Source organism: Candidatus Pantoea deserta (genome assembly GCF_003813865.1).
Classification (GTDB): domain Bacteria; phylum Pseudomonadota; class Gammaproteobacteria; order Enterobacterales; family Enterobacteriaceae; genus Pantoea; species Pantoea deserta.
The window spans coordinates 392934-449527 of the sequence record NZ_RMVG01000003.1; the positions used below are offsets into that span (position 1 = coordinate 392934).

General features: G+C 55.4%; 54 protein-coding genes, 1 pseudogene and 1 other annotated feature (2 of these 56 cut by a window edge). Of the genes and pseudogenes, 32 read left to right on the top strand and 23 right to left on the bottom strand.

Going from position 1 to position 56594, the window contains the following annotated elements; translation table 11 throughout:
* The 4 genes from rssB to BBB56_RS07155 form a co-directional block, all read left to right on the top strand.
* Positions 1-876 carry the 3' portion of a two-component system response regulator RssB gene (gene rssB / locus BBB56_RS07140; RefSeq protein ID WP_123800179.1) on the top strand. The gene continues 141 nt to the left of window position 1, outside the view, so the window shows 876 of its 1017 coding nt (coding positions 142-1017); its start codon lies off the left edge, out of view; it ends in the stop codon at positions 874-876.
* Between the two features lie 192 nt (positions 877-1068).
* Positions 1069-1977 carry a UTP--glucose-1-phosphate uridylyltransferase GalU gene (galU, locus tag BBB56_RS07145; RefSeq protein WP_123800181.1) on the top strand — a complete coding sequence of 303 codons (909 nt, stop codon included), beginning with the start codon at positions 1069-1071 and terminating at the stop codon, positions 1975-1977.
* Positions 1978-1999: 22 nt separating this feature from the next.
* On the top strand, positions 2000-3340 hold the full coding sequence (locus BBB56_RS07150) for a UDP-glucose dehydrogenase family protein (protein ID WP_123800183.1): 1341 nt from the start codon (positions 2000-2002) through the stop codon (positions 3338-3340).
* A gap of 14 nt (positions 3341-3354) precedes the next feature.
* Positions 3355-4362: an NAD-dependent epimerase gene (locus tag BBB56_RS07155; RefSeq protein WP_123800185.1), complete on the top strand. Its 1008-nt coding sequence runs from the start codon at positions 3355-3357 to the stop codon at positions 4360-4362.
* 85 nt (positions 4363-4447) lie between these two features.
* Here BBB56_RS07155 and hns read toward each other — a convergent pair whose 3' ends face one another.
* Positions 4448-4855 (bottom strand): histone-like nucleoid-structuring protein H-NS, encoded by a 408-nt coding sequence (hns, locus tag BBB56_RS07160; RefSeq protein ID WP_123800187.1) that lies wholly within the window; start codon positions 4853-4855, stop codon positions 4448-4450.
* A gap of 433 nt (positions 4856-5288) precedes the next feature.
* On the opposite strand from hns, the gene tdk reads away from it, so the two are divergent.
* On the top strand, positions 5289-5906 hold the full coding sequence (gene tdk / locus BBB56_RS07165) for a thymidine kinase (RefSeq protein ID WP_123800189.1): 618 nt from the start codon (positions 5289-5291) through the stop codon (positions 5904-5906).
* A 61-nt stretch (positions 5907-5967) separates the two neighbouring features.
* On the opposite strand, the gene adhE is transcribed toward tdk, so the two are convergent.
* On the bottom strand, positions 5968-8655 hold the full coding sequence (adhE, locus tag BBB56_RS07170) for a bifunctional acetaldehyde-CoA/alcohol dehydrogenase (protein WP_123800191.1): 2688 nt from the start codon (positions 8653-8655) through the stop codon (positions 5968-5970).
* Between the two features lie 442 nt (positions 8656-9097).
* Here adhE and BBB56_RS07175 point away from each other — a divergent pair, with 442 nt between their 5' ends.
* The 7 genes from BBB56_RS07175 to oppF all read left to right on the top strand — a co-directional run bounded on the left by BBB56_RS07175 (position 9098) and on the right by oppF (position 17676).
* Entirely contained in the window at positions 9098-9745 is a 648-nt protein-coding gene (locus BBB56_RS07175) for a YchE family NAAT transporter (protein ID WP_123800193.1), read from the top strand.
* Between the two features lie 569 nt (positions 9746-10314).
* Positions 10315-11931, top strand: a complete 1617-nt coding sequence (locus tag BBB56_RS07180) for an ABC transporter substrate-binding protein (protein WP_123800195.1) — start codon at positions 10315-10317, stop codon at positions 11929-11931.
* Between the two features lie 148 nt (positions 11932-12079).
* Complete coding sequence (gene oppA / locus BBB56_RS07185; protein WP_123800198.1) at positions 12080-13717, top strand: oligopeptide ABC transporter substrate-binding protein OppA; 1638 nt, start codon at positions 12080-12082, stop codon at positions 13715-13717.
* Positions 13718-13809: 92 nt separating this feature from the next.
* Positions 13810-14730 carry an oligopeptide ABC transporter permease OppB gene (gene oppB, locus BBB56_RS07190; RefSeq protein WP_123800200.1) on the top strand — a complete coding sequence of 307 codons (921 nt, stop codon included), beginning with the start codon at positions 13810-13812 and terminating at the stop codon, positions 14728-14730.
* Between the two features lie 14 nt (positions 14731-14744).
* Positions 14745-15653, top strand: a complete 909-nt coding sequence (gene oppC / locus BBB56_RS07195; RefSeq protein WP_199756206.1) for an oligopeptide ABC transporter permease OppC — start codon at positions 14745-14747, stop codon at positions 15651-15653.
* A gap of 11 nt (positions 15654-15664) precedes the next feature.
* Positions 15665-16678, top strand: a complete 1014-nt coding sequence (locus tag BBB56_RS07200) for an ABC transporter ATP-binding protein (RefSeq protein ID WP_123800202.1) — start codon at positions 15665-15667, stop codon at positions 16676-16678.
* The gene (oppF, locus tag BBB56_RS07205; protein WP_123800204.1) at positions 16675-17676 is read left to right on the top strand and encodes a murein tripeptide/oligopeptide ABC transporter ATP binding protein OppF; all 1002 of its coding nucleotides are present in this window, start codon (positions 16675-16677) and stop codon (positions 17674-17676) included. The genes BBB56_RS07200 and oppF overlap by 4 nt, the downstream gene beginning before the upstream one ends.
* A gap of 41 nt (positions 17677-17717) precedes the next feature.
* Here oppF and BBB56_RS07210 read toward each other — a convergent pair whose 3' ends face one another.
* Positions 17718-18041, bottom strand: a complete 324-nt coding sequence (locus BBB56_RS07210) for an HI1450 family dsDNA-mimic protein (RefSeq protein WP_123800206.1) — start codon at positions 18039-18041, stop codon at positions 17718-17720.
* Between the two features lie 45 nt (positions 18042-18086).
* On the bottom strand, positions 18087-19547 hold the full coding sequence (gene cls, locus BBB56_RS07215) for a cardiolipin synthase (RefSeq protein ID WP_123800208.1): 1461 nt from the start codon (positions 19545-19547) through the stop codon (positions 18087-18089).
* 161 nt (positions 19548-19708) lie between these two features.
* Between cls and BBB56_RS07220 the strand changes: the two genes are divergently transcribed.
* The gene (locus BBB56_RS07220) at positions 19709-19882 is read left to right on the top strand and encodes a YciY family protein (RefSeq protein ID WP_123800210.1); all 174 of its coding nucleotides are present in this window, start codon (positions 19709-19711) and stop codon (positions 19880-19882) included.
* Between the two features lie 52 nt (positions 19883-19934).
* On the opposite strand, the gene BBB56_RS23620 is transcribed toward BBB56_RS07220, so the two are convergent.
* Both BBB56_RS23620 and BBB56_RS07225 read right to left on the bottom strand, forming a co-directional pair.
* On the bottom strand, positions 19935-20108 hold the full coding sequence (locus BBB56_RS23620) for a hypothetical protein (protein WP_199756207.1): 174 nt from the start codon (positions 20106-20108) through the stop codon (positions 19935-19937).
* Positions 20109-20184: 76 nt separating this feature from the next.
* Positions 20185-20481, bottom strand: a complete 297-nt coding sequence (locus BBB56_RS07225; protein WP_123800212.1) for a YciI family protein — start codon at positions 20479-20481, stop codon at positions 20185-20187.
* Between the two features lie 201 nt (positions 20482-20682).
* Between BBB56_RS07225 and tonB the strand changes: the two genes are divergently transcribed.
* Complete coding sequence (tonB, locus tag BBB56_RS07230; RefSeq protein WP_199756208.1) at positions 20683-21420, top strand: TonB system transport protein TonB; 738 nt, start codon at positions 20683-20685, stop codon at positions 21418-21420.
* 26 nt (positions 21421-21446) lie between these two features.
* Here tonB and yciA read toward each other — a convergent pair whose 3' ends face one another.
* From yciA to BBB56_RS07250, 4 genes are all read right to left on the bottom strand, one after another.
* Positions 21447-21869 carry an acyl-CoA thioester hydrolase YciA gene (gene yciA / locus BBB56_RS07235; RefSeq protein ID WP_123800214.1) on the bottom strand — a complete coding sequence of 141 codons (423 nt, stop codon included), beginning with the start codon at positions 21867-21869 and terminating at the stop codon, positions 21447-21449.
* Between the two features lie 65 nt (positions 21870-21934).
* Positions 21935-22474 carry a septation protein A gene (locus BBB56_RS07240; protein ID WP_123800216.1) on the bottom strand — a complete coding sequence of 180 codons (540 nt, stop codon included), beginning with the start codon at positions 22472-22474 and terminating at the stop codon, positions 21935-21937.
* A 53-nt stretch (positions 22475-22527) separates the two neighbouring features.
* On the bottom strand, positions 22528-23262 hold the full coding sequence (locus tag BBB56_RS07245) for a YciC family protein (RefSeq protein ID WP_123800218.1): 735 nt from the start codon (positions 23260-23262) through the stop codon (positions 22528-22530).
* Between the two features lie 231 nt (positions 23263-23493).
* On the bottom strand, positions 23494-23898 hold the full coding sequence (locus BBB56_RS07250; RefSeq protein WP_123800220.1) for a YkgJ family cysteine cluster protein: 405 nt from the start codon (positions 23896-23898) through the stop codon (positions 23494-23496).
* A gap of 251 nt (positions 23899-24149) precedes the next feature.
* Here BBB56_RS07250 and ompW point away from each other — a divergent pair, with 251 nt between their 5' ends.
* Positions 24150-24782 carry an outer membrane protein OmpW gene (gene ompW, locus BBB56_RS07255; protein WP_123800222.1) on the top strand — a complete coding sequence of 211 codons (633 nt, stop codon included), beginning with the start codon at positions 24150-24152 and terminating at the stop codon, positions 24780-24782.
* 48 nt (positions 24783-24830) lie between these two features.
* Here the strand turns inward: ompW and BBB56_RS07260 are convergent, their stop codons facing one another.
* From BBB56_RS07260 to BBB56_RS07290, 6 genes and pseudogenes are all read right to left on the bottom strand, one after another.
* Positions 24831-25145, bottom strand: a complete 315-nt coding sequence (locus tag BBB56_RS07260) for a BON domain-containing protein (RefSeq protein ID WP_123800224.1) — start codon at positions 25143-25145, stop codon at positions 24831-24833.
* Positions 25146-25288: 143 nt separating this feature from the next.
* Positions 25289-26095, bottom strand: a complete 807-nt coding sequence (gene trpA / locus BBB56_RS07265) for a tryptophan synthase subunit alpha (protein ID WP_123800227.1) — start codon at positions 26093-26095, stop codon at positions 25289-25291.
* A complete protein-coding gene (gene trpB / locus BBB56_RS07270) occupies positions 26095-27285 on the bottom strand; it encodes a tryptophan synthase subunit beta (protein ID WP_123800229.1) in 1191 nt (396 codons plus the stop codon). The genes trpA and trpB overlap by 1 nt, the downstream gene beginning before the upstream one ends.
* Positions 27286-27327: 42 nt before the next feature.
* Entirely contained in the window at positions 27328-28689 is a 1362-nt protein-coding gene (trpCF, locus tag BBB56_RS07275; RefSeq protein WP_123800231.1) for a bifunctional indole-3-glycerol-phosphate synthase TrpC/phosphoribosylanthranilate isomerase TrpF, read from the bottom strand.
* A 2-nt stretch (positions 28690-28691) separates the two neighbouring features.
* A pseudogene (gene trpD / locus BBB56_RS23720) lies at positions 28692-30286 on the bottom strand (bifunctional anthranilate synthase glutamate amidotransferase component TrpG/anthranilate phosphoribosyltransferase TrpD).
* Positions 30286-31848, bottom strand: a complete 1563-nt coding sequence (locus tag BBB56_RS07290; RefSeq protein ID WP_123800236.1) for an anthranilate synthase component 1 — start codon at positions 31846-31848, stop codon at positions 30286-30288. The pseudogene trpD and the gene BBB56_RS07290 overlap by 1 nt, the downstream one beginning before the upstream one ends.
* A 23-nt stretch (positions 31849-31871) precedes the next feature.
* Positions 31872-31971 (bottom strand) — a sequence feature (Trp leader region).
* Positions 31972-32127: 156 nt separating this feature from the next.
* On the opposite strand from BBB56_RS07290, the gene rnm reads away from it, so the two are divergent.
* Positions 32128-33012, top strand: coding sequence for an RNase RNM (gene rnm, locus BBB56_RS07295; protein ID WP_123800238.1), 885 nt, complete (start codon positions 32128-32130; stop codon positions 33010-33012).
* 12 nt (positions 33013-33024) lie between these two features.
* Positions 33025-33645 (top strand): L-threonylcarbamoyladenylate synthase, encoded by a 621-nt coding sequence (locus BBB56_RS07300; RefSeq protein WP_123800240.1) that lies wholly within the window; start codon positions 33025-33027, stop codon positions 33643-33645.
* Between the two features lie 8 nt (positions 33646-33653).
* Here the strand turns inward: BBB56_RS07300 and BBB56_RS07305 are convergent, their stop codons facing one another.
* Positions 33654-34301, bottom strand: a complete 648-nt coding sequence (locus BBB56_RS07305) for a S1 family serine peptidase (RefSeq protein WP_199756209.1) — start codon at positions 34299-34301, stop codon at positions 33654-33656.
* Positions 34302-34933: 632 nt separating this feature from the next.
* Complete coding sequence (locus tag BBB56_RS07310; protein WP_123800363.1) at positions 34934-36253, bottom strand: MFS transporter; 1320 nt, start codon at positions 36251-36253, stop codon at positions 34934-34936.
* A 313-nt stretch (positions 36254-36566) separates the two neighbouring features.
* On the opposite strand from BBB56_RS07310, the gene rluB reads away from it, so the two are divergent.
* Positions 36567-37445, top strand: a complete 879-nt coding sequence (gene rluB / locus BBB56_RS07315; protein ID WP_123800244.1) for a 23S rRNA pseudouridine(2605) synthase RluB — start codon at positions 36567-36569, stop codon at positions 37443-37445.
* A gap of 29 nt (positions 37446-37474) precedes the next feature.
* On the opposite strand, the gene cobO is transcribed toward rluB, so the two are convergent.
* Positions 37475-38065 carry a cob(I)yrinic acid a,c-diamide adenosyltransferase gene (cobO, locus tag BBB56_RS07320; protein ID WP_123800246.1) on the bottom strand — a complete coding sequence of 197 codons (591 nt, stop codon included), beginning with the start codon at positions 38063-38065 and terminating at the stop codon, positions 37475-37477.
* A complete protein-coding gene (locus BBB56_RS07325; RefSeq protein WP_123800248.1) occupies positions 38065-38826 on the bottom strand; it encodes a YciK family oxidoreductase in 762 nt (253 codons plus the stop codon). The genes cobO and BBB56_RS07325 overlap by 1 nt, the downstream gene beginning before the upstream one ends.
* Positions 38827-39000: 174 nt before the next feature.
* On the opposite strand from BBB56_RS07325, the gene sohB reads away from it, so the two are divergent.
* Positions 39001-40050: a protease SohB gene (sohB, locus tag BBB56_RS07330; RefSeq protein WP_123800251.1), complete on the top strand. Its 1050-nt coding sequence runs from the start codon at positions 39001-39003 to the stop codon at positions 40048-40050.
* Between the two features lie 132 nt (positions 40051-40182).
* Here sohB and BBB56_RS07335 read toward each other — a convergent pair whose 3' ends face one another.
* Complete coding sequence (locus BBB56_RS07335; RefSeq protein ID WP_123800253.1) at positions 40183-40431, bottom strand: DUF2498 family protein; 249 nt, start codon at positions 40429-40431, stop codon at positions 40183-40185.
* A 372-nt stretch (positions 40432-40803) separates the two neighbouring features.
* Here BBB56_RS07335 and topA point away from each other — a divergent pair, with 372 nt between their 5' ends.
* The 5 genes from topA to acnA all read left to right on the top strand — a co-directional run bounded on the left by topA (position 40804) and on the right by acnA (position 48525).
* Positions 40804-43401 carry a type I DNA topoisomerase gene (topA, locus tag BBB56_RS07340; protein ID WP_123800255.1) on the top strand — a complete coding sequence of 866 codons (2598 nt, stop codon included), beginning with the start codon at positions 40804-40806 and terminating at the stop codon, positions 43399-43401.
* Positions 43402-43601: 200 nt separating this feature from the next.
* Positions 43602-44576, top strand: coding sequence for an HTH-type transcriptional regulator CysB (cysB, locus tag BBB56_RS07345; RefSeq protein ID WP_123800257.1), 975 nt, complete (start codon positions 43602-43604; stop codon positions 44574-44576).
* 495 nt (positions 44577-45071) lie between these two features.
* Positions 45072-45230 (top strand): YmiA family putative membrane protein, encoded by a 159-nt coding sequence (locus BBB56_RS07350; protein ID WP_120454073.1) that lies wholly within the window; start codon positions 45072-45074, stop codon positions 45228-45230.
* Positions 45231-45233: 3 nt separating this feature from the next.
* On the top strand, positions 45234-45413 hold the full coding sequence (locus BBB56_RS24045; RefSeq protein WP_123800259.1) for a YciX family protein: 180 nt from the start codon (positions 45234-45236) through the stop codon (positions 45411-45413).
* A gap of 430 nt (positions 45414-45843) precedes the next feature.
* Positions 45844-48525, top strand: a complete 2682-nt coding sequence (gene acnA / locus BBB56_RS07360; protein ID WP_123800260.1) for an aconitate hydratase AcnA — start codon at positions 45844-45846, stop codon at positions 48523-48525.
* 227 nt (positions 48526-48752) lie between these two features.
* Here acnA and ribA read toward each other — a convergent pair whose 3' ends face one another.
* Positions 48753-49349: a GTP cyclohydrolase II gene (ribA, locus tag BBB56_RS07365; RefSeq protein WP_123800262.1), complete on the bottom strand. Its 597-nt coding sequence runs from the start codon at positions 49347-49349 to the stop codon at positions 48753-48755.
* Positions 49350-49577: 228 nt separating this feature from the next.
* Between ribA and pgpB the strand changes: the two genes are divergently transcribed.
* The 5 genes from pgpB to yciH all read left to right on the top strand — a co-directional run bounded on the left by pgpB (position 49578) and on the right by yciH (position 53200).
* Complete coding sequence (gene pgpB / locus BBB56_RS07370) at positions 49578-50342, top strand: phosphatidylglycerophosphatase B (RefSeq protein WP_123800264.1); 765 nt, start codon at positions 49578-49580, stop codon at positions 50340-50342.
* A 128-nt stretch (positions 50343-50470) separates the two neighbouring features.
* Positions 50471-50779: a LapA family protein gene (locus tag BBB56_RS07375; RefSeq protein ID WP_123800266.1), complete on the top strand. Its 309-nt coding sequence runs from the start codon at positions 50471-50473 to the stop codon at positions 50777-50779.
* 6 nt (positions 50780-50785) lie between these two features.
* A complete protein-coding gene (gene lapB / locus BBB56_RS07380) occupies positions 50786-51955 on the top strand; it encodes a lipopolysaccharide assembly protein LapB (protein ID WP_123800268.1) in 1170 nt (389 codons plus the stop codon).
* Positions 51956-52157: 202 nt separating this feature from the next.
* A complete protein-coding gene (pyrF, locus tag BBB56_RS07385) occupies positions 52158-52877 on the top strand; it encodes an orotidine-5'-phosphate decarboxylase (RefSeq protein ID WP_199756210.1) in 720 nt (239 codons plus the stop codon).
* Positions 52877-53200: a stress response translation initiation inhibitor YciH gene (gene yciH / locus BBB56_RS07390; protein ID WP_123800270.1), complete on the top strand. Its 324-nt coding sequence runs from the start codon at positions 52877-52879 to the stop codon at positions 53198-53200. The genes pyrF and yciH overlap by 1 nt, the downstream gene beginning before the upstream one ends.
* Positions 53201-53276: 76 nt before the next feature.
* Here yciH and osmB read toward each other — a convergent pair whose 3' ends face one another.
* Positions 53277-53492 (bottom strand): osmotically-inducible lipoprotein OsmB, encoded by a 216-nt coding sequence (gene osmB, locus BBB56_RS07395; RefSeq protein WP_123800272.1) that lies wholly within the window; start codon positions 53490-53492, stop codon positions 53277-53279.
* 351 nt (positions 53493-53843) lie between these two features.
* Here osmB and araD point away from each other — a divergent pair, with 351 nt between their 5' ends.
* The 3 genes from araD to BBB56_RS07410 form a co-directional block, all read left to right on the top strand.
* On the top strand, positions 53844-54545 hold the full coding sequence (gene araD / locus BBB56_RS07400) for an L-ribulose-5-phosphate 4-epimerase (RefSeq protein ID WP_123800274.1): 702 nt from the start codon (positions 53844-53846) through the stop codon (positions 54543-54545).
* Between the two features lie 395 nt (positions 54546-54940).
* Positions 54941-55924: a 2-keto-3-deoxygluconate transporter gene (gene kdgT / locus BBB56_RS07405; RefSeq protein ID WP_123800276.1), complete on the top strand. Its 984-nt coding sequence runs from the start codon at positions 54941-54943 to the stop codon at positions 55922-55924.
* A gap of 140 nt (positions 55925-56064) precedes the next feature.
* A protein-coding gene (locus BBB56_RS07410) for a crotonase/enoyl-CoA hydratase family protein (RefSeq protein ID WP_123800278.1) crosses the window boundary here: on the top strand, positions 56065-56594 show its 5' portion. Its footprint extends 337 nt past the window's final position; only the first 530 of its 867 coding nucleotides appear in the window; the start codon lies at positions 56065-56067; its stop codon lies beyond the right edge, outside the window.

Here is a 56594-nt window from a genome sequence, read left to right on the forward strand (position 1 = left end):
CAACAGCAGGATGTGGATTTGGTGATCTGCGATCTGGAAATGCCGCGCATGAACGGTATCCAGTTTGTCGAACATATCCGCACGCGCGGCAACAGCGTGCCGATTTTAATTATTTCAGCAACCGAAAACATGGCGGACATCGCTCATGTGCTTCGCCTCGGCGTGCAGGATGTGCTGCTTAAACCGTTGAAAAATCTCGAGCGTTTTCGCGAAGCGGTCTATGAATGCCTCTATCCATCGATGTTCACCTCGAAAGTTGAGGAGGATGAGCAGCTTTTTCAGGACTGGGACGCGCTGGTACGGGATCCGGCCGCGGCGGCTAAGCTGCTGAAACAGCTTCAGCCGCCGGTTCAGCAGACTGTGGCCAGCTGCCGCATTAACTATCGTCAGCTCACTATGGCTGAGCAGCCGGGGCTGGTGCTGGATATTGCCGCGTTATCCGATAAAGATCTCGCCTTTTACTGCCTCGACGTGACGCGGGCAGGAGACAATGGCGTGCTGGCGGCATTGCTGCTGCGCGCCCTGTTTAATGGGCTGTTGCAGGAGCAGCTGTCAGGACAAAAACAGCGTCTGCCGGAATTAAACGGTTTACTTCGTCAGGTGAATCTTCTGTTACGTCAGGCTAATCTGAGCGGGCAATTTCCGTTGCTGGTTGGTTACTATAACCGCACCCATAAAAACCTTATTTTGGTTTCCGCTGGATTAAACGCCACGCTTCATGTTTACACCCACCAAATTCAACTCAGTAATGGTGTTCCCCTTGGCACTATGGGAAGCACTCATCTTAACCAAATCAGTCAACGCGCCGACAGCTGGCAATGCCACGTCTGGGGCGCGGGTGGCAGGATCCGTCTGATGTTATCGTCTGAAGATTAAGCGAAAAAATTTAATTTCATCAGGGGCGCAAGACAGGTCCAGAGGTTAGCTTTACACTTGGGTAATAGTCTTAAATTCTGCGGATTGACTCCTTCCAGGATAAATCCGCCCGAAGGTAACTGATATACTCATCCCGAATTTCAACCGACATATCAAGTATTAACTTGAACGGCCTATAAGAGAGGTATCTTGATGTCTGCCTATAAGTCCAAAGTAAAAAAAGCGGTAATCCCTGTTGCTGGTTTGGGCACCCGTATGCTCCCTGCAACAAAAGCTATTCCAAAAGAAATGTTACCGCTGGTTGATAAGCCGTTAATTCAGTATGTCGTTAACGAGTGTATTGCGGCAGGAATCAACGAAATTGTGCTGGTTACGCACTCTTCTAAAAACTCCATTGAAAACCACTTCGATACCAGTTTCGAACTGGAAGCGATGCTGGAAAAACGCGTTAAGCGTCAGCTGCTGGATGAAATCCAGTCAATCTGCCCGCCGCACGTCACCATCATGCAGGTGCGTCAGGGTATCGCGAAGGGCCTGGGACACGCGGTTATGTGCGCCCATCCGCTGGTTGGCGATGAGCCGGTTGCGGTGATCCTGCCGGACGTGATTATCGACGAATATGAATCGAATCCGACCAAAGATAACCTGGCGGAAATGCTGAGCCGTTTCGACGAGTCTGGCCGCAGCCAGATTATGGTTGAGCCGGTAGCTGACGTGACCGCCTACGGCGTGGTTGACTGCCAGGGCGCGCAACTGCAACCGGGCGACAGCGCACCGATGGTTGGCGTGGTTGAAAAACCCAAAGCCACTGAAGCGCCTTCTAACCTCGCGGTAGTAGGTCGTTACGTGCTCTCTGCGGACATCTGGCCTCTGCTGGCGAAAACCCCTCCGGGCGCAGGCGGCGAAGTTCAGCTCACTGACTCTATCGCCATGCTGATGGAGAAAGAGACGGTTGAAGCCTATCACCTGAAAGGTGTGAGCCATGACTGCGGTAACAAACTGGGTTATATGCAGGCATTCGTTGAGTACGGTGTTCGCCATCCGGTGCTGGGCAAAGATTTTTCTCAGTGGCTCGATAGCGCAGTTGGCAACAAAAAGTAATTCATAAACACAGGATAACTCGATGAAAGTCACTGTATTTGGTATCGGCTATGTCGGTCTGGTTCAGGCTGCGGTGTTAGCCGAAGTCGGACATGACGTTCTCTGCATTGATGTCGACGCGAAAAAAGTCGAAAACCTGAAAAAAGGCATCATCCCTATTTTCGAACCCGGCCTTACGCCGCTGGTGATGTCGAACTATGAGGCGGGGCGCCTTAAGTTCAGTACCAATGCGGAAGAGGGCGTTAATCATGGCGTAATGCAGTTTATCGCCGTGGGCACGCCGCCGGATGAGGACGGTTCGGCAGACCTTAAATATGTGACCGCCGTGGCGCGTACCATTGCGCAGCATATGAACGATCACAAGGTTGTGCTTGATAAATCCACGGTTCCGGTCGGAACGGCGGATAAAGTGCGTCGCGTGATGGAAGAGACCCTGCGCGATCGCGGTGTCAGCCTGACCTTTGACGTCGTATCTAACCCGGAATTTCTCAAGGAAGGCGCAGCCGTTAACGACTGTATGCGTCCTGAGCGTATCGTAGTGGGTACGGATAATGATGAGGTTGAAGAGCTGCTGCGTGAGCTTTACGAGCCGTTTAACCGCAATCACGATCGTATGATTGTGATGGACATCCGCAGTGCGGAGCTGACCAAGTACGCGGCGAACTGCATGCTGGCGACCAAAATCAGCTTTATGAACGAGATTTCCAACCTCGCTGAGCGTCTGGGTGCGGATGTCGAAAAAGTGCGTCAGGGTATCGGCTCTGACTCGCGTATCGGCTATCACTTTATCTACCCTGGCTGCGGCTACGGCGGCTCCTGCTTCCCGAAAGATGTGCAGGCGCTGATCCGTACGGCAGAGTCGATTGGCTACAAGCCGCGCCTGCTTCAGGCGGTAGAAGACGTCAACGACAGTCAGAAAACCAAGCTGCCTGCTTTTATCAAACGCCACTTCGGCGATGATTTGAGCGGTAAAACCTTTGCTGTCTGGGGACTGGCGTTTAAACCCAATACCGACGATATGCGTGAAGCCTCCAGCCGCGTGCTGATGGAAGCGCTGTGGGAAGCGGGCGCAACCGTTCAGGCATTCGATCCGGAAGCAATGGATGAAGCCCAGCGTATCTATGGTCACCGCAGCGATCTGAAGCTGATGGGAACCAAAGAGGCGGCGCTACAGGGCGCAGATGGTCTGGTAATTTGTACGGAGTGGCAGAATTTCCGCGCTCCGGACTTTGAGGTTATTAAAAATTCCCTCAAGCAACCCGTGATTTTTGATGGTCGTAACCTGTATGATCCAGAGCGTATCAGCAATCGCGGTTTCGTTTATTATGCAATCGGCCGCGGAGCTTCTATTCAAATTGCGTAATTAACGAGGGTTTTATGAATATTCTGGTTACCGGTGCCGCAGGCTTTATTGGATTCCATGTCACTCAACGCTTGCTGGCTGCCGGTCACCAGATTATCGGCATAGATAATCTCAACGATTATTATGATGTCGGTCTGAAACAATCACGCCTGGATTTAATTGGCCACCATCCCGCTTTTACCTTTATCAAATTAGATCTGGCCGACCGCGCCGGTATAGCCGCGCTTTTTGAACGCCACGCTTTCCAGCGCGTTATTCATCTGGGCGCGCAGGCGGGCGTGCGCTATTCCATCGACAATCCTCACGCCTATGCGGATGCGAATCTCACAGGTCATTTGAATATCCTGGAAGGCTGTCGTCATCATAAGATCGAACACTTGCTCTATGCCTCTTCCAGCTCTGTTTACGGTCTGAACCGCAAAATGCCGTTTTCAACGGATGACAGCGTCGATCACCCGGTCTCGCTTTACGCCGCGACGAAAAAAGCTAATGAGCTGATGTCACACACCTATTCTCATCTCTACCAGCTGCCGACCACCGGGCTGCGCTTTTTTACCGTCTATGGTCCATGGGGCCGTCCCGATATGGCGCTATTTAAATTTACGCGCGCCATGATTGCAGGCGAGGCGATCGATGTTTATAACCGCGGCGAAATGAAACGCGACTTTACCTATATTGACGATATAGCCGAAGCCATTGTTCGCCTCCAGGATGTGATTCCGCAACCGGATGAGAGCTGGACGGTAGAAAGCGGTTCGCCGGCGACCAGTTCCGCGCCTTATCGCGTCTATAACATTGGAAATAGTCAGCCGCTCAGCCTGATTAAATATATTGAGGCGATTGAAAAGACGTTGGGCGTAACAGCAAAGAAAAACCTGCTGCCGATGCAGCCTGGCGACGTACTGGAGACCAGCGCCGATACCGCAGCGTTATATCAGGCAATTGGTTTTAAACCTGAGACCGACGTGGAAGAGGGTGTTAAACGCTTTGTCGAGTGGTATCGCGAATTTTATAAGGTGTGACGGCCAGAAGAGCAGAAGCAGGGTTTGAAAGCAAGAGAAGGGTCACAAAGAGTGTGACCCTCAATTACAGAAGCACTATCAGTTATTACAGCAAAAAGTCGTCCAGCTGTTTACCTTCTTCTTCAATCGCTTTTTTGATCACGGCTGGCGTGCGGCCCTGACCAGTCCAGGTGCGAGTCTGGCCATTTTCATCGACATACTGATATTTAGCCGGACGCGTCGCGCGCTTAGTTTTACCAGACGATTTGCTTTCAGAAATTGCGCTTAACAGCTCGTTGGGATCGATTCCATCCGCCAGCAGCATCTCGCGGTATTGTTCAAGTTTGCGCGTGCGCTCTTCGCTTTCCGCTTTTGCATGCGTCTCTTCATCGCGGCGTTCATTTACCACGACTTCGAATTTTTCCAGCATTTCTTCCAGCGCTTCAAGTGAACACTCTCTAGCCTGCGCGCGTAATGTACGGATATTATTAAGAATTTTTAGTGCTTCGCTCATTGTCCTGGTCTCTGAATATATTAATGGAGAGGTGTTCTGCCAGCTAATAATAGTGGCGGCAAAAAATTACTGCAATAGTAAAATAAGGGGAGCGGGAAAGATTGATAATTAAGGGCGCCGTCTGGATTTAATCTAAAATGGTAAAGCGCCTGATATTCACGCGTCAGCATTTTATGAAAAATCCGAAACGTTTAAGTCAGGTCAGCCTTGAGCCAGGCAAGAGGGGCAAGGCTGTTCGCAAGACAAACAGGACGTTTTCAATTAAGTCCTCTGGCTAATGATTAAGTCATTTAAAGCGCAGGAAGCGGTAAGTTTTTTTCCGCTAACGGCGAAGATGTAAGCAGGATACACAAAATAATCCCCACCCTGATTTGTGTTTATCTGTGATAGAATTTTGTGCATTCAGTTTGCAATGCTTTGAGAAAACACACGAATGGCTCAGCTCTATTTTTATTATTCCGCAATGAATGCAGGGAAATCGACCGCGCTATTACAGTCCTCCTATAATTATCAGGAGCGTGGGATGCGAACCCTGGTCTACACCGCTGAAATAGATGACCGCTTTGGCGCAGGGAAGGTTAGCTCTCGTATCGGACTTTCTTCGCCTGCCGCGCTCTATAATAGCGAAACGCGACTTAAGGAGGAGATCGCAGCCGAGCACGCCCGACAGCCGGTTCACTGCGTACTGGTAGATGAGTGTCAGTTTCTGAGCCGCGATCAGGTTAAAGCGCTGTCTGACGTCGTGGATGAGCTGGATATCCCCGTGCTTTGTTATGGGCTGCGTACTGACTTTCGCGGAGAGCTTTTCGGCGGCAGCCAGTATCTACTCGCCTGGGCCGACAAGCTGGTTGAGCTAAAAACCGTCTGCCACTGCGGACGTAAAGCGGGAATGGTGCTGCGGCTTGACGCTGAGGGGCGGCCTTATAGCGAAGGGGAGCAGGTGGTGATTGGCGGAAATGAACGCTACATTTCGGTGTGCCGCAAACACTACAAACAGGCGATAGAGCAAGGCTCGCTGGCGGCCATTTATGGGCAGTCAAAAACATCCTGAGCGACAGTCAGGCTACAGAGATAAAAAAACCCGCCGAGGCGGGTTTTTTTTAGTTTAGCCCTCAGGCTTTTTTCGCTTTCTTCTCTGCTTTTTCCGTTTTTACCGGCTGGGCAGCAATCGCCTGCGCCGCACTGGAGAAAGGCTCAACGTACTCGCGGCCGTAGAAGGTATCCAGCATGATCTGTTTCAGCTCGGCAATCAGCGGATAGCGCGGGTTAGCGCCGGTACACTGGTCGTCGAAGGCGTCATCAGCCAGCTTATCAACTTTCGCCAGGAAGTCCGCTTCCTGCACGCCTGCTTCGCGCAGAGAGGTCGGGATACCCAGCTGAGTTTTAATCTCATCCAGCCATGCCAGCAGTTTCTCGATTTTCTGCGCGGTACGGTCGCCAGGGGCGCTCAGGCCGAGATGGTCGGCAATTTCTGCATAGCGGCGGCGCGCCTGCGGACGGTCATACTGGCTGAAAGCGGTCTGCTTGGTTGGGTTGTCGTTAGCGTTATAGCGGATAACGTTGCTAATCAGCAGGGCGTTCGCCAGGCCATGGGGGATGTGGAACTCAGAGCCAAGTTTATGCGCCATTGAGTGACACACGCCGAGGAAGGCGTTAGCAAAGGCGATACCGGCAATGGTCGCGGCATTGTGCACGCGCTCACGCGCAACGGGATTTTTTGATCCTTCCAGATAGCTGGTCGGCAGGTTCTCCTTCAGCAGCTTGAGCGCCTGCAACGCCTGGCCGTCAGAATATTCATTCGCCAGCACCGACACATAGGCTTCGAGGGCATGGGTTACTGCATCCAGGCCACCAAAGGCGCAGAGAGAACGCGGCATATCCATTACCAGGTTGGCATCGACGATGGCCATATCCGGGGTGAGGGCATAATCAGCCAGCGGATATTTCTGACCGGTAGCATCATCGGTGACTACAGCAAACGGCGTAACTTCTGAACCGGTGCCTGAGGTCGTGGTGATGGCGATCATGCGCGCTTTGACGCCCATTTTTGGGAATTTATAGATACGTTTGCGAATATCCATAAAGCGCAGCGCCAGTTCTTCAAAGTGGGTTTCCGGATGCTCGTACATCACCCACATGATTTTCGCAGCATCCATCGGCGAACCGCCGCCGAGCGCAATGATGACATCCGGCTTGAAGCTGTTCATCTGCTCTGTGCCTTTACGAACAATGCTCAGCGTCGGATCGGCTTCGACCTCGAAAAATACTTCGGTTTCGATACCGTGAGATTTCAGAACGCGCGTTACCTGATCGGCATAGCCGTTATTGAACAGGAAGCGGTCCGTCACGATAAACGCGCGTTTCGCACCATCGGAGGCAACTTCTTCCAGAGCAATCGGCAAGGATCCGCGACGGAAGTAGATTGATTTTGGAAGTTTGTGCCACAGCATGTTTTCAGCTCGCTTAGCGACGGTTTTTTTGTTGATAAGGTGTTTGGGTCCCACGTTTTCAGAAATAGAGTTACCCCCCCATGAACCGCAGCCCAGCGTCAGCGACGGCGCCAGCTTGAAGTTATAGAGGTCGCCGATACCACCCTGAGAAGCCGGGGTGTTGATCAGAATACGGGCCGTTTTCATGCGCTCGCCGAAGTAATTGACGCGCTCTTTCTGATTATCCTGGTCGGTATAGAGGCAGGAGGTATGGCCGATACCGCCCATGGCGACCAGTTTCTCTGCTTTAGCGACCGCATCCTGATAATCTTTCGCGCGGTACATAGCCAGCGTCGGCGAAAGTTTCTCATGCGCAAAAGGTTCAGACTCATCCACCAGCTTCACTTCGCCGATCAGGATTTTCGTGCTGCCCGGCACGCTGATGCCTGCCATTTCAGCAATTTTGAAGGCGGGCTGACCAACAATCGCCGCATTAAGTCCGCCATTTTTCAGGATGACGTTCTGGACGGCTTTCAGTTCTTCGCCCTGCAACAGGTAACCGCCGTGGCTGGCGAAGCGCTCGCGCACCGCGTCATAAACGGAATCAACCACGATAACAGACTGCTCTGACGCGCAAATCACGCCATTATCGAAGGTTTTTGACATCAGAATAGAAGCAACGGCGCGCTTAATATCCGCCGTTTCATCGATAACGACCGGGGTATTACCCGCGCCAACGCCGATGGCGGGTTTACCGGAGCTGTAGGCCGCTTTCACCATGCCCGGACCGCCTGTCGCCAGGATAAGGTTGATGTCCGGGTGATGCATAAGCTGGTTGGAAAGCTCTACGGAAGGCGCGTCGATCCAGCCGATAATGTCTTTCGGCGCGCCTGCGGCGATGGCGGCCTGAAGCACAATGTCCGCCGCTTTATTGGTGGCGTCTTTGGCGCGCGGGTGCGGTGAAAAGATAATGCCGTTGCGGGTTTTCAGACTAATCAGGGCTTTAAAAATAGCGGTAGAGGTTGGGTTGGTAGTTGGAACGATACCGCAAATCAACCCAATGGGTTCGGCAATGGTGATGGTGCCGAAAGTATCGTCGGTTTCCAGCACGCCGCAGGTTTTTTCGTCTTTGTAGGCGTTGTAGATATATTCAGAGGCAAAGTGGTTTTTGATCACTTTATCTTCGACAATCCCCATGCCGGATTCAGCGACGGCCATTTTGGCCAGAGGAATACGGGCATCAGCAGCGGCGAGGGCGGCAGCGCGAAAGATTGCGTCAACCTGTTCTTGGGTGAAGTTGGCGTATTCACGCTGTGCTTGTTTTACGCGTTCAACGAGTGCGTTAAGTTCAGCGACATTGGTAACGGCCATGGTGCTCTCCTGAAGGAAGTTAAACTCTATTAGTAAACCTGCCTGGAGCCATGATTATAGTTCCGCTAAGGTAATATGTCGGACTAAGGCAAAATCCCAGCATTTTCGATGGTTTACTGAAAGAGTTTTCGCACGCTTTTACAACCTGTACTAACTGACTTGCGATGTGAAAAGATTACCTGGAATGGGGTAGGTGAATCTTGATTGAGATCAATTTATCCCTAAGCTGACACCTTTCAGCTGTGCTTTTTGCGTTGGGCGCTTCTGCTGTCTTACCGTCAAGAGGAGCGGGCTGAAGACTGCGCCTCGCCAGAAAGTCAGCGTAAGGGCCTCACTGTATTAGTGTAATAGCGTAGAATTTTCTTTTTTCGTCTCTGGTTTAGCCGTGATTTTTTCCGTAAATTAGGCGCGATTTTATTTCCCTGATGGAGCGAACCGAACCGTGAACCCAGCGTTGCTAGATCTTTCAGGCTATATCAAATTCTTTGTGGGTCTGTTCGCCCTGGTCAATCCGGTCGGCATTATTCCGGTATTTATCAGCATGACCAGCTATCAGGCGGTGGCTGAACGCAATAAAACCAATATGACGGCCAACCTGGCGGTTGCCATTATTCTCTGGACGTCGCTGTTTCTTGGTGACGCCATCCTGCATATCTTTGGGATCTCCATCGACTCTTTCCGTATTGCTGGCGGCATCCTGGTGGTAACCATTGCGATGTCGATGATTAGCGGCAAGCTGGGCGAAGATAAACAGAATAAACAGGAGAAGTCAGAAACCGCGATTCGAGAGAGCATTGGCGTGGTGCCGCTTGCTCTGCCGCTGATGGCGGGGCCGGGCGCTATTAGCTCGACCATCGTCTGGAGCACCCGTTACCATAGCTGGCAAAATTTGCTGGGCTTTAGCGTCGCCATCGCGCTATTTGCTTTTTGCTGCTGGCTGTTGTTTCGCGCGGCGCCGTTAATGGTGCGCGTACTGGGGCAGACTGGCATTAACGTTATTACCCGTATTATGGGGCTGCTGCTGATGGCGCTTGGTATTGAGTTTGTCGTCACCGGCATTCGGGCGCTGTTTCCTGGGCTGCTAAACTAAGCCCGCTTAATTTCCGCTGCAAAACACCTTTTGTACTTTTATGGTGCATCCTGCTCTTCAGGTGCACCATAATAATGCAACTATTCCTGGCATTTACTTTACGCCTGAAATTATTAGTAAAATTACTCGCCAGACATCTCGGCGCTTCGCCACGCCGTTCCTTTGTGACAATTCTCACACGATAAAACTTCAATGCTGAGGTAAAAAAACGTCAAAAATGCGCAGAAATGCTTTTTATGGCTGCATTTTGTTTTTACAAAGAAGAAAAAAGCAGAAAGGTTGCGCATTTACTCGCTGTTTCATCCTTCAGATATTGTCATTCATCTCAATAATGATAAAAACTCTTCCTAAACAAAGGGATGCTTCTTATTTTTGCGCAAAAAATAACGGTATCTTCCTGTGCGGAGACATGATAAAAGAGAATCAGGTAACATTTTTGTTATTTTTACTTTGTCGATTTGCCAGGCGTTCTGTTAGTTTTCGGCGCAGTAGTTTTTCATTTGGTCTCAAAGTGAGAACGTTTCTTGCTTATGAGCTAAAGGGCTTATGAAAAAGGGTTTACTTTTTTGATGAAATGGAAGATTACGCCGCTGTTCGTCAGCCTGCTGTTAATGTTCGGCAGCGCACAGGCGGCCACCGTACCGCCAGGCACCGAGCTGGCCGACAAACAAAATATTGTTATTAATAACGGCACGGAAGTCTCTTCGTTGGATCCGCAAAAAAGTGAAGGCGTGCCGGAATCACGCATTATCGCTAATTTGCTGGAAGGGCTGGTCACCACCGATAATACCGGCAACATTGTGCCGGGCGTGGCGAAAAGCTGGCAAAGCGACGACAGCAAAGTCTGGACATTCACCCTGCGCGATGAGGCGAAGTGGAGCGACGGCTCCTCCGTTACGGCGCAGGACTTTGTTTATAGCTGGCGGCGTCTGGCCGATCCGAAAACCGCCTCGCCCTATGCCAGCTATCTACAGGCGGCGCATCTGACGAATATCGATGAGATTCTGGCGGGAAAAAGCGCGCCTGACAGCCTGGGGATAAAAGCGCTGGACGATCGTCATCTCCAGGTCACGCTGAGCGAACCGGTGCCTTACTTTGTGTCAATGCTGGCCAATGCCGCGCTGGCTCCGGTTAAGGCCGCAGCGGTAGAGAAGTGGGGCGATGCCTGGACACGTCCGGAACACTATGTCGGCAACGGCGCCTATCTGTTGAGCGAATGGGTGATTAACGAAAAGATCGTGGTCAGGCGTAATCCGCACTACTGGGACAATGCGCATACCGTTATTGACCAGGGCACCTTCCTGCCGATTGAATCGGATCATAATGATGTTAACCGCTATCGCAGCGGCAATACTGATATGACCAACAGCGTAGTGCCGCCTGAACTGTTTCACAAGCTTCAGACCGAGTTGGGCGATCAGGTAAAAGTCAGCCCGCTGCTCTGCACCTTCTACTACGAGATCAACAACAAAAAACCGCCGTTTAACGATGCGCGCGTGCGCGCCGCCCTCAAGCTGACGCTGGATCGCGACATCATCACGCAGAAAATCATGGGGCAGGGCCAGCTCCCGGCTTACAGCCTGACGCCGCCGTCAACGGCGGGCGTGACGCTGACGCCGCCTGCATGGTTTAACTGGAGTCAGGCAGAGCGGAATGCGGCCGCGAAGAAATTGCTGGCCGAAGCAGGTTTCAATGCGCAGCGCCCGCTGCGCTTCACGCTGCTCTATAACACCTCAGATCAAAACAAAAAGCAGGCGATAGCCGCGGCATCGATGTGGCAAAAGAATCTCGGCGCTCAGGTCAGCCTGCAAAATCAGGAGTGGAAAACGCTGCTGGAGACCCGGCATCAGGCGCAGTATGACGTGGTGCGCGCCACCTGGTGCGCCGACTATAACGAGCCTTCTTCCTTTCTGAATTTACTGATCGGCAACGCCTCGATTAATACGGCGTTTTATCACAGCGATAATTACGATCGGCTGCTGGCGCAAACCTTAACGGCCAGCAGCGAGGCGGCGCGCGCCACTCTCTATCAGCAGGCTGAAGCGCAGCTCGACAAAGACTCGGCGATTGTGCCAGTTTACTACCGCGTCAGCGTGCGGCTGGTGAAACCCTGGACAGGCGGTTTCACCGGGAAGGATCCGCTCGATATGACCGATTTGAAATATTACTACATCAAAAAGCACTGACGCTTACCCGACAACATAAGTCGGGAGGCAGGCAGGGCCGAAGCCTTTCGGGGCGAATGACTATCCTCAGCCACAATGAGGAACCCGCTAACGGGGGACGCCGATGCGGTTCGCCGCATCGGTGAAGATAAAAAACTGGAGTGTAATAATGAACCACATCACGAAAAAAAGCCTGATTGCTGCGGGCGTTCTGGCAGCAATGGGCGCGCTGGCGGGGAATGCCCTGGCGGCGAATGTTCCGGCAGGGGTTGAACTGGCGGCGAAACAGGAGCTGGTGCGCGGCAACGGCGATGAAGTGCAGTCGCTGGATCCGCACAAAATTGAAGGCGTGCCGGAAGACAATATCGCGCGCGATCTGTATGAAGGATTACTGGTCAGCGACAGCGATGGGCACCCGATCCCCGGCGTAGCGGAAAAATGGGAAAACAAAGATTTTAAAGTCTGGACCTTCCATCTGCGCAACAACGCGAAATGGTCCAACGGCGAACCCGTTACTGCCCAGGACTTCGTTTACAGCTGGCAGCGCCTGGCCGATCCAAAAACCGCGTCACCCTACGCCAGCTATCTGCAATATGGTCATATCGAAAACGTTGACGACATTATCGCCGGTAAAAAACCGACCTCTGATCTGGGCGTAAAGGCGCTGGATGACCATACGTTACAGGTCACCCTGAGCGAGCCGGTGCCCTATTTTTACAAGCTGCTGATCAACGCCGTGATGTCGCCAGTGTATAAGCCAGCGATTGAAAAATTCGGCGACCAGTGGACGCAGGCGCAGAACTGGGTGGGCAACGGCGCGTTCAAGCTGGAAGCGCATATTATCAACGAACGCATCACCCTGGTGCGCAACCCACAGTACTGGGATAACGCCCACACCGTGCTGAACAAGGTAACTTTCCTGCCGATCAACTCCGAAGTCAGCGATGTGAATCGCTACTTCTCGGAAAACGGCAGCGACATGACCTATAACAACATGCCGATTGAGCTGTTTAAAAAGCTGCAACGCGACAACCCGAAAGAGCTGCACGTCGATCCTTATCTGTGCACCTACTACTACGAAATCAACAACCAGAAAGCGCCATTCACCGATCCGCGCGTGCGCGCCGCCCTTAAGCTGGGTCTGGATCGCGACATCATCGTCAATAAGGTTCTGGCGCAGGGCCAGCTGCCCGCCTATAGCTATACGCCGCCAGCCACCGACGGCATGGACATTCTGCCGCCGGACTGGTTCAAGTGGTCGCAGGACAAGCGTAACGCCGAGGCGAAAAAGCTGCTGGCGGAAGCAGGCTATAGCGCAGACAAGCCGCTGACGTTCAACCTGCTGTACAACACCTCCGATCTGCATAAAAAACTGGCGATCGCGGCGTCTTCTATCTGGAAGAAAAATATCGGCGTGAACATCAAGCTGGAAAACCAGGAGTGGAAGACCTTCCTGGACACGCGCCATCAGGGCAACTTTGACGTCGCCCGCGCGGCCTGGTGCGCCGACTACAACGAGCCAACCTCTTTCCTGAACACCATGCTCTCTGACAGCAGCAACAACACCTCGCACTATAAGAGCGCGGAGTTCGATAAAGTGATCCACGATGCGATCAAGGCGGCAGACGACAAGGCGCGCGCGGCGGATTATGCCAAAGCAGAGCAGATTATGGATAAAGACAGCACCATCGTGCCGGTTTACTACTACGTGAACGCACGTCTGGTGAAGCCCTATGTTGGCGGCTACACCGGCAAAGATCCGCTGGATAAAACGCTCAGCAAAAACTTTTACATCATCAAACACTAATAGCAAACAGGCTATCGGCAAGGCGGCGCACGGCGTGCCGCCTTTATGTACTTTGTACACTTTGTGAAGCAATAAGCCTGGTAGGTACGGCAATGTTAAAATTTATCCTGCGTCGATTGCTCGAAGCGATTCCCACGCTCTTCGTGCTGATCACCATCTCCTTTTTTATGATGCGCCTCGCGCCCGGCAGTCCTTTTACCGGCGAGCGCACGCTGGCGCCAGAAGTCATGGCGAATATCGAAGCGAAATACCACCTGAACGATCCCATCGGCAAACAGTATCTGGACTATCTGATCCAGCTGGCGCACGGGGATTTCGGGCCGTCGTTCAAATATAAAGACTACTCGGTTAACTACCTGGTCGGGCACGCGTTCCCGGTATCCGCCAAACTTGGGCTGGCGGCCTTTGTGCTGGCGCTGATCCTCGGCGTAACGGCCGGGGTCATCGCGGCGCTGAAGCAAAACAGCCTGTGGGATTACGCGGTGATGGGGGTGGCGATGACCGGGGTGGTTATACCCAGCTTCGTGGTCGCGCCGCTGCTGGTACTGCTGTTCGCCATTACGCTGAAGTGGCTGCCCGGCGGCGGCTGGAACGGCGGTCAGCTGCGCTACATGCTGCTGCCGATGGTGGCGCTGTCGCTGGCCTATATTGCCAGCATCGCGCGTATTACCCGCGGCTCGATGATTGAAGTCATGCACTCCAACTTCATCCGCACGGCGCGCGCGAAAGGGCTGCCGCTGCGTCGCATCGTGCTGCGTCATGCGCTGAAGCCTGCGCTGCTGCCGGTGCTCTCCTATATGGGACCGGCTTTCGTCGGCATCATTACCGGCTCGATGGTCATTGAGTCCATTTATGGTCTGCCGGGGATCGGCCAGCTGTTTGTTAACGGCGCGCTGAACCGCGACTATTCGCTGGTCATGAGCCTGACCATTCTGGTGGGCGTGCTGACCATTATTTTTAACGCGATTGTCGACGTGCTCTATGCCGTCATCGATCCGAAAATCCGTTACTAAAGCTGGAGCTCGCGATGATGTTGAGTAAGAAAAACAGCGAAGCTCTTGATGCCTTCAGCGAAAAGCTGGAAGTAGAAGGGCGCAGCCTGTGGCAGGACGCGCGTCGCCGTTTTATCCATAACCGCGCGGCGCTGATCAGTCTGCTGGTGCTGCTGCTGATTACCCTGTTTGTGATCTTTGCCCCGATGTTCGCTCAGTTCACCTATGACGACACCGACTGGGGAATGATGTCCGCTGCGCCGGATACCACCTCAGGTCACTGGTTCGGCACCGACTCCTCCGGACGCGATCTGCTGGTGCGCGTCGCCATCGGCGGGCGCATCTCGCTGATGGTCGGTATCGCCTCGGCGCTGATTGCGGTGATTGTCGGCACGCTCTACGGCTCGATCGCCGGCTATCTGGGCGGCAAAACTGACTCGGTGATGATGCGTATCCTGGAGATCCTGAACTCCTTTCCGTTTATGTTCTTTGTGATCCTGCTGGTGACCTTTTTCGGCCGTAATATTCTGCTGATCTTCGCGGCTATCGGTATGGTCTCCTGGCTGGATATGGCGCGTATCGTGCGTGGCCAGACGCTGGGCCTGAAGCGCAAAGAGTTTATCGAAGCGGCGCACGTCGGCGGCGTCTCTACCGGCAGCATCGTCCTGCGCCATATCGTGCCTAACGTGCTGGGCGTGGTGGTGGTGTACGCCTCGCTGCTGGTGCCAAGCATGATCCTGTTTGAATCCTTTCTGAGCTTTCTCGGCCTCGGCACGCAGGAACCGTTAAGCAGCTGGGGCGCGCTGCTCAGCGATGGCGCCAACTCAATGGAAGTGTCGCCGTGGCTGCTGCTGTTCCCGGCCGGTTTTCTGGTGGTAACGCTGTTCTGTTTTAACTTTATCGGCGATGGCCTGCGTGACGCCCTCGACCCGAAAGATCGTTAAGAGGTTTCCCGATGACTATTCATGAATTTCAGCCAGCCATGGCTGCCCGCGCGGGAAGCGACCTGTTACTGGAAGTAAAGGATTTACGCGTCACCTTTCAGACCCACGACGGCGACGTGACGGCGGTTAACGACCTGAATTTTTCCCTGCGCGCCGGGGAAACCCTGGGCATTGTGGGCGAGTCCGGTTCCGGCAAATCGCAGACGGCGTTTGCGCTGATGGGGCTGCTGGCGAACAATGGTCGTATTGGCGGCTCCGCCCGCTTTAACGGTAATGAGATCCTTAATCTGCCGGAGAAAGCGCTGAATAAACTGCGCGCCGAGCAGATTGCGATGATCTTTCAGGACCCGATGACCTCGCTTAACCCCTATATGCGCGTCGGCGATCAGCTGATGGAAGTCCTGAAGCTGCACAAAGGCATGAACAGCGCGCAGGCGTTTGAAGAGTCGGTGCGCATGCTGGACGCGGTGAAAATGCCGGAAGCGCGCAAGCGCATGAAAATGTTTCCGCATGAGTTCTCCGGCGGGATGCGCCAGCGCGTGATGATCGCGATGGCGCTGCTGTGCCGACCTAAGCTGTTGATCGCCGACGAGCCGACCACGGCGCTGGATGTGACCGTGCAGGCGCAAATCATGACGCTGCTGAATGAGCTGAAGCGGGAGTTCAACACCGCCATTATTATGATTACCCATGATTTAGGCGTGGTGGCGGGTATCTGTGACAAGGTGCTGGTGATGTACGCCGGACGCACCATGGAATATGGCCGCGCGCGCGACGTTTTCTATCAGCCGGCCCATCCCTATTCGATTGGCCTGCTGAACGCGGTGCCGCGTCTGGACGCCGAAGGTGAGAGCCTGACGACGATTCCCGGCAACCCGCCGAACCTGCTGCGTCTGCCGCAGGGTTGTCCTTTCCAGCCGCGCTGTCCCCACGCGATGGCGATTTGTACGCAGTCGCCGCCGTTGCTGCCGTTTGGCGAAGGGCGTTTGCGCGCCTGCTTTAAGCCGGTGGAGGAGTTAGTATGAGCACCGTTGCTGAGAAAAAAGTGTTGCTGGAAATCGCCGACCTCAAGGTGCATTTCGACATCAAAGATGGCCGTCAGTGGTTCTGGCAGCCGGCCAAATCGCTGAAAGCGGTAGATGGCGTCAGCCTGCGCCTCTACGAGGGCGAAACGCTGGGCGTGGTCGGCGAGTCCGGCTGCGGCAAATCCACGCTGGCGCGCGCCATTATCGGCCTGGTTAAAGCCACCGAGGGGCGCGTCGCCTGGCTGGGACGGGATCTGCTCGGCCAGAGCGAAGAGGAGTGGCGCAAGGCGCGCAGCGACATCCAGATGATTTTCCAGGATCCGCTGGCGTCGCTTAACCCGCGTATGACGATTGGCGACATTATCGCCGAACCGCTGCGTACCTATCATCCGAAGATGGCGCGCCAGGAGGTAAAAGAGCGCGTTAAAACCATGATGATGAAGGTCGGCCTGCTGCCAAACCTGATCAACCGCTACCCGCATGAGTTTTCTGGCGGTCAGTGCCAGCGTATCGGCATCGCCCGCGCGCTGATCCTGGAGCCAAAGCTGATTATCTGCGACGAGCCGGTTTCGGCGCTCGATGTGTCAATCCAGGCGCAGGTGGTTAATCTGCTGCAACAGCTACAGCGCGAAATGGGGCTGTCGCTAATCTTTATCGCCCATGACCTGGCGGTGGTGAAGCACATCTCCGATCGCGTGCTGGTGATGTATCTCGGCCATGCAGTTGAGCTGGGCACCTATGATGCGGTCTATAACAATCCGCAGCATCCCTATACGCGCGCGCTGATGTCGGCGGTGCCGATCCCCGATCCGGATCTGGAGAAGAACAAGCAGATTCAGCTGCTGGAGGGCGAGCTGCCGTCGCCGATCAATCCGCCGTCAGGCTGCGTATTTCGCACGCGCTGCCCGATAGCCGGTCCGGAATGCGCGAAAACGCGTCCGCTGCTGGAGGGAAGTTTCCGCCATGCGGTCTCCTGCCTGAAGGTCGATCCGCTGTAAATAAAACGCCGGGCAGATGCCCGGCGTTTTTGTATCGTCTTTTACTCGCGCCAGAGAATATGGCACAGCTTGTGATCTTTCTCGCGACACAGCAGCACGCGCGCGAAGACGTCGGTAATCGGCTCGCCGTCCGCTTCACCCAGACCGATCACCACTTCGGCAAAGAAGTCAGGGTTAAGGTCGAAATCGACGTGTTCTTTCCAGTCTTCCGACGGATCGAACAGCTCTGCGCCGCCACGCTCTTCGAATTGCAGGTTAAAAAGAATGATATCCGCTGGGTCAAGATTATCGCCTGCCAGTTCAAGAAAAATGTCGTAAGCCTGTTCCAGCGTTTCGTCTTCGGTAAGGCGATTATTTAAATCCATGTTCGATCCCGTCTGCCCGCAGGCACGTTGCAATTTCCGCTCGTTTTACAGTAAAGGGCTAAAGAAGTAAAACAGTCGTTCAACGATGCGTTGCCACCAGGCACGTTTTGACCAGCGCTTAGCGTCCAGCAGGCGCGAGCGGGCGATATAATCATCCTGCACGCAGGCTAAATCGCTGCCGAAACCCGCATCGTCCACCACCAGCGTAATCTCGAAATTCAGCCACAGGCTGCGCATATCGAGGTTAACGGTGCCCACCAGGCTGAGCTGCCCATCCACCAGTACGCTTTTGGTATGCAGCAAACCGTCTTCAAACTGATAGATTTTGACGCCTGCATCCAGCAGTTCGCTAAAAAAGGCGCGGCTCGCCCAGCCGACCAGCAGCGAGTCATTGTGACGCGGCACGATAATGCTGACCTCGACGCCGCGCAGCGCCGCCGTACAGATGGCGTGCAGCAAATCGTCGCTCGGCACGAAGTAGGGCGTGGTCATAATCAGCTGCTCGCGCGCCGAATAGACGGCGGTCAGTAGCGCCTGGTGGATCATGTCTTCCGGGAAGCCGGGACCGGAAGCGATCACCTGCACCGTATGGCCGCTCTCACGCTCAAACGGCATGATGTTGCCGTCAGGAGGCGGCGGCAGGATGCGCTTGCCGGTTTCGATCTCCCAGTCGCAGCTGTAGACGATGCCCATCGTGGTGGCGACCGGTCCTTCCATACGCGCCATCAGGTCGATCCACTGGCCGACACCCGCGTCCTGTTTAAAATAGCGCGGGTCTACCAGATTCATGCTGCCGGTATAGGCGATATAGTTATCGATCAGCACCACCTTGCGGTGCTGGCGCAGATCCATACGGCGCAGGAATACGCGCAGCAAACTGACCTGTAGCGCCTCTACCACATCGATCCCGGCATTACGCATCATCCCCACCCAGGGGCTGCGGAAAAAGGTGACGCTGCCCGCCGAGTCCAGCATGAGACGACAGTGCACGCCGCGACGCGACGCCGCCATCAGAGACTCGGCGACTTCATCCGCCAGTCCGCCGGGATGCCAGATATAGAACACCATCTCGATATTATGGCGCGCCAGCTGAATATCCCGGATCAACGCCTGCATCACGTCATCCGAGCTGGTAAGCAGCTGAAGCTGGTTGCCCTTGACGCCCGCGATACCCTGGCGATTTTCGCACAGCTGAAACAGTGAGCGGGCCACATCGCTGTGCTCGGTGGCAAAAATATGGCTGCGCTGTTTTAAATCGTTTAGCCACTTCGCCGTGGCGGGCCACATGGTGCGCGCGCGCTCCGCGCGCCGCTTCCCCAGATGCAGTTCGCCAAACGAGAGATAGGCAATTATCCCCACCAGCGGAATGATATAGATAATCAACAGCCAGGCCATTGCCGAAGTGACCGTTCGCCGCTTCATCAGGATGCGTAGCGTGACACCGGCAATCAGCAGCCAGTAGCCAAACAGCAGCAACCAGCTGATTAAAGTGTAAAAAGTGGTCATTAAGTGGACATCCCGTTCGCGCCTGGTCAGAGAAGTTTACGTGGTGACAGGCGACAGCGAAACCCTAAATCATCGTCAACTTTCGATAAGAGATCCGAGTTGGCATTGGCGTCAGGATCTTTATAATGCGGCCGCGTGATGTTGAAGCAGGAGAAGAAGTGATGAGAAAAAGCAGAAATGAAGTGGCGCGCTGGAGAATGTTGCGTCAGGTGCACCGTCGTCGCGCCCGCTGGCTGGAAGGGCAGTCGCGTCGCTACAGTCGGATCCATGCTATTCGCCATCAGCTGGCGCAGCAGCAACGTCGTTCGATCCTGTTCATCACGCAGAACACCTGACAAGAGCCGCCGCAAGGGCGGCTTTTTTATGCCGTTAGCATCGCGTTTACGGTCAGTGCAGTTTGCTGACCAGCACCACATTCACAATTTGCACCGCTGCGGCGAGAACGATCAGCATCACAATCAGATGTTTTTTCTGTTTCCAGCCGTGGCGACGCCATAGCCGCAGCGCGTTGACGATCAGACCTGCGGCCAGGAGCAGCAGCACGATAACCAGCCATTGCATAGCCGTTACTCCCAAAGAAAATAAAAATGGCTTCGACGCAGACGTCGAAGCCATCAGAAAACCGGCGGACGGAGGATCAGAACACGCGTTTAAACGGTTTCACCGCCACGTTTTTATACACGCCAGCGGCGATATAGGGATCAGCCTCCGCCCAGGCCTGCGCGGCTTCCAGCGAGCTGAATTCCGCAACGATCGCTGAGCCGGTAAAGCCCGCTACGCCAGGATCGTTGCTGTCTACTGCCGGCATCGGCCCGGCGACAATTAAACGACCTTCATCCTGGAGCAGTTGCAGGCGCGCCAGATGGGCAGGGCGCACCGAGGTGCGTTTTTCCAGAGAATCGGCGTTATCTTCAGCGTAGATGATGTACAGCACTTGAAAGCTCCCATTGGCTTATCATATTTTCGCAACACGGTAAGGCATCGTAAAAAAGAGTGCAAACGAAAGATGGTATCGGACCGGTGACACCGCAGGCTGGGTTAAAACGCGTTATTGAGTAGCCATTTCTCGCTGGTTATTGAAACTGATTGCTATTTGCATTTAAAATCGATGCTCTATTTTCTGACTGCGACTGATATGACCACGTTGACAATGCCCTTTCCAAAACGTACGCCGGTATCTGTGCTGCTCTCCGTTGTGTTGCACGGCGCTGTTCTCGCTGGCATTTTGTATGCCTCGTTTCATCAGGGTATCAACGCACCTAAAACCTCGCAGCCGATCAGCGTGAGTCTGGTGGCGCCAGAGGTTCAGCCGGCGCCTGCGCCTGTGGTAGAGCAGCCGCAGCCGGAACCACAGCCGGAACCGGAACCTGAGCCACAGCCCGTACCGGAACCGCCTAAAGCCGAGCCGGTGCCGATTCCTGTGCCGCAACCCAAACCAAAGCCTAAACCCAGGCCTAAGCCTAAAGTTGAGCACAAGCGTGAGGTTAAGCCGCGTCAGGAGGCGAAACCGCAGGAAAATCCATTCAAACAGGACGCGCCTGCCACCCAGACTAAGCCTTCTACCGCGCCGAAATCGTCTCCATCCCCGGTTCAGTCGACCGCTCAGGGACCCAAAGCGCTTAGCGTGGCGAAGCCAGGCTATCCCAATCGTGCACTGGCGCTACGCATTGAGGGGAACGTACGTCTGAAGTTTGACGTGGATAATGATGGCCGGGTAGAAAATATCACCATCCTGTCCGCTGAACCGCGCAATATGTTCGAGCGCGCGGTGAAAGAAGCCATGAGGCAGTGGCGTTATGAGCCAGGTCGTCCCGGTAAGAATCAGACAATGACTATCAAGTTCCGCATCAACGGCGGCGCCAGTATTGAATAAAAAAGCGGCCTCAGGCCGCTTTTTTATTACTCCGCAGGCTGTAAATTGGCGCGGCCTGGCGGCAGCGGCCGCGACTTGCCCTCATTATCGACGGCGACATAGATAAACACTGCTTCGGTCGCGCAGTAAGTCTGACCAATCGGCTCAGATGACACCTTTTTAATCCAGACTTCCACATTAATGGTCATAGAACTGTTGCCGGTACGCATACAGCGGGCGTGACAGCTAACCACGTCGCCAACCGCTACCGGCTTGAGAAACGACATCCCGTCCACTCGCACCGTAACCACGCGCCCTTCAGCGATCTCTTTCGCCAGAATAGCGCCGCCCATATCCATCTGCGACATCAGCCAGCCGCCGAAAATATCGCCATTGGCATTGGTATCCGCGGGCATCGCCAGGGTACGCAATACCATTTCGCCTTGCGGCAACTTATGTTTTTCGTCCATTGCTCGACTTCTTATGCAGGTGAAGGCGCGCTGCGCCAGTAATGCCCGGCCTGGCCGGGCGTCACTTATTTTTCTTCTTGTTGCGGCATCTGTCGCCAGATGTAGAGTCCGCTTAGCAGGGTAAACAGCAGGGTAAGCGCGGTCAGACCAAACACTTTAAAGTTAACCCAAAAGGCTTCGGGCAACCAAAAGGCGACGTAAATATTCGCCAGGCCGCAGGCGAGGAAAAACAGCGCCCAGGCGACGTTAAGGCGACGCCAGCTGGTTTCAGGCAGCTGAATCTCTTTACCCAGCAGGCTTTTAATCAGCGGCTGCGCCATAAAAAACTGGCTGTAGAGCAGCGCCAGCGCAAACAGGCTATAGATAACGGTGACTTTCCATTTAATAAATTCATCGTTATGGAAAACCAGCGTCAGGGTGCCAAAGATCGCCACCAGCGCAAAGGTAAAGATGGTCATCTTCTCCAGCCTGCGGTAAAGCACCCAGCTCACCACCAGCGCCAGGCCGGTCGCGACAATCAGCGCGCCTGAGGCGACAAAGATGTCGTAGAGCTTATAGAAAATAAAGAAGACCACTAAGGGAAGGAAATCAAGTAACTGCTTCATAGGCATTCCAGTTCTGTCAGGATAAAAGCCGCGCGCCCGCAGGCGCGGCGGGCTTAACGGACCAGCATATAAAGCCGGAACAGATAGATAATCAATAGCGCGGAAATCACATTGCCGATAGCGGTGATGGTCACGGCCAGCACATTATCCGGCAAGCCCGTCAGCGAGGAAGAGGCGAACAGAATCACCATTTTTGCCAGCAGCCAGAGAATAATCGCCGGGGCGATCAGGCGGATGTTTTTCCAGGCCAGACGGCTGCTGGCGCGCATGGCGGCCAGAATACCGGTTTTTTCACTGGTGAGGATAACCGGCGAAAGCGAGAGCAGAATCATCAGAATGATGCCCGGCACCATCAGCACCATAAAGCCCAGCTGCACCACCAGCGTAATCAGAAAGGTTTGCAGCAGCAGTTTAGGCAGCTGCGGCGCTGACGCCCCAATCGCGCGCAACGCGCTGACGCGCTGCCCGGCAGAAACCATCGGAATCAAAAATAGCATGCCGCCCAGCAGCAGCGTATTGCCAATCAGCGCCGAAAAGGTGCCGGCGGCCGAGGCGCGCAGCAGAATGCGCTGCTGCTCCGGCGACATATTCTGTATCAGCTCAAACAGCGACGAGGCGCTGGTGTCACCCTGCTGAAGCTGCGCCAGCTGATCGCCGCCGGGGGTAAACGCATGCACGAGAATAACCGTGATAAACGCCGTCAGTAACGACATCAGCACAATCGTCAGCAGCTGATGGCGGAAAAAATTTCCTGTGTCACGGTATAACGAGCTTGCCGTGATAGACATGTACACTCCTTGGTGAAACCGGGTTAGTTAACCCGGCGATTGTACATGGTCTGGCCCGATACTGGCACCCGCAGAGGAATAACTTTCTGTCATGAAAGGTAATGTTTAGCCGCGCCGTCCGCGCAAGGGCGATAGCCTGATGACGATAACGACCTTCTGGCGGGCAGCACCCTGAACCCTGCCAAAACAGGAGCCAGAACACTCTGGTGTTCAGGCTCCCTGTGATACCCATTAATTGACCCGGCGATCCCCGTCACAGAGGGATATCGTTATCTCTTCTGCTACATAAGGCAAAGAAGGATGAAAAAGAGGCGGCAGGCCATAGCGGGCGCGGGCGCGATCGCAGGCTTCGTTCAGTACGCCGTTCTCGCCAGACATGGCGAAATCACGACAGGGAGAGGGACGCTGCGTATAGATGCCGCAGGAGACGCAGCCGCCAGGCTCGCCCTGCAACGCCACGCAGCGCGGCTCGCGCGCATTGGTGCCGCGCATATTGCGCATCAGCAGACTCAAGGGTTCAGTGAGTTCGACCGGAACCACGCCGCCGGCATCGTCGGCTTCGGCCCAGTAAAAAGAGACGCGAAAATGGGCGCAGCAGGCGCCGCAGGTCATACAAGGGTTTTGATTATCGCTCATTTGATCGCCCGCCACTCCTGAGGCATCGAACCAAAATCAACACGGGGAAAGAGCAAAATAATAACGGCGATAAATTTCTTCAAGCAAAATTTGAAGGCTTACTCCTCTGTCAAAATTGATCTCAATCAATTCATTGTTTTATATACTCTTTATCGCTATTGATTTGGTCGCATTTTTTGTTTGATCGCGATAGAACGTTGCCAGCAGGTCACGCTACATTTTTTGAAATTTTTTTGTGCAAAGGAGCGATCATGAAACTGGCAAAATGCGCGTTATTACTGGCAATGGCTTTACCTCAACTGGCACTGGCTCATGAAGCAGGCGACTTCTTTATGCGCGCAGGCAGCGCGACGGTTCGTCCCACGGAAGGGTCAGATAATGTACTGGGAATGGGTTCTTTCGACGTCAGCAACAATACTCAGCTGGGCCTGACCTTTACCTATATGGCGACCGACAATATCGGCGTGGAGCTGTTAGCCGCCACACCCTTCCGTCACAAAGTAGGCCTGGCCGCAACCGGCACGCTGGCGACGGTACGTCAGCTGCCGCCGACGCTGATGGCGCAATATTACTTCTTCGACAGCCGCAGCAAGGTTCGCCCTTACGTAGGCGTCGGCGTCAACTACACCACTTTTTACGATGCCGATTTTAATCAGACTGGTCGCGATGCGGGATTAAGCGATCTCAGCGTAAAAGATTCCTGGGGCGTGGCGGGCCAGGTGGGTCTCGATTATCAGATCAACCGCGACTGGATGCTGAACGCCTCGCTGTGGTACATGGACATCGATACCGAAGTGAAATTCAAACATAACGGCGACCAGCAGAATATTAATACGCGCATCGACCCCTGGGTCTTCTTTTTCGGCGCGGGCTACCGTTTCTGACATAAAAAAGGCCGCGAATCGCTCGCGGCCTCTTTTTTTTCTTCAGCGCTATTTAATCTGCATATTGTTTACCACCGATTTCACCCCTTTAACCGTACGCGTGACTTCTACCGCACGGTTGGCCATCTGCGGCGAGCTGACAAAACCGCTTAGCTGAACGCGGCCCTTGAAGGTTTCAACATTAATCTCACGCGATTTAAGCTGATCGTCATTCAGTAGCTCTGCTTTGACTTTGGTGGTGATCACCGTATCGTCGATGTAACCGCCGGTGCCTTCTTCCTTAGGCGTTGGCGCACAGGCGCTCAGCGTCAGTGCGACAACAACGGCGACCAGCGCGCCTGCAAGGACTTTAAACAGTTTCATTGCTTCTCTCCCTGTCTCAAACAAGATGCGCCGTTACCATAACGGCGCAAAATAAGTGTGGGCGGGAAAAGCCAAAGCGGCAACGTCAGGATGTAAAAAAGAGTGGAGAATCATGCCTTATCCGCAGATAAGGCATAAAAGGATCAGCGAGTAGCCGCTTTCAGGCTGCTGACGAAGGCTGTGAGTTTCGCCAGCATCTCTTCTGGCTGAGCATGGTGCTGCTCAATGATTTTCACAATGGCTGAACCCGATATCGCGCCCGCCGCGCCTGCCGCGATAGCCTCTTTCACCTGCGCAGGTTCCGAAATGCCGAATCCCTGTAGCGGCGGGGCGGCATGGTACTCGCCTAGCTTGTTGATCAGGTGTTGCAGCGGCAGGCTGCTGGCGCGTTTCTCTGCGCCCGTCACGCCTGCGCGCGACAGCAGGTAGGTATAGCCCCGGCCGTGTGAGGCGATCTCGCGCAGCAGATCGTCGCTGGCGTTGGGCGGACAGATAAAGATCGGCGCAATGCCGTGGCGAAGCGCCGCCTGACGGAAGGGCGCCGACTCCTCAACCGGCACATCCGCGACCAGCACCGAATCGACGCCCGCTTCGGCACAGCGCGCATAGAAGGCGTCAATGCCGTTGGCGAAGACCAGGTTAGCGTACATCAGCAGACCAACCGGCAGCTCCGGATAGTTGCGTCGCACGGTGGCGAGGATCTCAAAGCACTGCGCGGTGGTGGTGCCGGCGGCAAAGGCGCGCAGGGTCGCGTTCTGGATAGTCGGGCCGTCCGCCAGCGGATCGGAGAAAGGAATGCCCAGCTCCAGCGCATCCGCGCCGCCCGCGACCAGCGCGTCAATAATTTTCAGCGACAGGTCCGGCGTCGGATCGCCCAGCGTTACGAACGGAACGAACGCGCCTTCTTTGCGGGCCTGTAAACGCGTAAACAGCTGTTGATAACGCTCCATCAGATTTCTCCCTGCGCAGTCAGAATATCGTGAACGGTAAAGATGTCTTTGTCGCCGCGCCCTGACAGATTAACCACCAGCAGCTGCTCTTTTTCCGGGTTTTCGCGGATCATCTTCAGCGCATGGGCGAGGGCGTGAGAGGACTCCAGCGCCGGAATAATGCCTTCCGCGCGGCACAGGGTTTTAAACGCCGCCAGCGCTTCGTTATCGGTGATTGAGACATATTCGGCGCGGCCCGTGCTGTTAAGGTGGGCGTGCTGCGGGCCGACGGACGGGAAATCCAGTCCGGCAGAGATGGAGTAAGACTCTTCGATCTGCCCCTCTTCGGTCTGCATCATCGGCGCTTTCATGCCGAAATAGATGCCTACGCGGCCATGCTTCAGCGGCGCGCCGTGTTCGCCGGTTTCAATACCGTGTCCGGCAGGCTCCACGCCAATCAGCCCGACGCTCTCTTCGTTGATAAAATCGGCAAACATGCCGATAGCGTTGGAGCCGCCGCCCACGCAGGCGATCACCGCATCCGGCAGACGTCCCTCTTTTTCCAGAATCTGCGCTTTGGTCTCTTCGCCGATCATGCGCTGAAATTCACGCACAATGGTCGGAAAGGGATGCGGGCCAGCTGCGGTGCCCAGCATATAGTGCGCGGTTTCATAGCTGCCGGACCAGTCGCGCAGCGCCTCATTACAGGCGTCTTTTAAGGTGGCGGAGCCGCTGTGTACCGGAATCACCTCCGCGCCCATCAGACGCATACGGAATACGTTAGGCGACTGGCGCTCGACGTCTTTAGCGCCCATATAGATGCGGCACTTCATGCCCAGAAGCGCGCACGCCAGCGCCGAGGCGACGCCATGCTGGCCAGCGCCGGTTTCTGCAATGATTTCGTTTTTGCCCATGCGTTTTGCCAGCAGCGCCTGACCCAGCACCTGGTTAGTTTTGTGCGCGCCGCCATGCAGCAGATCTTCGCGCTTCAGGTAAAGGCGGGTTTTGGTGCCTTTGGTCAGGTTGCTGCACAGCGTCAGCGCGGTAGGACGTCCCGCATAGTTTTTCAGCAGATCGGTAAACTCCGCCTGGAAAGCCGGATCTTTCTGCGCGTCGACAAAGGCCGCTTCCAGCTGGCTCAGCGCGGGCATCAGGATCTGCGGCACATACATGCCGCCAAAGTCGCCAAAATAGGGATTCAGTAAAGTCATGGTTTCATCTTCCTTACAGGCCCGCCGCAGCGGACCAGACAATCAGTAGGCGCGCAGCGTACGGAACACCGCCGCGATTTTGCTGGCATCTTTAATGCCGGGTGCGCTTTCAACGCCGGAGTTGAAATCGAGACCGGCACAGCCGAGGCGCGCGGCTTCCACACAGTTGTCCGCGCTCAGGCCGCCTGCCAGCAGCACATTGCTTAAATCCCGATCGTGCAGCAGCGACCAGTCAAAGCGCTCGCCGCTGCCGCCGTTGCCATTGTCAAACACGTAGCGGTCGACATGCGGCCAGTCGCGTTCAGGCAGCGAGGTTTTAATGCTCAGCGCTTTCCAGATCGCCACGTCGGCGGGCAGGGCGTCACGCAGCGCAGCCACATAGCCCCGATCTTCATCGCCGTGTAGCTGGACGGCGGCAAGATCAAGCTGCGTCGCGGTGGTGACAACGTCACTTATTGCGGCGTTGCGGAATACTCCGACGTAGCGGAGCGGCGCGCCGGCCATCACCTTCCGCGCCTGAGCCGCATCGATACGGCGCGGCGAACCGTCCGCAAAAATCAGACCGCCATAAAGCGCGCCGGCCTCAAAGGCGGCGCGCGCATCTTCCGCGCGCGTTAATCCACATACTTTGTTGTCGCCCAGCAGCACACGACGCACTGCGGCAGCCAGATCCTGCTCTTCCATCAGCGCGGAGCCAATCAGAAAACCATTCGCGAAGTGGCTCAGCTCACGCACCTGCGCATAGTTATGGATACCGGATTCGCTGATCACCGTGACGCCGTGCGACAGGCGAGGCGCCAGCTGTCGCGTGCGGTTAAGGTCGATCGACATATCGCGCAGATCGCGGTTGTTAATGCCGACCACCTTTGCTTCCAGCGCGATAGCGCGCTCCAGCTCCGCTTCGTTGCTGACTTCAGTCAGGACGCCCATCTTCAGGCTGTGCGCGACGGCGGCCAGCTGGCGATACTGTTCATCATCCAGCACCGACAACATCAGCAGGATGGCGTCGGCCTGATAGTGGCGCGCCAGGTAAATCTGGTAGGGATCGATAATAAAGTCTTTGCACAGCACCGGCTGCGTCAGCGCCGCGCTGACAATCGGCAGAAAATCGAAGCTGCCCTGGAAATATTTCTCATCGGTAAGCACCGACACGGCAGACGCATAGTGACGATAGATGCCTGCGATGGCGGCCGGATCAAAATCTTCGCGGATCAAGCCTTTAGAAGGCGACGCCTTTTTGCACTCAAGGATAAACACGGTGCGCGCGCCCTGCAGCGCATGATAAAAGTTACGGCCAGCCGGCTGTACCGCATCCTGAAAAGTGGTCAGCGGCTGCTGCGCTTTGCGCGCCTCCACCCACTGCGCTTTATCCTGAACAATTTTTTCTAAAATCGTACCTTGCATGGTTATCCTCTTGCTGCCAGAGCGACAACGCGCTCGTAGGCTTGTCCGCTGCGGATGGCCTGGAGCGCACGCTGCGCGTTTTCACGCAAATCTTCATGACCAAAGACTTTCAATAACATCGCCACGTTAACGGCGACGGCTTCCTCATGGGCCTGCTGGCCATTACCCTGAAGTAAACGCGTTAGAATGTCACGGTTTTCTTCCGGCGTGCCGCCTGCCAGCGCCTCTTTGGGATGGAAGCCGAAACCAAAGTCTTCCGGCGTCAGCTGGTAGCGGGTAATTTCACCCTCGCGCAGCTCGGCGACATGGGTTTCGCTGTGTAGCGCCACCTCATCCATGCCGCCGCCGTGCACCACCGCTGCGCGCTGATAGCCCAGCACTTTCAACGTCTGGGCGATCGGCAGCACCAGTTCCGGGCTATAGACGCCGATCACCGCCAGCGGCGGTCGCGCCGGATTGATTAACGGGCCGAGCACATTGAACAGGGTGCGGGTTTTCAGCTGCTGGCGAACCGGCATCGCGTGGCGGAAACCGGTGTGATACTGCGGCGCAAACAGGAAGCAGACGTTCAGGTCATCGAGCGCCGCGCGGGCCTGCTCAGCAGGCATATCCAGATTGATGCCGAACGCGGCCAGCAGATCGGACGATCCGGATTTGCTGGACACGCTGCGGTTGCCGTGTTTCGCCACTTTCAGCCCGCAGGTAGCGGCGACAAAGGCGCTGGCTGTCGAGATATTAATGCTGTTGCTGCCGTCGCCGCCGGTGCCGACGATGTCGGCAAAGGCGTAGCCGGGCCGCGGAAACGGCTTAGCGTCTTCCAGCAGCGCGCTGGCGGCGCCTGCGATCTCCTGTGGCGATTCGCCTCGCACCTTCATGGCGATCAGCGCGGCGGCAAGCTGGGTAGGCTCCAGCTGACCGGTAATGATAGCGCTAAACAGCTGGTGGCTTTCGCCCTGGGTCAGCGTCTGCGCCTGATAAAGTTTTTCCAGAATGGCATGCATAATCATTCTCCCTGTGATGTCGCCAGCGCCCAGGCCAGCGTCTGCTCCAGCAGACGAGCGCCCTGAGTGGTCAGGATGGATTCAGGATGGAACTGGAAGCCACAGACGCGATCGGCATCGTGCCGCACCGCCATGACCATACCGTTAAAGCTGGCATTCACCGTGAGTTCGGTGGGCGTGTTGCTGCCCACCAGCGAGTGATAGCGCGCCACCGGCAGCGGGTTGCTCAGTCCGGCAAACATCGCTTCTCCGTCATGATTAACAGCCGAGGCTTTGCCGTGCAGGATTTCGCCCGCCTGACCAACGTGGCCGCCGTAGGCCTCGACAATCGCCTGGTGACCCAGACAGATGCCGATAATCGGCAATCGTCCGCGCAGGGTTCGCAGCAGCTCAGGCATGCAGCCCGCGTCTTTCGGCGCGCCAGGACCCGGCGAGAGCATCAGCACCGGGTTCTCCATGCGCTGAAGACGTTCAATTAGCAGCGAGGCTGGCACGTTATTGCGGTAAATCACCACGTTATGGCCGAAGGCGCGCAGCTGATCCACGAGGTTATAGGTAAAGGAGTCGATGTTATCGAGCAGCAGGATATCGGCCATCAGAAAATCTCCTTGCAATGATGGGCGGTGGCGATAGCACGCAGCACCGCGCGCGCTTTGTTGCGGCTTTCGTCTGCTTCGGCCTGCGGGTTAGAGTCGAGCACGACGCCGGCGCCAGCCTGAACGGTGGCGATGCCATCTTCCACCCAGGCTGAGCGGATAACGATACAGGTGTCGAGGTCGCCGTGCGCGGTGAAGTAACCGACCGCGCCGCCGTAGCTGCCGCGCCGCGTACCTTCCGCAGCTGCAATCAGCTGCATCGCGCGCACCTTTGGCGCGCCGCTCAGTGTGCCCATATTCATACAGGCGCGGTAGGCGTGCAGGACGTCCAGATCGCTGCGCAGCGTGCCGACTACGCGCGATACCAGATGCATCACGAATGAGTAGCGGTCCACCTTCGTCAGGTCGGCAACGTAGCGGCTGCCGGGAACGCAGATGCGCGCCAGATCGTTGCGCGCCAGGTCCACCAGCATCAGGTGCTCGGCCAGCTCTTTGTGGTCGGTGCGCATCTCCAGCTCAATGCGGCTGTCGAGATCGCGGTCCAGCGAACCGTCGGCGTGACGGCCGCGCGGGCGCGTTCCGGCAATGGGATAGATTTCAATCTGGCGCGAGGTGGCGTCATATTTCAGCGAGCTTTCCGGCGACGCGCCGAACAGCGCGAAATCCTGATCCTGCATAAAGAACATGTAAGGGCTGGGATTGCTGTTTTTCAGCGTGTCATAGGCCGCAAGCGGCGACGGGCAAGGCAGCGAGAAGCGGCGTGACGGCACGACCTGGAAAATCTCGCCCATGCGAATCGCTTCCTGCATCTGGCGCACGGTATCGCAATAGGCCTCATCGCTCTGGTTGACGCTGAGCGTCATCTGATCAAGGGTCTGCACCGGCAGCGCAGGGGCAGGCTGGAGCATCTGGCCGTGCAGCTGTTCAATGCGGCTTTGCAGACGCTGAAACTCGCTGGTGGACGGGCAGAACAGGCTGGCCTGAAGGGTGGCGCTGCGCGTCTGATGATCCAGCACCAGCAGCGTTTCCGCCAGGTAGAAGCAGTAATCCGGGCAGCGCTGCTCGTTTTCCAGCGCAGGTAAATCTTCAAATCCCGCCACCAGATCGTAGGCGAACAGGCCGCCCATCAGCACGGCTTCGCGCGCATCAGCGGGTGAGTTAACCAGCTGCGGGATCAGACGCAGCGCGTCAAATACCGACAGCGCCTGGAGACGGGAATCTTCATCCTGCACCGCATCCGCCGAGGGGAAGTGCAGCTCGCGGCCATCCGGACGCGCCTCGATTCTGACGGTGGCGGGCAGCGCCGCGTCCAGCAGCGGCAGCAGCGCGCGGCCATTCTCGGACAGTGCCTGCACCGTCACGCAGGCGCCCAGCGCGCTGACGCGCAGCGCGCTGTCGACGATCAACAGGCTTTTCAGATTGCGTTTACTGTCGATGTCCGCCGACTCAAGCAGCAGGGTAGCCGGGCGTGCGCCGCATAACTGATGAAACACTGCGGCCGGATCTTCGCGATAGGGCGCGGTGCCGGTAATCAACTTCACTGTAGGTTTCGCATTTGGCATGGTGGATTCTCTGAAATTCGCCTAAAAAAAAGCCCGCTTCTAAGCGGGCCGGGTCTCTGCACAGCGTTACGCAAGCGGTGCTCGACATTGCCCGTATCGGGAAACATCGCGCCACCAGCCAGCAGAAAGCATAGAAATCATCGCCATGAGGAGTTACCCGTTTAGTTGTGAACTTGTGTACTAGTTAACTGGTTCATGGCGTAAAAGTCAATACGCTTTTTCACCGGCGCGTAAAATCGTTATCATGCTGGCCGCTTCATCATGCAGCAGGAGTAACACTTGAACGACATTGCCCGATTCCCACTTTATGATTTACACAGCCATACGCGCGCTTCAGACGGACTGCTGACGCCGGAGGCGCTGGCAGAGCGCGCCGTGAGTATGCGTGTGGGCGTGCTGGCGATCACCGATCACGACAGCGTCGCGGGCGTAGAGGCGGCGCAGCGCGCTGTCACAGAGCAGGCGCTGCCGCTAAAGGTGCTGGCAGGCGTTGAAGCCTCCACGCTGTGGGAAAATCATGAAATCCATATTGTCGGGCTGAATATCGATATTCATCATCCGGCCATGTCCGGCTTTCTGGCCGGACAGCACCGCTGCCGTCAGGAGCGCGCAGAACTGATCGCCGAGCGGCTGGATAAGGCGCGCATTCCCGGCGCGCTGGCGGGCGCTGTCCGACTGGCGGACGGGGGCGTCATTACCCGCGGTCACTTTGCGCGCTTTTTAGTGGAGCAGGGCAAAGCTGACACCATCGCGCAGGTTTTTAAAAACTATCTGGCGCGCGGCAAAACCGGCTATGTTCCTCCGCAATGGTGTACAATTGAACAAGCTATTGATGCTATTCACCATTCTGGCGGCTGTGCGGTGCTGGCGCATCCCGCCCGGTACGGCCTGTCGGCAAAATGGCTGAAGCGGCTTATCGCCCATTTCCGCGAAGCAGGCGGCGATGCGATGGAAGTAGCACAGTGCCAGCAGGCACCCAATGAACGGACGCAGCTGGCGCAGTACGCGCGCGATCATCATCTGGCTGCTTCACAAGGTTCCGATTTTCATCAACCCTGTCCGTGGATCGAACTGGGCCGTAAACTCTGGCTTCCCGCCGGCGTAGAGCCTGTGTGGGAGCGTTTTCCCGCCCTGGCGCCCGGCGGCTTCGACGCAGACAGGTGATACGAGGTTTTTATGAGTCAACTGTTCCACATTCATCCTGACAATCCGCAGCCGCGCCTGATCTCTCAGGCCGTCGATTATCTGAATAAAGGCGGGGTAATTGTTTACCCTACTGATTCAGGCTATGCGCTTGGCTGCCGTCTGGAAGAGAAAAACGCGCTGGAGCGCATCTGCCGCATCCGTCAGCTGGACGGCAACCATAACTTCACGCTGATGTGTCGCGATCTGTCCGAGATCTCGAACTATTCGCAGGTGGATAACAGCGCCTTTCGGCTGTTGAAAAATAACACGCCGGGCAGCTATACCTTTATTCTGAAGGCGACCAAAGAAGTGCCGCGTCGCCTGATGAACGATAAGCGGAAAACCATTGGATTGCGCGTGCCGTCGAACCCGATTGCGTTGGCCTTGCTGGAAGCGCTCAACGAACCAATGATGTCAACCTCGCTGATCCTGCCGGGCAATGACTTTACCGAATCGGACCCTGAGGATATTCAGCACAGCATTGGCAAACAGGTCGATTTAATCATCGACGGCGGCACGCTGGGGCAGCAGCCGACCACGGTGGTCGATCTCACCAGCGATGCCCCTGTGATTGCGCGCGAAGGGTCAGGCGATACCCGACCTTTTCTTTAACCGCCAGGTCAGGCGCCGGTCCTGGGGGCCTGACCAATATTCTGCTGTAGCCAGCTCTGGAAATCGGAATAAGGAATATAGAGAGAGACATCCTTTAAGACGATTTTGCCACTGCGGTTACTTTTAATTTCATCGCTGAAACCGACAATAACGCCGCCTAGCGTATTGTCCGCATTATAAACCGCGCCGCCTGACATGCCTTTTACCACGCCCGCATTTGACGCCATCGCCATACAGGGTTTTTTATTCCAGCTGTTGCGAATAGCGGTGCGCGCTAAATTCGTCCCGGAAGACTCAACCGGCATGGCGGAAATAAAACTGTAGCCATACATTCTTACCGGATCGCCAACGCCGCTGCTGCGAAATTTCGCCAGCGTGGCGGCGTCATTTTTATGGTAAATAATCGCCAGATCGCAATAGGGGTGATAAGCCTTCACGCGCTGTACGGCAAATTTTGCGACGTGCGCCGCCGTCAGGCTGTATTCAGGGGTAATCGGAATGCTGCTGCCCAGCGTGCCGAGGCCGAGGATCGTCGGAATGCCAGTGAAACTCATGTCCACGTGTTGCATTGCCGTACGGCTGTACTCGGTATGGCCCACAGAACAACCGCTCAGGGCCAGCGCAGCAAAGGCTGGCCACAAGAACTGTTTTCTCATGGTGTTAATCTTCATACTGGCATGTCGGAAAATCCCTGGTGAAGACTTTTGACATGCAATTTCAGACTCTTCAGTGAGCCGTATTAACGCTGCATTCCCGAAGCGCCGGTTTATTTTTTAAGAAAATCGCAAATATTTGGTTGGAATATTGTTAATAGCTTTCAATAAACGAGAAATTAAGATTAATAATGCGAAAGTTATTTTCTTGCATTTCTGGCTCTGATTTTACACATCCGCGTGCTGATAACAATGGATTAAGATTAATCCTAATGAAAAAAGTGGCTTTATAGGGTGTTAATTCAACCTGTAGTCATAAAAATGCTTTAAAGAGGGCCTGGCTTTTGCATTAAGCTGCAATTAGCGTATTTTTTAGCATTAAATGCTGCATCAATCAGCTTTGCCAGTTCTGAAAAGCCGTATTTTATCCGTCAAAACTTAATGTTTTTTTAATAATCACGCCGCTCTTATCAATCTCCCGCATTACGAATATATAAGCCCTGTGAACCTGAAAAAATAAAAGCTCATAAACGTCAGCGAGTTGACGCCTTATGCATTATCAAGGCGTCGTTGCGTCCATTGATAATTGCCGCCAGCGCGAGACGGCAATTACCAGAAAAAATGGACTGGTCAGATCAACGCTGTTGCCAGCGGTGAAACTCCGCGCCGCGACGCGCCGGAGCCGTTTCCGGCAAACGCGCCAGGCCCACCAGGGAAATAACACCTAATACGCCGACATAGAGCGCCAGACCGTACCAGTGTCCCTCTGTCAGCTGCAAAATTTTCACCGCAGCCAGGCCAAGAATACCGCTGCCGATCAACGAGCCAATTTGCCAGATCACCGCAATGCCGCTACAGCGTATATGTGTCGGGAAGAGTTCGGGAAACCATGAGGCCTGCGGGGCGTAACACATACTGTGGCCCAGCGTCAGCGCGACGATCATGGCAATCTGCGTCAGCCAGTAGCTGTTCTGTTGCAGGGCAAGAAAAAAGGGCACGATCGACAGCACAATAAGCAGGGCGCCCGTCAGATAGACGGGCTTACGACCAACGCGATCGGAAAGCGCGCCCATTAACGGAATGGCGAAGATTTCCAGAATCACGGCAACGATCATGCTCTCCATTAAAATATTACTGTCGAGCTGATTAGCTTTACCCCAGGCCAGAATAATGACCGTAAACAGAGCGAAGGCGCAGGCCTCGATTAACTTCGCGGCTACGCCGTTCATGACTAATCCCGGATGTGCCTGAATCACCTCTTTTAAAGGGCGCGACTCAGCGGCTTTGGTAGCGCGGATCTCGGCAAATACCGGCGACTCGTCAATGCGCAGGCGGATGAACAGCCCGACGACCACCAGCAGAGCGCTAAGCAGGAAGGGCACGCGCCAGCCCCAGCTCATCATCTGATCCGCTGTCAGAAAAGCATTCAGTATGGCGAACAGCGCCAGCGGCAGCAAAAAGCCGGTTGGCGCGCCTATCTGTACCCAACTGGCGTAAAATCCGCGTCGGGCGGGCTGAGCATATTCTGCCGTCATCAGCACCGCGCCAGCCTGTTCGCCGCCGACGCCAAACCCTTGCAGCAGGCGAATGGCTATCAGCGCGACCGGCGCCCAGATGCCAATGGTGGCGTAGGTCGGCAGTAAGCCGATGCAAAATGTCCCCAGGCCCACAATCAGGATAGTTGCCACCAGCGCCTTTTTACGTCCGACCTTGTCGCCGATATGGCCGAAAATAATTCCGCCAACCGGCCGGGCGAGAAAGCCGACGGCGTAAGTGGCAAACGCCGCCAGCGTACTCACCAGCGGGTTATCGCTGGGAAAAAAGAGATGACCAAAAAACAGCACTGCCGCCGTTCCATAGGCGAAAAAGTCATAGTATTCCGCTGCGGTGCCAATAGCCGATGCGCTGGCGACGCGGCGGATGACCTGCGTTTTCTCCTTTGCGCTTGTGGTCATTGAGGATGATTGGGTAGTTGCCGTAGTCATAGCCTGGTCCGGTTGAGTAGGGGTCTCTACCATACAAGTCAACACGGCATGTTGTTGCGAATATGATCACATTTGCGGGATAAGTAGCCTGAGATGTAAACAGGCTTCACAAATGTTATTCTTAACGATCTTGTTATGCTGGCGACCAACCGCTGACACCCTGATAAAGCAGGTTACAAATCAGTGAATTAACGGTATAATGAGCGGAACATCATAACTTAAGTTATTGATTTTTAATAAAATTAACCCAAATGACGCCTGGGAAGGCGACAGTGAGGCCGCTATGAGCGAAAAGTTACAAAAAGTCCTGGCCCGCGCAGGCCACGGTTCCCGCCGTGAGATCGAAGCGAAAATCGCTGCCGGTCGCGTCAGCGTCGATGGCAAACTTGCCACTCTCGGCGACCGCATTGAGAATGACAAATCCCTGAAAATCCGCATCGACGGCCATCTGGTTTCTATCGCTGAATCCGCGACGGAAGTGTGCCGCGTGCTGGCCTATTACAAACCAGAAGGCGAACTCTGCACCCGCAGCGATCCCGAAGGTCGTCCAACGGTATTCGATCGTCTGCCGCGTCTGCGCGGTTCGCGCTGGATTGCGGTAGGACGTCTTGACGTCAACACCTGCGGCCTGCTGCTGTTTACCACCGATGGTGAACTGGCGAACCGCCTGATGCATCCAAGCCGTGAAGTAGAGCGCGAATATGCCGTGCGCGTTTTCGGCCAGGTGGATGACGAAAAGATCCGTCAGCTGAGTAAAGGCGTGCAGCTTGAGGATGGCCCGGCGGCGTTTAAGACGCTGCGTTTCGCTGGCGGCGAAGGGGTAAACCAGTGGTACAACGTGACCCTGACCGAGGGGCGCAACCGTGAAGTGCGTCGCCTGTGGGAAGCGGTCGGCGTGCAGGTCAGCCGCCTGATGCGCGTGCGCTACGGCGACATCAACCTGCCGAAGGGGTTACCGCGCGGCGGCTGGATGGAAATGGATCTGGCGGCGGTTAACTATCTGCGTTCGCTGGTGGGCATGGATGACGAAACCGTCACTAAGCTGGCGGTCGAAAAAGATCGTCGTCGCACCAAGGCGAATCAAATCCGTCGTGCGGTGAAGCGCCACACGCAGGTTAGCGGCAGCAGCCGACGCAGCGGCGGCGGCAAGCGCAGCTCATAATCAACGCAGCCTTCGGGCTGCGTTTTTTATTACCAGTCGATCCCTTGCTGGGCCTGAATGCCCGCGTCAAAAGCGTGCTTCACGGGGCGCATTTCGGTAACGGTATCCGCCATCTCGGTTAGCGCGCGATGGCAGCCGCGGCCGGTCAGAATCACGCTCTGGTGGGCAGGGCGCGCGCGCAACGCCTGCTCCAGCTCCTCCAGCGGCAGGTAATCCATGCTTACCATGTAGGTGATCTCATCCAGCAGCACCAGATCCAGGCTGGCATCAGCCAGCATGCGTCTGGCGTGTTGCCACACCGCAAGGCAGGCGGCGGTGTCCACGGCGCGGCTTTGCGTCTCCCAGGTAAAGCCGGTCGCCATCACCTGAAATTCCACGCCGTGCTGTTCCAGCAGGTTGCGCTCGCCGTTGGGCCATTCCCCTTTAATAAACTGAATCACGCCGACCCTTTTGCCGTGTCCGACCGCGCGCAGAGCGGTGCCGAACGCAGCGGTGGTTTTTCCTTTGCCGTTGCCGGTAAATACCATCAGGACGCCGCGCGTGTCGGTCGCAGCGGCGATACGCGCGTCGACCTGTTCTTTTAGCCGCTGCTGACGCTGCTGGTGGCGATCGTCATGCATTATTCTGCCGCTCCGGGCTTACGGCCAGGCTGGGCGTCGAAGCTGATGCCTGTTTTACGGCGGCTGTCATCGCCCATAACATAAAGGTAGAGCGGCATTAAATCGGCGGGCGTCTTAAGCTTATTAGCATCTTCCTGCGGAAAGGCCGAGGCGCGCATTTTCGTGCGGGTGCCGCCGGGGTTAATACAGTTTACGCGCAGAGACTGATGTTTAAATTCATCCGCCAGCACCTGCATCATGCCTTCGGTCGCAAACTTCGACACTGCGTAGGCGCCCCAGCCCGCGCGGCCGGTGCGCCCTACGCTGGAGGTGGTAAACACCAGCGAACCGGCGCTGGATTTCAGCAGCAGCGGCAGCAGGGCCTGAGTCAGGAAAAAGGTGGCGTCGAGGTTAATCTGCATCACCTGCTGCCAGACCTGCGGGTCCAGCTCGGCCAGCGGCACGATTTCGCCCAGAATGCCGGCGTTATGCAGCACGCCGTCGAGGCGGGGGAACTGTTCCGCCAGCCGCTCGGCCAGCTGCCGACAGGATGCGGGCGTCGCCTGCGCCAGATCGAACACCAGGCTGTGCGCCGGCCGTAATCCCAGCTGGCTAATGCTCTGCTGAGTTTGCTCCAGCCGCGAGACATCGCGGCCCAGTAAAATGACTTCCGCGCCGTAACGCGCATAGGTGATGGCGGCTTCGCGGCCAATGCCGTCGGAAGCGCCGGTAACGAGAATGATGCGGTTTTGCAGCAGATCGCTTTTCGGTTGATAGTGCACAACGTAATCCTTGAGCGCGTAAACGGGTTTTGGGTTTTATGCCTCAATTCGCCGGAGGGTGCAATCATCCACAGGCGCTTTCTGTGCCGCCCGCTGGCATTTCAGGCGACGCGCGGCGCTAAACCCGGTAAACTCTCAGAACGGTGCTAATTCTCTGTTTAATAAGGCGGGGCAATGGATTTACTCTCCAGTTATGGATTATTTCTGGCCAAAGCGGTAACGGTTGTGGTGGCCGTGGCCGCCATCGTGGCCATTATCGTCAACGCGGCGCTGCGCAAGCGCAGTCAGGCTGCGGGTCAGCTACGCCTGACGCATCTGGGCGATGACTATCAGCAGATGAAGGAAGACCTGCAACTGGCCAAAATGAAGCCGCAGGTGCAAAAAGTGTGGCTGAAGCAGCATAAAAAAGAAGAAAAGCAGAAGGCGAAAGCCGAGAAGCGCGCGGCGAAACAGGGCGTAACAGCGCCCCAGAAACCCACGCTTTATGTTATTGATTTCAAAGGCAGTATGGATGCCGGCGAAGTAACGGCGCTGCGCGAAGAAGTCTCCGCCGTGCTGGCCGTAGCGGAGAAAGGCGATGAGGTGCTGCTGCGACTGGAAAGCCCTGGCGGCGTGGTGCACGGCTACGGTCTGGCCGCGTCGCAGCTACAGCGTCTGCGCGATCGCGGCCTGCGCGTCACGGCGGCGGTAGACAAAGTCGCCGCCAGCGGCGGCTATATGATGGCCTGCGTGGCGGATCGTATCGTCGCGGCCCCTTTTGCTATCCTCGGTTCTATTGGCGTGGTGGCGCAGATTCCTAACTTTAACCGCTTGCTCAAGCGCAATGATATTGATGTTGAACTGCACACCGCCGGGCAGTACAAACGCACGCTGACGCTGTTTGGCGAAAATACCGATGAAGGACGCGAGAAGTTTCAGGAAGATCTCAACGAAACGCACCTGTTATTTAAAGATTTTGTTCACCAGATGCGTCCTTCGCTGGACATCGATAAGGTCGCTACCGGCGAGCACTGGTATGGCCGTCAGGCGCTGGCGCTGAATCTGATTGACGACATCAGCACCAGCGATGAGCTGATCATCAGTCAGATGGATGTGTTTAACGTGCTGGGCGTACATTACGCGCGCCGTCGCAAAATGATCGATCGCGTCACGCACAGCGCAGGCTCCGTGGCGGAGCGACTGCTGATGAAGTGGTGGCAGCGCGGCGAAAAGCCGCTGCTGTAAGAGACAATCCCGGTTGCCAGCAGGCGGACCTGATAACCGCAAAGCGTTCTGCGCATCAGCGCGCGTTGTCATCGGGACGGGTTCGTCGCCTGTGTATCCTGTCATTAACGAACCCGGCTGCCGCCGGGTTTTTTACGCCAGGTGATAACGTGAAGAGAGCGTAAGGGCCAGATATTTAAATACGTTAAATACTGCGGTGGTTTTTGCCGTCGGCAAGCCTTCTTCGTCAAGAAAAAAGGGACCGCGAAACACCAGGACATCGCCCTGCTGAATCACATTATCCGCTTCGAGTCCGGCAAAATAATCATCATGCTCTCTGGCAAGCGCATTGGCCTTTTCCAGTAACTTCTGGTGTGAAATGGGCTGGGTACTATTCTGCATCTGTTGTCGCCTTTTTTGACATGCACAAAATCCTTTCTATATTACTTGCCGAAACCGCTGTGCGGCAAATCAACAAAATGTGGCAATTTCTGGCGCAAAATTAAACAGAGTGCTAATTAAGTTGCGTAACGAATTTTATCAGGTAGAGTGTGGGCGATTCAGATTTCAGGGAAATCACACCGGGAAGTGTGATTATGTCAGATGAAAAAATCGCATTTATTCATAACGTTGCATATGTATATGCCGCCTGACCTGAGATTGACCCCGCAGCCTTGAAAAGCAGAACAGGCGCAACAATATTGAACCCAATGGGTTTCAGGGCATCAAATCCTCTCCCGTTTATCAGGACGTTTTCATTAGGTAAAGGTACATATGGGTAAAGCACTCGTCATCGTTGAGTCCCCGGCAAAGGCCAAAACAATCAATAAATACCTCGGTAGTGACTACGTGGTGAAATCCAGCGTCGGTCATATCCGTGATTTGCCGACCAGTGGTTCAACCGCAAAAAAGAGTGCTGACGGGGCAGGCGACAAAAAAGCCAAAAAGGTTAAAAAAGATGAAAAAGCCGCGCTGGTTAGCCGAATGGGCGTGGACCCGTATCACGGCTGGAAGGCCGACTATCAAATCCTGCCCGGCAAGGAAAAAGTCGTTTCCGAGCTAAAAGCGCTGGCGGCAAATGCTGACCACATTTATCTCGCAACCGACCTTGACCGCGAAGGGGAAGCCATTGCCTGGCATCTGCGCGAAGTGATCGGCGGCGACGATAAACGCTTCAGCCGCGTCGTGTTTAATGAAATCACTAAGAATGCGATTCGTCAGGCCTTCGACACGCCTGGCGAACTGAATATCGACCGCGTTAATGCTCAGCAGGCGCGTCGTTTTATGGACCGCGTGGTGGGCTATATGGTCTCGCCGCTGCTGTGGAAAAAGATTGCGCGCGGTTTATCCGCCGGTCGCGTCCAGTCTGTGGCGGTGCGCCTCGTGGTTGAGCGCGAGCGCGAAATCAAAGCCTTTGTACCGGAAGAGTACTGGGAGCTGAATGCCGACCTCAATACGGCAAAAGGCGATCTGTTGACGATGTCCGTTACGCACCAGAACGACACTCCGTTCCGGCCGGTAAACGGCGACCAGACCCAGGCCGCCGTCGCGCTGCTGGAAAAGGCGCGTTTCGAGGTTATCGATCGCGAAGATAAACCCACCAGCAGTAAGCCTGGCGCGCCCTTTATTACCTCGACGCTTCAGCAGGCCGCCAGTACGCGACTTGGCTTCGGCGTGAAAAAAACCATGATGATGGCGCAGCGTCTGTACGAAGCGGGTCACATTACCTATATGCGTACCGACTCGACCAACCTGAGTCAGGATGCCATCGCGATGGCGCGCGGCTATATCGATAAAAACTTCGGCAAAAAATATCTGCCGGAAACGGCAAACACCTACGCCAGTAAAGAGAACTCGCAGGAAGCGCACGAAGCGATTCGTCCATCCGATGTGGATGTCGTGGCGGAAAAGCTCAAGGATATGGAAGCTGATGCGCAGAAGCTTTATCAGCTGATCTGGCGTCAGTTTGTCGCCTGTCAGATGGTGCCTGCCCAGTATGACTCCACGACGCTGACCGTGGCCGCCGCAGGGTTCAAACTGAAGGCCAAAGGCCGGACGCTGCGTTTCGACGGCTGGACGCGCGTGATGCCTGCGCTGCGTAAAAATGACGAAGACCATACGCTGCCGCCGGTAGAAAAAGGCGAAACGCTGGATCTTCAGCAGTTGATCCCCAGCCAGCACTTTACCAAGCCGCCTGCACGTTTCAGTGAAGCGTCGCTGGTGCGCGAGCTGGAAAAGCGCGGCATCGGCCGTCCTTCCACCTATGCGGCCATTATCTCCACCATTCAGGATCGCGGCTATGTGCGGGTAGAAAACCGCCGTTTCTACGCGGAAAAAATGGGGGAGATAGTTACCGATCGCCTGGAAGAGAATTTCCGCGATCTGATGAACTATGACTTCACCGCCACGATGGAAGACAGTCTCGATCAGGTTGCGAATAACCAGGCTGAATGGAAAGGGGTGCTGGATAACTTCTTCAGCGACTTTACTCAGCAGCTGGACAAGGCGGAGAAAGATCCCGAAGAGGGCGGCATGCAGCCGAACCAGATGGTTTTGACCTCTATCGACTGCCCGACCTGTGGACGCAAAATGGGTATCCGCACCGCCAGCACCGGCGTCTTCCTGGGCTGCTCTGGCTATGCGCTGCCGCCTAAAGAGCGCTGCAAGCAGACCATTAACCTGATCCCGGAAAATGAAGTGCTGAACGTGCTGGAAGGCGACGATGCGGAAACGAACGCGCTGCGCGCGCGCCGTCGCTGCCAGAAGTGCGGCACGGCGATGGACAGCTATCTGATCGATCCGCAACGCAAGCTGCACGTCTGTGGTAATAACCCGGAGTGCGACGGTTACGAAATCGAACAGGGCGAGTTCCGTATCAAAGGCTATGACGGTCCGATCGTCGAGTGCGAGAAGTGCGGCTCTGAAATGCATCTGAAAATGGGGCGTTTCGGCAAGTACATGGCCTGTACCAACGATGAGTGTAAAAATACGCGTAAGATCCTGCGCAACGGCGAAGTCGCGCCACCGAAAGAAGATCCGGTGCCGCTGCCTGAACTGCCCTGCGAAAAATCAGACGCCTATTTCGTACTGCGCGACGGCGCGGCCGGCGTTTTCCTCGCCGCGAATACCTTCCCGAAATCGCGTGAAACTCGCGCGCCATTAGTGGAAGAGCTACAGCGTTTCAAAGATCGCCTGCCGGAAAAACTGCGCTATCTGGCAGAGGCACCAGCAGCCGATCCAGAGGGAAATAAAACCCTGGTGCGTTTTAGCCGCAAAACCAAACAGCAGTATGTTGCCTCTGAGAAAGAGGGCAAAGCGACAGGCTGGTCGGCCTTCTATATCGACGGTCAGTGGCAGGAAGCGAAAAAGTAACGCCTCTCCTTTATATAAGGCCAGCTCAGCTGGCCTTTTTCTTAGCCTTATATCAAAACGTTCTACATTCCTCCTCGCGATGATATAGTGGTTATAGCATTTCCGACATGTCCCGATGCTTTGCATCTTTTCTCACCGATACGGCGAAAAAAAACGTCAATCGGGGATGCCGCTCTGTAGCTTACTGGGATGGAACAGATATGAAATTGCAGCAGTTGCGCTATATCGTCGAAGTGGTGAATCACAACCTGAACGTCTCTTCGACCGCAGAAGGGCTTTATACTTCTCAGCCAGGCATCAGTAAGCAGGTGCGCATGCTGGAAGATGAACTGGGCGTACAAATTTTTGCGCGCAGCGGCAAACATTTAACCCAGGTTACCCCTGCCGGCGAAGAGATTATCCGTATCGCGCGTGAAGTGTTGTCCAAGGTCGATGCGATTAAATCGGTCGCCGGCGAGCATACCTGGCCGGATAAAGGGTCGCTGTACGTTGCGACCACGCACACGCAGGCGCGCTATGCGCTGCCTGGGGTTATCAAAGGCTTTATTGAGCGCTATCCGCGCGTGTCGCTGCATATGCATCAAGGCTCGCCTACTCAGATCGCCGAGGCGGTTTCCAAAGGCAATGCGGACTTTGCCATTGCAACCGAAGCTCTGCACCTCTATGACGATTTGATTATGCTGCCTTGTTATCACTGGAATCGCGCCATTGTTGTGACGCCCGATCATCCGCTGGCAGGGAAGAGTCAGGTATCGATTCAGGAGCTGGCGGAGTATCCGCTGGTGACCTATACCTTCGGCTTTACCGGACGCTCAGAGCTGGATACCGCTTTTAACCGCGCCGGGCTGACGCCGCGTATTGTATTTACCGCAACGGACGCTGACGTTATTAAAACTTATGTCAGACTGGGGCTGGGCGTCGGCGTTATCGCCAGTATGGCGGTCGATCCTGTTGCCGATCCGGACCTCGTGCGCATCGAAGCTGCGGAAATATTCACCAACAGCACGACGAAAATCGGCTTCCGCCGCAGCACCTTCCTGCGTAGCTATATGTATGATTTTATTCAGCGCTTTGCCCCGCATTTGACGCGTGACGTGGTGGATGCGGCGGTTGCGCTGCGCTCAAATGAAGACATTGAAGCGATGTTCAAAGATATAAAGCTGCCGTTCAAGTAGCGCGTCATACTCGTTAACGTTGTTAAAGGCTGCCTCAGGCGGCCTTTTTTGTGCGTAGCGGTTAGCGCCACCTTAATGTCGAAAAATTTTATTATTTTTTTGTAAATGAAACACCGATCACATGTTTTTCTGTTTAGCTTTCTTAAATGAGAAACAGTACACAAAATTAACTTTGCCGCTTTGCGCACTGCCAGGATTATTCCCATACTCCAGTTAAGACCTGATGAGAAGCCTCTTTAAATCAGATTCTTTTAAGCTAACTCAAATTTAACGTGGTACTAATCGTAATTTAACTCAAATTTGCAATGTAATAATTTAATTAAGGAAATGTATTGCGCTTCATTATTACTTAAGTAATTTCGAACTTTTGATAAATAGCGTTAATCGTAGTACTCAATAAAAATAACTGGATTTTCGGCCTTAATGAGTTTAGGATTCGTCCTAAATCTTAATCGATGTTAACAATCGTTTTATTGAGAGTGATTATCAAAAACTATGGCTACGAGACTGACTGTACAACCCGACTTCCGGGCAAAAAGCACCAAGGTTGAGCGCTCTGGTAATATTCGTCGCAAGGCCTGGTTAACCGTGATAGCTGCTTCTGCGCTGTTCTGGGTAGTTGTCGCATTGATGATCTGGCGTATATGGGGTTAAGCCATGTGGGCAAATACACTCAGCCGTAAACAACTGTTATCCGCGCCTCAGCTCAAAGCGCCTGCCTGTAAAGGCAAAGAAAATAGCGTGACGGATCAGAAAGTGACGATTCCAGATAGCTGGGACCTGAGTGACAATCAGCGTCGCTTCATCGAATCTATCATGGACTCGAAAGCTAAATAAGCGGTCAACGTTTACTGGCGAAGCCAGTATTACTCTTCTTTCCGGCGTTCCGGTGGGCAAATTTACAGCCCGGTCTTAACACTCAGCATATAAAAAGGGTGTCATCACAAATGATGACAGCAGGACTTTTTTACGCCCGTTTTCGGGAGGAGTGATGTATGAATATGATTAAGATGTCATGGCTAAGCGCTTACGCCTTCTCATTTGCATTCTGGGCCGCTGCCGTCTGGATTGCCGTTTAACACTCGCGCGCTAAATTCGTTTTCTTTTCTGACGCCTCGCACTCTGTGCGGGGCGTTTTTCGTTTGCCTGCCGAAACAGTGTGGCAATTCGTGTTGTAATCAAAACGTTAAGGAAAATGTAGTCTATCTTTAACATAAACCTTGTTCTCTCTGAGGTTAACGCGATCACGATAAGAAAAGGAGGAGCTATGTCGGAAACCCTACGCGAACAGAGTCAGGACACGCTACAGGTCGACGAGCAGCAGTATCATATTTTTAGTCTTCCCCGCGCCGCCCAACACCTCGGCAGTATTGAACGCCTTCCTAAATCGCTAAAAGTGCTGCTGGAAAATCTGCTGCGCTGGCAGGATGGCGACTCTGTGACTGAAGAAGATATTCGCGCGCTGGTGGCCTGGCAGCAGGATGCTCACGCCGACCGGGAAATCGCCTATCGGCCTGCACGCGTATTAATGCAGGATTTTACCGGGGTGCCTGCGGTAGTGGATCTGGCGGCAATGCGTGAAGCCGTTAAGCGACTGGGCGGCGATGTGGCGAAAGTGAACCCACTGTCGCCGGTTGACCTGGTGATTGACCACTCGGTGACGGTTGACCGCTTCGGCGATGACAGCGCCTTTGAAGAGAATGTGCAGCTGGAGATGGAACGTAACCACGAGCGCTACGTCTTTTTACGCTGGGGCCAGAAAGCCTTTAATAAATTCCGCGTCGTGCCGCCCGGCACCGGCATCTGTCATCAGGTTAACCTGGAATATCTGGGCAAATCGGTCTGGCACGAACAAATTGACGGCAAACAGTTCGCCTGGCCCGATACGCTGGTCGGCACCGATTCCCATACCACAATGATCAACGCGCTGGGCGTACTCGGGTGGGGCGTCGGCGGCATAGAAGCCGAGGCGGCGATGCTGGGACAGCCGGTTTCAATGCTGATCCCGGATGTGGTCGGCTTTAAGCTGACGGGTAAATTACGGCCGGGGATTACCGCGACCGATCTGGTCCTCACCGTTACGCAGATGCTGCGTAAGCACGGCGTGGTCGGCAAATTTGTTGAGTTTTATGGCGATGGTCTGGCCGATCTGCCGCTTGCGGATCGCGCGACCATTGCCAATATGGCCCCTGAATATGGCGCCACCTGCGGCTTCTTCCCGATCGATGACGTTACGCTGGGCTACCTGACGCTAACGGGTCGCGATGCCGAACAGGTTGCGCTGGTTGAAGCCTTTGCGAAAACGCAGGGACTGTGGCGTAACCCCGGTGACGAACCCATCTTCACCAGCTCGCTGTCGCTGGATATGCATGAAGTTGAGTCCAGCATTGCCGGTCCTAAACGTCCACAGGATCGCGTTGCGCTTGGTGACGTGCCCGCCGCGTTTAACGCCAGCAATGAGCTGGAGGTTAATCATACCCAGCCGGTGCATAAAACGGTCACCTATACCGACAGCGAGACGGGCCTGAGTCATGAGCTGGAAGATGGCGCGGTGGTAATCAGCGCCATTACTTCCTGCACCAATACCTCTAACCCCAGCGTATTGATGGCGGCTGGCCTGCTGGCGAAAAAGGCGGTTGAGCGCGGACTGAAGCGTCAGCCCTGGGTGAAAGCCTCGCTGGCGCCAGGTTCCAAAGTGGTTTCCGACTACCTGGCCGTCGCGCAGCTGACGCCTTATCTCGATAAGCTCGGCTTTAACCTGGTGGGGTATGGCTGCACCACCTGCATCGGCAACTCCGGGCCGCTGCCTGATGAAATTGAAGCGGCGATCAAACAGGGCGACATCACCGTCGGGGCGGTGCTCTCCGGTAACCGCAACTTCGAAGGCCGTATTCATCCGCTGGTAAAAACCAACTGGCTGGCGTCGCCGCCTCTGGTGGTTGCTTACGCGCTGGCGGGAAACATGAAGGTCAACCTGCAAACGGAACCGCTGGGTCAGGATCGTCAGGGCAGGGATGTTTTCCTGAAAGACATCTGGCCATCGCCAGAAGAGATCGCCACGGCAGTGCAGCAGGTCACCAGCGACATGTTCCATAAAGAGTATGCCGAAGTGTTCTACGGCACGCAGGAGTGGCAGCAGATCAAGGTGAGCGAAGCGGCCACCTACGCCTGGGATGAGGGATCGACCTATATTCGCCTGTCGCCTTTCTTTGATGATATGGAGCGCGAGCCGAAGCCGGTGCAGGACATCAAGGGCGCGCGCGTACTGGCGATGCTGGGCGATTCGGTTACGACCGACCATATCTCTCCGGCGGGCAGCATTAAGGCCGACAGCCCGGCGGGGCGCTATCTTCAGGCGCACGGCGTCGATCGCGCTGACTTTAACTCCTACGGCTCCCGCCGCGGCAACCATGAAGTGATGATGCGCGGCACCTTCGCCAATATCCGTATTCGTAACGAAATGGTGCCGGGCGTGGAAGGCGGCTATACCCGGCATATTCCCAGCGGCGAGCAGCTGGCCATCTATGATGCGGCGATGAAGTATCAGGAAGAAGGAACGCCGCTGGCGGTCATTGCCGGTAAAGAGTATGGCTCCGGCTCCAGCCGCGACTGGGCAGCGAAAGGCCCGCGTTTGCAGGGCGTACGGGTGGTAATCGCCGAATCCTTTGAGCGTATCCACCGTTCTAACCTGATTGGTATGGGTATTTTGCCGCTGGAGTTTGCGCCAGGCACCACGCGCAAAACCTTGCAGCTGACTGGGGAAGAGCTGTTTGACATTGAAAATCTTGCGCAGCTGCAACCGGGATGCACGGTCAAGGTTACCATGACGCGCCCGGACGGCACGCAGGAGACGCTGGAAACGCGCTGCCGTATCGATACCGGTAATGAGCTGACCTATTACCGCAACGACGGCATCCTGCACTATGTCATTCGCAATATGCTGAACTAAAGAAAACGCCGGGCAATGCCCGGCGTTTCTTTTTCCGTCTGACAGCGATCGCGAAGCGCGCGTTTCGACCTGCGTAAAACGGATCTCTGTTTAAAACGCGTCCGTTAACGAACCGGCGCATTGCGTCACGCCTAACGCCGTCCGGGGTTATTCTCCCCGCCGCATAGCGCGCGGTGCTTCACGCCGTGCGATCTGTGTCTTAGCCGCCGGGCGCTAAACCAGTTCTGCTATTCAGACCTGGGCAGCAAATGGCCCATCTTCTCGGCTTTAGTATCCAGATAGTGCGCATTTTTCGGGTTACGGCCCACGATCAGCGGCACGCGCTCAACGATATTGATGCCGGCTTCCGTAAGGATCTCGACTTTACGCGGGTTATTGGTCAGCAACCGCACCTCGTTCACCCCCAGCAGTTTAAACATATCGGCGCACAGCGTGAAATCGCGCTCGTCAGCGGCAAAACCCAGCTGGTGGTTCGCCTCGACGGTATCGTAGCCTTTATCCTGTAGCGCATAGGCGCGGATCTTATTCAGTAAACCGATGTTGCGGCCTTCCTGACGATGATACAGCAGCACGCCGCGGCCCTCTTCGGCAATGGCGTTAAGCGCCGCTTCCAGCTGAAACCCACAATCGCAGCGTAAACTGAACAGCGCGTCGCCGGTCAGGCATTCCGAATGGACGCGCGCCAGCACGGGCGTGTTATCGCTGATGTCGCCGTAAACCAGCGCGACGTGATCGTGACCGGTTGCCAGTTCTTCAAAACCTACCATGAGGAAATCGCCCCAGGGCGTGGGCAGTTTGGCTTCTGCCACCCGTTTAAGCTGCATGTGACTCTCCAGAACCTTCAGAGGATGCGCTATTCTAAAACAGCGCACAGGCCAGTATGGCCTGAAAAAATTGACAATATTGTGCCACAACGTGAAGTTAGGCTGGTAATTTGTCGGAACGATTGTAGTGATAAAGCACAATTATCCAATGCGCAACAGGTTATGTTATTATTTTTAAAGATAAAGTTATTATCAGACGGTGACTAACCGCCGTGGCGAGGAAAAAGGATGCTGGAAATTTTACGTCGTACCACGGCAGGTATGCTGCTGCTGCTGATCATACCGGTTGCGGTCTGGCTGTCTGGATGGCAATGGCAGCCTGGGGAAAGCAATACGCTGCTGCGTTTTCTTTTCTGGATGACGGAAACGGTGACCCGTCCCTGGGGAACCCTGACCAGCGCGCTGCTCAGCCTGTGGGTGTTGTGGTGTCTGCGTTTTCGCCTCAAGCCGGCCTTACTGCTGCTGATCATCATGAATGCGACGATCCTCAGCGGCCAGTACACCAAATCCTATATTAAAGATCAGGTGCAGGAGCCGCGCCCCTATGTGGTCTGGCTGGAGCATCATCACGGGCTGGACGAGCGCGAGTTTTACAGCATGACGCGTAAAGAACGCAGCCAGCGCGTGGATGAGCTGCTTGCCAGCGACCAGCTGCTGCCGGGCTGGCTGAAGCGTCACTGGGCGTTTGAAACCGGTTTCGCCTTTCCTTCCGGCCACACGCTGTTTGCCGCCAGCTGGGCATTGCTGGCGATTGGTCTGCTCTGGCCGCGCCGCCGCTATATCACGATTGCTGTTATTGGCGTCTGGGCCGGCGCGGTTATGGCCAGCCGACTGCTGCTGGGGATGCACTGGCCGGGGGATCTGGCAGTGGCGGTGTTTCTCTCCTGGATTCTGGTCTCGCTGGCCACCTGGCTGGCGCAGCGCTTCTGCGGGCCGCTCACCTTACCGCCGGAAGAGCGAAAGGAAGTGTCACAGCGGGAAAGTGGATTGTAATTCGGTGATTTATCCCCATATTATTGATTGCGCTTGCGTAAAAGCCATTCGCCTGGCGTTGCAGGGAGCAGCAATGTTGCCGCTTTTTTGGCATACTTCTACCAGATAACCTCACAACAGGATGCACTGTGAAATATTTGCTGATTTTCTTAGTGGTATTGGTCATTTTCATTATTTCCGTCACCTTAGGCGCGCACAACGACCAGGTCATCACCTTCAACTATCTGCTGGCGCAGGGCGAATTTCGCATTTCTACGCTGCTGGCTGCCCTGTTTGGCGCAGGCTTTGTCCTGGGCTGGGCCATTTGCGGACTTTTCTGGCTCCGGGTACGCGTCTCGCTGGGGCATGCGCAGCGCAAAATCAAACGTATGCAGAGCCAGCTGGATAAAAGTAATCAGCCCGTGACGTCATCGACGTCTGTCGCGGGTCGGGAATAACCCTCCATGCTTGAATTGCTGTTTCTGTTACTGCCCGTCGCAGCGGCTTATGGCTGGTATATGGGGCGACGCAGCGCGCAACAGGACAAGCAACAGGAAGCGAGCCGCCTGTCGCGAGATTACGTTGCAGGCGTTAACTTTTTGCTTTCTAACCAGCAGGATAAAGCGGTCGATCTGTTCCTCGATATGCTTAAAGAGGACAGCGGCGCGGTTGAGGCGCATCTCACGCTGGGAAATCTGTTTCGTTCGCGAGGCGAGGTGGATCGCGCGATACGCATCCACCAGTCGCTGATGGAAAGCGCCTCCTTAACCTACGATCAGCGCCTGCTGGCTATCCAGCAACTGGGCCGCGACTATATGGCCGCCGGACTTTACGATCGTGCGGAAGATATGTTTAAGCAGCTCACGGACGAAACAGATTTTCGCATCGGCGCGCTGCAACAGCTGCTGCTTATCCATCAGGCCACCAGCGACTGGCAGCAGGCGATAGAGGTTGCTGAGCGGCTGGTTAAGCTGGGCAAAGATAAGCAGAAGGGCGAAATCGCCCACTTTTACTGTGAACTGGCGCTACAGGCGATGAGCAGCGACGATCTGGATCGCGCCATGAGTCTGCTGAAAAAAGGCGAAGCGGCGGATCGCCAGAGCGCGCGCGTCTCAATCATGATGGGACGTATCCTGATTGAAAAGGGCGAGTATGCGAAAGCCATCGATCACCTTCAGCGCGTGCTGGATCAGGATAAAGAGCTGGTGAGTGAAACGCTGCCTATGCTGGAGACCTGCTATCAGCGGCTTAATCAGCCTGACGCCTGGGCCGCCTTTCTTCAGCGCTGCGTGGAGGAGAACACCGGCGCGGCGGCAGAACTCTATATGTCCGATATTCTGGAGCGCCAGGAGGGGCCGGAGTCTGCGCAGCTTTATATTAATCGCCAGCTACAGCGTCATCCCACGATGCGCGTCTTTCATCGGCTGATGAATTATCACCTGCACGAAGCGGAAGACGGACGCGCCAAAGAGAGTCTGATGGTACTGCGCGATATGGTAGGGGAGCAGATCCGGACCAAACCACGCTACCGCTGCCAGAAATGTGGCTTTACCGCGCATGCGCTCTACTGGCACTGTCCTTCCTGCCGCACCTGGTCCTCAGTCAAACCGATTCGCGGACTTGACGGTCAGTAACGGGCCGCTAAGTCTGCCGCTTTGCTCGCCTTCTTAGTTACAACATACTAAGTAGCGGTCAATACCATTCCGCGCAACAGCGTGCAACTTCTCGTCAGGCAGGGCGCTCTGGCGCCGCAAACGTTGTCGCTGGCCTGACGCGCGGGTAGAATGCTTGCCGTTTGTCTCACCCGTCTGTTGCCGTCTACTACGAGGAAATGCCATGCCCTTATCGCCAACCGTGACCCCATCGCCCATTCTCGTGGCGCTTGATTATCACGATCTCAACAGCGCATTGCGTTTTGTCGACCAGATTGATCCGCAGAGCTGCCGACTGAAAGTGGGCAAAGAGATGTTTACGCTGTTTGGCCCGACGCTGGTAAAAGATTTGCAGCAGCGGGGCTTTGAGGTCTTTCTCGACCTTAAATTTCATGACATTCCCAATACCACAGCGCATGCCGTGGCGGCGGCGGCCGATCTTGGCGTCTGGATGGTCAATGTGCACGCCAGCGGCGGGGCGCGCATGATGAATGCGGCGCGCGAAGCGCTGCTGCCTTTTGGGAAAGATGCGCCGCTGCTGATTGCGGTAACGGTATTGACCAGCATGGACGCCGACGACCTGCGCGGTCTCGGTATTACCCTGTCGCCGGCCGAGCAGGCTGAGCGTCTGGCGAAACTGACGCATGAATGCGGTCTGGATGGCGTGGTCTGTTCAGCTCAGGAAGCCACGCGCTTTAAAACGGTTCTTGGCGCGGACTTCAAATTAGTTACGCCTGGGATCCGCCCGGCGGGCAGCGATGCCGGCGATCAGCGCCGTATTATGACGCCGCAGCAGGCGAAACAGGCGGGCGTAGACTATATGGTGATCGGACGTCCCATTACCCAGTCAGCCACCCCAGCCGCCACGCTGTCGGCTATTTTAACCAGCCTTGAGGAGTCCTGATGAGCCGCGATAATCCCCTGGTTTATTCAACAGAGACGGGCCGCATAGCGCAGCCTGAAGAAAAAACTGAACGCCCAAAAGGCGACGGTATTGTTCGTATTCAGCGTCAGACCAGCGGACGTAAAGGCAAGGGCGTCTGCCTTATCACGGGTCTCGATATGGACGATGCGGAGTTGGTCAGGCTGGGCGCTGAGCTAAAGAAAAAGTGCGGCTGCGGCGGTTCAGTTAAAGAGGGCGTCATTGAAATTCAGGGCGACAAGCGCGATCTGCTCAAGCAACTACTGGAAGCAAAAGGGCTGAAGGTTAAACTGGCGGGTGGCTAGTAAAACGGGCTACAACGGTAGCCCGATAAGTGTGTAGATGCGCTGCGTAGCCTTATTTTATCAATATCAATCAGCTTTAATCGACCTGATGGCCGATAATACCGCCCACTGCTGCGCCGCCCAGGGTACCCAGCGCGCTGCCGTGCGTTAACACTGAACCACCAATTGCGCCTGCTCCTGCGCCGATAGCGGTGTTACGATCGCGTTTTGACCAGTTTGAACAGCCGCTTAGCGCGACAACTAAAGTGGTAGCCAAAACGGTGGCGGTAATACGTTTCATGGTTGTTGTCATAACTTCTCCTTGGTTGTGCTCACAGAGGCAACGTCCTAAGTATAGGTGGTTTTTTCCTCTGGTCTGTTATCTGCTCCGATTACGCCATCGCTTCTTCCATGAAGATGCCGATCTGCCTTTCACTCTGGACAATGTGGTCTCGAGCAGATAAACGCGGGCGGAAAATAGATCCGTCCATTGCGTGAGGGGATTCTATGCTTTATGCAAATTTTCCGAAGAGGGAAGATTCCTAATTCACGCCACATTTTTCACTTTTTAGCTGTTTCCGCCTGCTTATCCAGCTATTCGCTCCATAACGTTTTTGCGCGACGCCTGCACAATTTCAGGAATAAATCAGAGCAGGAGAATGCAATGCTGGAACAACTCAAACAGCAGGTTCTGGAAGCAAACCTGGACTTGCCGCGCTACAACCTTGTGACCTTTACCTGGGGAAACGTCAGCGCCGTCGATCGGGAACAGGGGGTGCTGGTCATTAAACCTTCTGGCGTGAGCTATGCCAGCATGAAACGCGACGATATGGTGGTGGTCGATCTCGCCAGCGGACAGGTTATCGAGGGCGACAAACGTCCTTCGTCCGATACCGCGACGCACCGCGCGCTCTATCTGGCCTGGCCTGAAACCGGCGGCATCGTCCATACGCATTCACGTCACGCCACCATCTGGGCGCAGGCCGGTCGGGCGATCCCGGCGTGGGGAACCACGCATGCCGATGACTTTTACGGCGAGATACCCTGCACCCGCGCCATGCGCGACGAAGAAATTCACAACGACTATGAATGGAATACCGGCAGGGTCATTATTGAAACTTTCGCCCAGCGCGAACTGTCGCCCAGCGCTATTCCGGCAGTGCTGGTAAATTCCCACGGGCCGTTTGCCTGGGGGCGTGACGCGCACGCGGCGGTGCATAGCGCCGTGGTGCTGGAGGAGGTTGCCTATATGGGGCTGTTCAGCCAGCAGCTGCGCGCCGATCTGCCGCCTATCAATCAGGCGCTGCTCGACCTACACTATCAGCGGAAACATGGCGAAAACGCCTGGTATGGCCAGAAAGCCTAACCTGGCTCGCCTGCGTCTATCCAGAGCTGCTTCTGAACGCTGCGGCGACTCTCTTGACCACGCCAGACGGCACTCGCCGCGACGCAAATGCGTCAGTATCCGTCCCGCAACAGACGCGCCTCAGCATTGGGGCGCGTCTTTTTTATGCCGTGCGCGCCGAGGCGGCAGTCGCATCCGCTCTCCAGCTTTTGTGGGATGCAGGCAGTCATAACGGCGGCTTCAGGCCTGGTATGGCGACTCCGATCAATTTTATGAAACATAACACTCACAAAAATTAAAACAGCGTTTCAATTTTGTGCGTGATCACTGTTTTCCCCTCACTCTCACCGTATGTTGCTGTCAGCGCCTTCGGGCATAACAACGCATCTCCCTCTGGACAGCAAAGGCGATTCCCTATGCATATCAAACGTGCTATCGACAAAATTCCCGGCGGTATGATGTTAATCCCGCTTTTTATCGGCGCGCTTTGTCATACGTTTTCTCCGGGCGCGGGTAAGTATCTCGGTTCATTTACCAATGGCCTGATGACCGGCACGGTGCCGATCCTGGCCGTCTGGTTCTTCTGTATGGGCGCGTCAATCAAACTCAGCGCCACCGGCACCGTGCTGCGCAAATCCGGTACGCTGGTCCTTACCAAAATCGCCGTGGCCTGGGTGGTAGCCGCCATTGCGTCGCGCGTGGTGCCGGAAAACGGGGTGGAAGTCGGGATGTTCGCCGGGTTATCGACGCTGGCGCTGGTTGCCGCGATGGACATGACCAATGGCGGCCTCTACGCCTCGATCATGCAGCAGTACGGCAGCAAAGAGGAGGCGGGGGCCTTTGTGCTGATGTCGCTGGAGTCCGGGCCGTTAATGACCATGGTGATCCTTGGCACGGCGGGCATCGCCTCGTTTGAACCGCATGTATTTGTCGGCGCCGTGCTGCCATTCCTGGTCGGCTTTGTGCTCGGCAATCTGGATGCGGAGCTGCGGGAATTTTTTGGCAAGGCCGTGCATACCCTGATCCCTTTCTTCGCCTTTGCGTTAGGCAACACCATCGACCTGACGGTGATTGCGCAGACCGGCTTACTGGGCATTATGCTGGGCGTCTCGGTGATTATCGTGACCGGCATTCCGTTGATTCTTGCCGATCGCCTGATTGGCGGCGGGGATGGCACCGCCGGTATCGCCGCATCCAGTACCGCAGGGGCAGCGGTAGCCACGCCGGTGCTGATCGCCGAAATGCTGCCGCAGTTTAAACCGGTCGCGCCAGCCGCCACCGCGCTGGTCGCCACCTCGGTTATCGTCACGTCAGTATTGGTGCCAGTCATTACTGCCATTTATTCAAAACGCGTTAAGCGTTCCCGCGCTGCGGTTGGGCAACGTGCGGCAATCAAGTAACCCCGCTTAAGCTTCCCCGACGCCCGTGTCGGGGATCTCTCTGGATTTTACTTTATAAATCAATCTCTCATTTGGTCTGGCCTCTGTCTGCATTACGCTGATATGGCGTTTAACGCATCAAATAAACAGAGGATGAGACAATGACAGTAATTAACCAACCAACCTGCCGACTGTTTACCGAAGTGGGCCAGACAACTCAGCTTGCGGCCTACTACGAGGAAGGGCGGCGTACCATGTGGATGATGCTGCGCGCGCAGCCGCGTCCCAGTTTCAACCACGAGTTAATTGAGGAGATCATGAACCTGAGCTATGCGGCGCAGCGTTCCGGTCTGCCGATTGACTTCTGGGTAACCGGCTCGCTGGTGCCGCAGATGTTCAACGCAGGCGGCGATCTACGCTTCTTTGTGGAATGTATCCGCAACAATCGCCGCGAGGCGCTGCGCGCCTATGCGCGCGCCTGTGTTGACTGCATCCACTCGGCCGCACGCGGTTTCGATACGGGCGCGGTCACCATAGCGATGATTGAGGGCAGCGCGCTGGGCGGCGGTTTTGAAGCGGCGCTGGCGCACCACTTCATCCTTGCGCAGAACAACGCGCGGCTCGGCTTTCCGGAAATCGCCTTTAACCTGTTCCCCGGCATGGGCGGCTACTCGCTGGTGGCGCGTCGCGC

What these genes read in the sequence shown, in the direction of transcription:
- trpCF (WP_123800231.1), bottom strand. Translation starts at nt 28,689, where the DNA reads ATGCAAGGTACGATTTTAGAAAAAATTGTTCAGGATAAAGCGCAGTGG.
- tonB (WP_199756208.1), top strand. Translation starts at nt 20,683, where the DNA reads ATGACCACGTTGACAATGCCCTTTCCAAAACGTACGCCGGTATCTGTG.
- BBB56_RS07350 (WP_120454073.1), top strand. Translation starts at nt 45,072, where the DNA reads ATGGCTACGAGACTGACTGTACAACCCGACTTCCGGGCAAAAAGCACC.
- oppB (WP_123800200.1), top strand. Translation starts at nt 13,810, where the DNA reads ATGTTAAAATTTATCCTGCGTCGATTGCTCGAAGCGATTCCCACGCTC.
- BBB56_RS07300 (WP_123800240.1), top strand. Translation starts at nt 33,025, where the DNA reads ATGAGTCAACTGTTCCACATTCATCCTGACAATCCGCAGCCGCGCCTG.
- BBB56_RS07310 (WP_123800363.1), bottom strand. Translation starts at nt 36,253, where the DNA reads ATGACCACAAGCGCAAAGGAGAAAACGCAGGTCATCCGCCGCGTCGCC.
- BBB56_RS07155 (WP_123800185.1), top strand. Translation starts at nt 3,355, where the DNA reads ATGAATATTCTGGTTACCGGTGCCGCAGGCTTTATTGGATTCCATGTC.
- BBB56_RS07150 (WP_123800183.1), top strand. Translation starts at nt 2,000, where the DNA reads ATGAAAGTCACTGTATTTGGTATCGGCTATGTCGGTCTGGTTCAGGCT.
- cls (WP_123800208.1), bottom strand. Translation starts at nt 19,547, where the DNA reads ATGACCACTTTTTACACTTTAATCAGCTGGTTGCTGCTGTTTGGCTAC.
- tdk (WP_123800189.1), top strand. Translation starts at nt 5,289, where the DNA reads ATGGCTCAGCTCTATTTTTATTATTCCGCAATGAATGCAGGGAAATCG.
- BBB56_RS07305 (WP_199756209.1), bottom strand. Translation starts at nt 34,301, where the DNA reads ATGAGAAAACAGTTCTTGTGGCCAGCCTTTGCTGCGCTGGCCCTGAGC.
- kdgT (WP_123800276.1), top strand. Translation starts at nt 54,941, where the DNA reads ATGCATATCAAACGTGCTATCGACAAAATTCCCGGCGGTATGATGTTA.
- pgpB (WP_123800264.1), top strand. Translation starts at nt 49,578, where the DNA reads ATGCTGGAAATTTTACGTCGTACCACGGCAGGTATGCTGCTGCTGCTG.
- acnA (WP_123800260.1), top strand. Translation starts at nt 45,844, where the DNA reads ATGTCGGAAACCCTACGCGAACAGAGTCAGGACACGCTACAGGTCGAC.
- BBB56_RS07290 (WP_123800236.1), bottom strand. Translation starts at nt 31,848, where the DNA reads ATGCCAAATGCGAAACCTACAGTGAAGTTGATTACCGGCACCGCGCCC.
- BBB56_RS24045 (WP_123800259.1), top strand. Translation starts at nt 45,234, where the DNA reads ATGTGGGCAAATACACTCAGCCGTAAACAACTGTTATCCGCGCCTCAG.
- BBB56_RS23620 (WP_199756207.1), bottom strand. Translation starts at nt 20,108, where the DNA reads ATGCAATGGCTGGTTATCGTGCTGCTGCTCCTGGCCGCAGGTCTGATC.
- BBB56_RS07335 (WP_123800253.1), bottom strand. Translation starts at nt 40,431, where the DNA reads ATGCAGAATAGTACCCAGCCCATTTCACACCAGAAGTTACTGGAAAAG.
- galU (WP_123800181.1), top strand. Translation starts at nt 1,069, where the DNA reads ATGTCTGCCTATAAGTCCAAAGTAAAAAAAGCGGTAATCCCTGTTGCT.
- oppC (WP_199756206.1), top strand. Translation starts at nt 14,745, where the DNA reads ATGATGTTGAGTAAGAAAAACAGCGAAGCTCTTGATGCCTTCAGCGAA.
- yciA (WP_123800214.1), bottom strand. Translation starts at nt 21,869, where the DNA reads ATGGACGAAAAACATAAGTTGCCGCAAGGCGAAATGGTATTGCGTACC.
- osmB (WP_123800272.1), bottom strand. Translation starts at nt 53,492, where the DNA reads ATGACAACAACCATGAAACGTATTACCGCCACCGTTTTGGCTACCACT.
- trpA (WP_123800227.1), bottom strand. Translation starts at nt 26,095, where the DNA reads ATGGAGCGTTATCAACAGCTGTTTACGCGTTTACAGGCCCGCAAAGAA.
- oppF (WP_123800204.1), top strand. Translation starts at nt 16,675, where the DNA reads ATGAGCACCGTTGCTGAGAAAAAAGTGTTGCTGGAAATCGCCGACCTC.
- rluB (WP_123800244.1), top strand. Translation starts at nt 36,567, where the DNA reads ATGAGCGAAAAGTTACAAAAAGTCCTGGCCCGCGCAGGCCACGGTTCC.
- lapB (WP_123800268.1), top strand. Translation starts at nt 50,786, where the DNA reads ATGCTTGAATTGCTGTTTCTGTTACTGCCCGTCGCAGCGGCTTATGGC.
- BBB56_RS07260 (WP_123800224.1), bottom strand. Translation starts at nt 25,145, where the DNA reads ATGAAACTGTTTAAAGTCCTTGCAGGCGCGCTGGTCGCCGTTGTTGTC.
- topA (WP_123800255.1), top strand. Translation starts at nt 40,804, where the DNA reads ATGGGTAAAGCACTCGTCATCGTTGAGTCCCCGGCAAAGGCCAAAACA.
- adhE (WP_123800191.1), bottom strand. Translation starts at nt 8,655, where the DNA reads ATGGCCGTTACCAATGTCGCTGAACTTAACGCACTCGTTGAACGCGTA.
- cysB (WP_123800257.1), top strand. Translation starts at nt 43,602, where the DNA reads ATGAAATTGCAGCAGTTGCGCTATATCGTCGAAGTGGTGAATCACAAC.
- BBB56_RS07210 (WP_123800206.1), bottom strand. Translation starts at nt 18,041, where the DNA reads ATGGATTTAAATAATCGCCTTACCGAAGACGAAACGCTGGAACAGGCT.
- trpB (WP_123800229.1), bottom strand. Translation starts at nt 27,285, where the DNA reads ATGACTTTACTGAATCCCTATTTTGGCGACTTTGGCGGCATGTATGTG.
- ompW (WP_123800222.1), top strand. Translation starts at nt 24,150, where the DNA reads ATGAAACTGGCAAAATGCGCGTTATTACTGGCAATGGCTTTACCTCAA.
- BBB56_RS07220 (WP_123800210.1), top strand. Translation starts at nt 19,709, where the DNA reads ATGAGAAAAAGCAGAAATGAAGTGGCGCGCTGGAGAATGTTGCGTCAG.
- BBB56_RS07180 (WP_123800195.1), top strand. Translation starts at nt 10,315, where the DNA reads ATGAAATGGAAGATTACGCCGCTGTTCGTCAGCCTGCTGTTAATGTTC.
- hns (WP_123800187.1), bottom strand. Translation starts at nt 4,855, where the DNA reads ATGAGCGAAGCACTAAAAATTCTTAATAATATCCGTACATTACGCGCG.
- yciH (WP_123800270.1), top strand. Translation starts at nt 52,877, where the DNA reads ATGAGCCGCGATAATCCCCTGGTTTATTCAACAGAGACGGGCCGCATA.
- BBB56_RS07245 (WP_123800218.1), bottom strand. Translation starts at nt 23,262, where the DNA reads ATGTCTATCACGGCAAGCTCGTTATACCGTGACACAGGAAATTTTTTC.
- BBB56_RS07240 (WP_123800216.1), bottom strand. Translation starts at nt 22,474, where the DNA reads ATGAAGCAGTTACTTGATTTCCTTCCCTTAGTGGTCTTCTTTATTTTC.
- pyrF (WP_199756210.1), top strand. Translation starts at nt 52,158, where the DNA reads ATGCCCTTATCGCCAACCGTGACCCCATCGCCCATTCTCGTGGCGCTT.
- sohB (WP_123800251.1), top strand. Translation starts at nt 39,001, where the DNA reads ATGGATTTACTCTCCAGTTATGGATTATTTCTGGCCAAAGCGGTAACG.
- BBB56_RS07250 (WP_123800220.1), bottom strand. Translation starts at nt 23,898, where the DNA reads ATGAGCGATAATCAAAACCCTTGTATGACCTGCGGCGCCTGCTGCGCC.
- cobO (WP_123800246.1), bottom strand. Translation starts at nt 38,065, where the DNA reads ATGCATGACGATCGCCACCAGCAGCGTCAGCAGCGGCTAAAAGAACAG.
- oppA (WP_123800198.1), top strand. Translation starts at nt 12,080, where the DNA reads ATGAACCACATCACGAAAAAAAGCCTGATTGCTGCGGGCGTTCTGGCA.
- araD (WP_123800274.1), top strand. Translation starts at nt 53,844, where the DNA reads ATGCTGGAACAACTCAAACAGCAGGTTCTGGAAGCAAACCTGGACTTG.
- ribA (WP_123800262.1), bottom strand. Translation starts at nt 49,349, where the DNA reads ATGCAGCTTAAACGGGTGGCAGAAGCCAAACTGCCCACGCCCTGGGGC.
- BBB56_RS07200 (WP_123800202.1), top strand. Translation starts at nt 15,665, where the DNA reads ATGACTATTCATGAATTTCAGCCAGCCATGGCTGCCCGCGCGGGAAGC.